Genomic DNA, 57671 nt, shown 5'->3' with positions numbered 1-57671 from the left:
TTTATCTCCCCGCAAATTATGGGGAAAAGCATGCATATTCATCCCATTACGATTATTTTCGTCATTTTGACCGCTGGAAATTTGTTTGGATTGGCGGGCATTATTTTAGCCGTTCCAGGGTATGCGGTGCTGAAAGTTATTGCGACGAATTTCTTCCACTGGCTGCAGGCGCGTTCGCCGCTCTACGCAGCGGAGGAAGTGAATGCGGATAATGATTTTAAGCTATAATATAAGCATTATAAAACGAAGGGCTGCTTGCAAAAGCAGTCTTTTTATTAAAATATAAGGAAGTATAATCTGGCTGCATAACATTTTCCTCTATTTCAACGCGTAACGGCAGTGCCTTCAAGGGGCTGCAATGCCGTTTACGCTTGAACTTTTCAAAAGTAACTAAAAGTTGTAATTGCAGTTTTTGTCGCAAAGGAATAAAATGAACATGAGTGTGGTCAAGTCCCTCTAATGATGCATCCTTATTGTGAAACATTTCACAATTTCAGGTTTTTTTCAGAGGCGGCTTGCAGTTGTAACGGCGTTTAACTAATCATGCAACAATCAACGCAAGGGAGGCATTTTTCGTATGTCGGAAACATTAACAGAGCAAGAAGTACAGACGGGATCTGTACGTAGTGAACTGGACGTTCTGGAGCAATTGCTTAAACCGGAAATCCAAAGCTCGCTGAATCAGCTGGTAGAAAGCTTGCCTAAGCTTGCTGAAATGGTTACTTTGATGACCAAAGCTTATGATGTGGCAACAACTGTAGCGAATGACCAAGTGCTTATGGGCGACATGAAGCATGGTATCGAAGAATTCGTTAAGCCAATTACGGACAAAGCAAAAGGCATTGCATCGGCTGCTGTAGAAGCTAATGATCGTGCACATGCAGAGCCTACGACAATCGGTCTGTTCGGCATTCTCAAAATGCTGAAAGATCCGCAGGTCCAACAAACATTGCGTTTCGCGCAATCGTTCTTGGATGTATTGGCAGAGCGCAACAAACAGCGTTAAGATCGGATCAGAATGAGAACGGAGGATCAGTATGTCTAAGCATATTTTGATTTTGGGTGGCGGTTATGGCGGTTTGCTGAGCGCATTGACAACTCGCAAATATATGTCCCCCGAGGAAGCAAGCATTACCGTTGTTAACCGTATTCCATCGCACCAAATCGTAACGGAATTGCATCGTCTGGCCGTTGGCGGCGTTCATGAGAACAACGTTGCTTTGCCGCTGACGAAGCTGTTCAAAGATAAATCCATCAATTTGGTTATCGACACAGTCGACAAAATTGATCCGGACCAGAAGCAAGTTCACCTTTCCAGCGGTGCAAAAACTTCCTACGATACGCTTGTTATCGCTCTTGGTGGCGAAACAGCATTTTTCGGCATCCCAGGCCTTGAAGAGAACAGCCTGACGCTGAAATCGGTTGAGGAAGCAAACCGCGTGAGCGCGCACATTCAAGAGCGCCTTGCTGCGTATGCAAAATCCAAAGACAAAGCTGACGCAACGATCGTTGTTGGCGGCGGCGGCCTGACTGGTATTGAGCTGATCGGTGAAATTGCCGACATGCTGCCAAAATGGTGTGAGCAGTACGGCGTTAACATCAGCGAAGTATCGGTATACAATGTTGAAGCAGGCCCGTCGATTCTGGCTGGTTTCCCTGTGGAGCTTGTTGACCGTGCGAAAGCAAGCCTTGAAAAACGCGGCGTTCAACTGCTGATGGGTATTGCGGTTACAGAAGTAAAAGGCAACCAAGTTATTTTGAAAGACGGTCAAACGCTTGTGGCTAACACATTCGTATGGACTGGCGGCGTTACAGGCAACCCTGTCGTAGCAAACTGCGGTATTGAAGTAAACCGTGGCCGCGCTACAGTCAATGAGTTCCTGCAATCGACTTCGCACCCTGAAGTTTACCTGGCTGGCGACAACGCAGTTGTATTTAGCCCAGACGGCCGTCCATATCCGCCAAGTGCACAAATCGCATGGCAAATGGGCGAAGCAATCGGCTACAACCTGTTCGCGCAATCCAAAGGCTTGCCACAAAAATCGTTTACATTCGTTAACTCCGGCGTTCTTGCGAGCCTTGGCCGTAAAGATGCAATCGGAACCGTTGGCGCAAGCCAGCTTCGTCTGAGAGGCACTACAGCTTCCCTGATGAAAGAAGCAAGTAACGTTCGTTACCTGTCGCATGTTAACGGCTTGTTCTCGCTCGTTTACTAATTTAATTAATTAATTAATAACCATAATAAGTCCTCGTTTAAACGGCAGCAGCTGTTTGGGCGAGGACTTTATTTTGTTCCCTCGAAGATGGTACGATAAGGAGAAAAGGGGACACGGCTATGGAGCATTATATTAAATATTGCCTGGGCAAGAAGGGCGCTTATGAAGATTATCCTTTCGGGCCGGAAGCGCTGGTTATGAAAGTAGAAGGGAAGATGTTTGCCTTGATTTCTGACGACCGGAAATCGATATCGCTCAAATGCGACCCTATCATTGCTGAAAATTTACGCGAGCAGCATGCGGCGGTCATCCCTGGCTACCATATGAACAAGAAGCACTGGAATACGATGCTGCTGGACGGCAGCCTGGGGCAAGACGAGGTCGAGAGCATGATCACCCACTCCTATGAGCTGGTTGTAAAGTCGCTTCCGAAGGCGGTACGCGAGAGCTTGAGCGGCAGTTAATGGGCGGAAAGTATGGTTTTCGAGGCTCATTTTAGGTATAATAAAAAGTATTGAGCGCTTAATTGAATAAAAAGCTGTTTTTCGGAGGAGTCTGTCAACAACGGGATTTCTCTGTCTGCTTGTAAAGAGCCCGTATATATGCGGGCTCTTTTTTTATTTTTTTGCTGCAAATAAGGAGGGAAATAAAATGGAATTTATTTTAACTTTAATGCTAATTATCGCGGTGTCCAAAATAGCAGGGGCACTCTCCGTCAAGGCCGGCCAGCCTGCTGTACTCGGAAAGCTGCTTGCAGGTATAGTCGTTGGTCCCGCCTTGCTTGGGTGGGTAGACAATAGCGACTGGCTCGCTCATTTCTCAGAAATCGGCGTGCTGCTGCTCATGTTTATCGCAGGTCTTGAGACGGATCTGGAGCAGCTGCGTAAAGACTGGAAAGCTTCATTTTCAGTGGCGCTAGGGGGCATTATTTTGCCATTTGCCGGAGGATATGGGGCTGCTGTCTTGTTCGGCTTGTCCTCCGCGCAGGCGATCTTTCTGGGGCTGCTGCTCTCCGCCACCTCGGTCAGCATATCGGTGCAAACGTTGAAGGAAATGAACAAGCTGAGCTCCAGGGAAGGTACGACAATACTCGGAGCGGCGGTCGTAGATGACGTGGTGGTCGTTGTTTTGCTGGCTGTTGTCATGAGCTTGCTTGGATCAGGAGGAGATGTATCGATTCCGCTGCTGCTCGGGAAAAAAGTGCTGTTCTTTGCTGTTATTATTGCCGCGAGCTGGTGGCTAGTGCCGTTCGTCATGAAGCGGCTGGCCCGTTTCCCGGTTACAGAGGCAGCGATAAGCGCTGCGCTGGTTATCTGCTTCGGCTTCGCTTATTTCGCAGACGCTATGGGCGTTGCTGGCATTATCGGAGCATTCGCTGCGGGGATTGCGATTGGGCAAACGCCGCTTCGCCACACGGTTGAAACGAAGATCGAGCCGATCGCCTATTCGCTATTTGTACCTGTTTTTTTCATCAGCATTGGGCTTAACGTTACTTTTGCGGGAATCGGCGAGCAAATAGGGTTTATCGCTTTGTTATCCGTTGTTGCGATACTGACAAAGCTGTTCGGCGCCGCAGCCGGAGCAAGACTCACAGGCTTCAATATGCGCTCGTCCATAGGAATTGGGGCGGGAATGATATCCAGAGGCGAGGTAGCGCTCATTATCGCTGCTTCCGGCTTGCAGTCGGCGCTGCTGCCGCAGGCTTATTTTACCCCGGTCGTACTCGTTATTATGGTGACAACGTTAGTCACCCCGCCGCTCATGAAGCAGCTGTTCAAGCGGGAGCAGCCAGTTAACTAACTCATGCAAGGGACAAGGAGTCGGTTATGGGGAAATTGCAAAAAGAATTTATCGTCAATGTCAGCGCAGTGTCCTTTATTTTAAGCGCGATTTACAGCTTTGTATGGATCAAAGCGGATTACTATTTTTTATCGCATGAAACGGACATCAATGGGGATTTCGGTTTTGCTGTGTTCTTTATATTTTTTGCTAGTTTATACGTTATACATGTCCTTGTGTGTGCGATCCATTATGCTGCATTTCGTATAGGCGGTACAAGGGCAAGAGCAGCTATTAAGTTTATTCTGTTTAACGGCGCAGGCGGCCTTTTGATCGGGGGTATTTGCTATTTGACGGGCAGCGCTGTTCCGCTTTCGCTTGTCTGCTCGCTCGTTGTAATCTCTATCATTTCAGGGCTTCATCGTACATGGTCTCCAGCATGAGGCAGGGCAACCAAACATTCGAAAAAACGGGGCGCTTCTCATATAAGAGATGCACCCCGTTTTTATTTTATTTGCCTTAGGCCGTTGTTTCGACCTGAGCCTCTATTTCATCCGTTTCAATGATCAGCTCAACCTTCTTAATTCGGTGCTTGCCGATCTCACGAATAATAAATCGCATATTATGATGATGAAGTTCTTTGCCGATGCGCGGATCTTGAATTTCGCTGTACAGCCAGCCGCCGACCGTATCGACTTCCTCATGCTCCAGATTGACCCCTGTAAGCTCGCTCAATTCGTCGAGTGATACTTTACCGTCAAGCAGGTAACAGTTGTCAGCAAGCTTCTCAATGTCCTTGCGCTCGTCAGCATCAAATTCATCACGAATTTCGCCAACAATTTCTTCTAAAATATCTTCAATCGTAATGAGGCCTGACGTTCCGCCGTATTCATCCATCAAAATGGCGATATGCACTTGCTCCTGCTGCATGCGCTTGAGCAGCGTTTTGACAGGCAGCACTTCGGAAACCGTAAGTACAGGATGGATCAGCTTTTTGAAATCAAACTCTTTATTATGATGAAATTGCAAAAACATTTGCTTCGTATTGATCATGCCGATAATGTTGTCTTTGCTGTCTTGTGCGACAGGAAAGCGTGTATATTGTTCTTTATGAATGATTTCCATGTTTTCAACTAACGATTTATTGGAATACAGGCAGATCATATCGGTGCGGGGCACCATAATCTCCTTCGCGAGCATTTCGTCAAAAGCGAAAATGCGGCTCACGTAGCCATACTCCGTGTTGTTGATTTTGCCGCTCTGGTAGCTGTCATTCAGAATAATCTGAATTTCTTCTTCGCTATGAGCGTCTTCATGCTCTTTCACCGGCTTTAGTCCGAACAAGCGCACAAGCGCATTTGCAGAACCGTTCAATACCCAGATGAAAGGATACATAATTTTGTGGAACAAGATGATTGGCTTTGCTACTGTAAAGCTGATGAATTCCGCTTTTTGAATCGCCCACGTCTTCGGAGCAAGCTCACCAATAACGACGTGCAGAAAGGTTACGGAAGCAAAAGCGATAATAAAGGACAATACGTGACTGACTTCACTACTTATACTAAGCTGTTGAAAAAGAGGGAACAGGATTTTCTCCACTGTCGGTTCACCTAGCCAACCTAACCCGAGCGCTGTAATGGTAATACCAAGCTGACAGGCCGACAGATAACCATCCAAATTGCTTGTAACCTGTTGTACGGCAAGAGCGTTTTTCTTGCCTTCAAGCACTAATTGATCGACCCGGCTTGCCCGGAGCCTGATAACAGCAAATTCCGTTGCTACGAAAAAGGCAGTCATCACAATTAATAATGCAATCAATAACAGATTAAGTCCTATACCCATGTCTACTTTTCACTATCCTTTTTAAATGAATTTTAAGTTCTTATGAACTAATATACCGAACTCAAGGGTCAATATGCAATCTCGCCATTCGTTGTTAGCAGGCCATATGAGGCAAATTACAGGCAAAAATGCGAAAAATGTTGATATTATTGGCTATTATCTCATCTTTACATTCCTATATCGCGGGCGTATGATAAGTTCATTCGAACTTGAAATGGTTCAGTACAAGTAGGAGGAAAGCGATATGGAGTCTTTCACGCTTACTCGAAAAGAAATGGCTTGCCTGCTGATGGCGCTGGATGGACAGGATGGACATCGTCCTTTGCAGGTGCTGCAGGATGCCTGGAAGAAGACGCACCGCAATGCATTGGAAGCTGGAGCTTCCCTGCCAGCCTTCTTATCCACGGCCCTTCCCCCCATTCTGGAGAAGATGATAAAAGGCAATGAGGTGAGAGGCTTCTCACTGCAGGAAATCGCTACGCTCGGCCATATGGTGGAGTATTCCAACATGTCTATTACCTCTATGCAGAATTGGGTGAAGCGCGATTTTAAGGCGTATTTCAATTGTCCAAAAATGGGCAAAAAATATTCGCTGAATCAAGCGGCGCTGTTGTTCGTCATTGATGATTTGAAGTCGAATCTCGATTTTGAGTCGATTCGCAAGCTGCTTGAGATTTTATTCATCAAGCCGGAGGATGAATCGGCCGATCTAATTGGCCCGCTTGAGCTATATGCGTCTTACTCGGCCATGTTTGAAGAGCTGGATGCGAATAATGACCAGCTTCTAGATACCTTCGGCCATGTGAAGGGCGGCAGCAAGCAGGATGCATTGACGGAAAATGCGATTAGAGCATCGGCGGACCGTTTTGCCCAGAAGCTGCCGGATTTGACGAACGACCAGTCGGAGGCGCTCCGCAATATTTTGTTCATTGCGGCGATTTCGATCCAGACGGCGTATTTCCACTCGCTGGCTCGCCGGTATTTGAATGCCACCCTGTTTCTGCATCGGTAATGATGCGGCAGGGGACCTGTCCGATTAGGCTGGCTGCGCAAGTGTGCGCAAGGCGGGTAAATAATAAGGCTCCTATCCTAAAGCGGACGGGAGCCTTATTTTTGAAATATAGAAAAGTATATCGAAACGTTATCCTTTCTCTATATTTCTCGGAATGAAACGCGCCGTCCCACCAAAGGATGGAGCCAGCCGTTTCACCTTGACCAAATTACTTGAATTGTGCAGCTTGCTTCTCGGCGATGTCGCCAACGTAAGGCAGCTTGAATTGTTTGCCTTGGTAAGCTTGAAGCATCAGGAAGATCCAGAGAGCGAAGCCGAGAATACCAAGCAGGGCGCTAATCAGTGACCCGATAAACGGAATGATGTTCAGCACCATCATGACCACGGTTAAGCCGCCGAATGTAATAATCGATTGCATTGCATGAAATTTCACGTACCGGCTGTTTTTCTCCAATACAAGGAATATAATTCCAGTGACAAAGCTCAAAACATAACAAAGCAGCGCTGCGACCTTAGGATCGAGCCCAGTTGAGGATTGATCAGGTTGATTAAATTGTTGCATTTGTGTAGGTCATCCTTTCTGATTCTAAAAATGAATGTGCGTTACACTATATTCTTCCTTACCCGCTATTATTCCTGCCAAAACTCGCTAGAATACATCATTTGGTAGCAAAGTCTTGTAAAAGTTTTGTAACTTATGGCTTAGTGTTGTCGTTTATGATGATGAGTGTGCTTCTTGAGCACTATAATCTTACTAGTTAGGAGTTAGAGCAATGTCAAAATGGACAAAAAAGAAGAAGTGGATATATACGCTCTGCGCAGCGGTGCTTGTGCTTGGAACGGCGGGCTATTTCAATCGTGGAGCGCTTGCTATGCTGGGCTTTAACTGGTTTCTCTCCGATCAGGTAGCTACCCAACTGGAGCAAACCTATAAACCAATAGAAGGCCGCGAACCTATTCAGGTCGGCAATATGAATACGAATCCGTTCGCCCTTATGCTGCTCGGCGTTGACCAGCGCGGCAAGGAGACGGGAAGATCGGATACGATGATTTATACGGTCATACGTCCGAAGGACGGCGCTATTCTCATGGTGTCCATCCCGCGTGATACGTATACGGAAATTGTGGGTAAAAACAAAGAGGACAAAATTACGCATGCGTACGCATTTGGTGGAGCCAAGATGGCGATAGAGACGGTCGAAAATCTATTTAACCAGCCTATCAACTATTATGCCGCTATTAATTTTCAAGGGTTCAGAGATGTTATTGATGCAATGGGAGGGATTTCCCTGCCGATTGCAGAAGATATAGTAAATAAAGATCCCGATCACGAAAAGTTTGTCGTGAAAGGCGGTCAGGATGTATATAATGGCAATGATGCGCTGAATTATGTTCGTTACCGTGAAGATGCCGGAGGCGATATGAGCCGTACGGGAAGACATCAAGTTTTTCTGAACCAGCTGCTGGATAAAGTATCTGAGGTCGGCCAATGGAGCAAAATTCCTGATCTGATTGACATTATGGGTGAAAATTTCAGTACGGACATCCAGCCTGACCAGATGATCAAGCTGGCGCAGCAGTTGCTGCAGCAGGATAACCGCACGATATACAGCCATACGCTGAAAGGCGAGGGACACAGGCTGACGAACGGCGGCGCATGGTATTATTTTGCGGATAAAGACGATTTGTCCAAGACGCAGGCGATGATTGGCAGCTGGCTGAACCCCGATACGGCAAAGCAGGATTTAATTATGCCGGATGAGTACGCTTCGAAAGTGCAGAAGCCGGTTGGCTCATTGTCCAGCGCAAGCGACGCTGAGTAGACTGCGGGCAGTCTCATGGCGGTAAGCGAAGGAAGAAATGGAGTTGAGTGACGGATGAACATTGCGTTTTTTCTGCTGCCCAAGCAGGAAGTCGTAACGGTAACGCATGACGCAACACTTAGGCAGACGCTGGAGAAAATGGAGCATCACCGTTATACAGCCGTACCGATTATTAATGCCGAGGGCGAATATGCAGGTGCTGTCACAGAAGGCGATTTATTATGGTTTATGAAAAATAGGCCGGAGCTGACTTTCGAAATGACGAATAAAGTCAAGCTGGCGGACGTCCCGCTGCGGCTGAATCACCGCTCGGTTCGAATTGACGCGAACATGGAAGACCTCATTATGCTGGCGAAGGTGCAGAACTTTGTGCCGGTCGTCGATGACAGCGAGCATTTTATTGGCATTGTGCGGCGCAGTGAAATTATTGATTATTGCCAGACGATTATGCAAAGCGCGATTGCGATTGAAGCATAGTCTATTTCAAGGAAGGCGGAGAGCAGCGGCTCTTCGCCTTTTATCAATGTAAGACCTCTGTTGCTGAGATCACGCAGTTCGGGAGGCTCACTCCATTTTTGACGGACTGAGGTTCCGCTATTCTGGCTTTTGATAGTTTCTGGCTGTAAGCGGACAGGAAAGCCATTATTGTCTTCATTACCCTGTCAAAATGGCTATTTGCAGCGCATTAGCGGCTCCTGAGTCCGCAAGCTGTACCCAAACCTGCGATTCTGTTGAAATAGCTACAGCTGTGTCCGCCAAGTTTATCTTTGTTCAAGATGTAAAGGCATAAAGCCCCTAATCGAAGAGTAGGCCATTGCCTTTCGTTACGTGGATTCACATTCAGGATAGGTGATATTCCCAGTAGGAGTAGGAATACGTATGAAGCTACATTCGATTATCATTTGGCTCGCTTACGTTGGCATACACGTCCTAACATTTCATCGCGAAACGAGCATTGCCTACAAAGTAAGGCAAAGCCGTTTACGCTTGAAATATAAGGTATTATAAATTTGTCTATATAAATAAGCTTCTATTTCATCGCGAAACGAGCATTGCCCACAAAGTATGCCAATGCCGTTTACGCTTGTTGGATGCGGTGAAGCTTATTTATGATATAATGGGGTCTGGCAAGCATGGCGGCAAGAATTACGAATATACATGTGCAAGAGGTGAACGGTTTGAAGACCGGTATGAAATCTGTTTTATGGAGCGCGGCAGCACTGCTCCTGTTATTGTCCATAGCTGTACCTGTTCTTAATATTTTGACCATATTGTTTCTTATGGTTCCTTATGTGGTGTTGTACACAGCGCTTCCCGCGCGTGGGTTCATTCTGCATATGCTGCCGGTATGGGTGTTGTCCTTCCTCATATTAGGAGCTCCAGCGTTAATTATCGGTTTGTTTTTCCTTGTTCCCTCTATAGTGATGGGGCATATGTTCAAGAAGCAGCTGCCTGCACATAAAGTGCTGTCAAGAACGGTTATTACGCTGCTTGTACTGTTTTTGATGGAATTTGCAGCTTTTGAAGTGATTTTAGATTTGTCTCTGACTAGCGAAATGGGCAATTTTGTTCGCTCCGTATTTAATGATCCACAATTGCAGCCTTTGCTTCCTGTGGAATGGAGCGATGAGTATACCGAGATGCTCATTCAAATGATGCTGAATACGATTCCGCTCGCTGTTATTAGCGTATCGTTCTTTTACGCTGTTGTTACCCAGTATATTTCACGGCGTGTGCTTGGTTCTTCAGGCATTGAGGTGCCGAGAATGCCGCTGGCGAAAGATTGGATGCTGCCGCGGGTTTTAGTCATTTATTATGTGATTGTTTACATTCTAAGCCTGTTTGTCAGTCCTGACAGCAAATCCTTCATCGGAGTAGCAGTGCTTAATTTGCTGCCATTGCTGAGGCTGGCTTTTGCAATTCAAGCCGTCGGTTTCTTCTTCTATTTGGCTCATGAACGCAAATGGAACCCGGCTATCCCGGTGCTGATTGCAATACCTGTACTAATTTTCTCACCGCTTAGCTTAATCGGTGTGCTTGATGCTGCTTTCCCCATCCGCAAGTCATTTACGAAGAAATCCTAGCACAGGAGCGATCAGGAAATGCCAAAGTTTTTAGTTGTTCGCTGGCATGGCATGCATCAGTTGGCGGCTTTCGCTATTATGGCGGTTATGACGACAGCACTTGCTTGGTTCGAATGGCGAATCGGGCTTATTGCTCTGCTGTTTATGATCGGTTTCAGCGTATATGGTTTTCTGGCGGAGCGGGCGTTCCGCAAAGATTTAAAAACGTATTTAGGTACGATTTCTTACCGGGTAAAGAAGGCTGGCAATGATGTGATTAGCGAGCTTCCTTTCGGTATTATATTGTATAATGAAGACAAGACGGTTGAATGGCATAACCCTTATATTGCTGAGATTTTGGGCCATGATTCTGTCGTGGGCCAGACCATCGCAGAGCTGTTCCCCTCCTTGCACCAGTCAAAGGACAAGGAACGCGAGGCAGAGCAGCAGGTTATAGTGGGGAACTATGTTTTTCAACTGATTTTCAAGCCGGAAGAACGTATTTTGTATGTGAAAAATATTACGGAGCTCTGGCATCTCTCCAAGAAATATGAAGAAGAGAAGCTGGCACTTGGTATCGTCATGATTGACAGCTTGGATGAAGTGACGCAGGGCATGGACGATAATCAGCGTTCGGCGCTGCTGTCCAAGGTGACGACAGAGATTACCGAGTGGGCGCAGCGCTATCAGCTTCATATTAAGCGGCTTACCTCAGACCGGTTTATGCTCATTACGGACCTCAAGACCCTTAGACAGCTGGAGCAATCGCGGTTTGTCCTGCTCGACGAGGTTCGTGAGCTGACCTGTGATCAGAAAATCCCAACAACGCTCAGCATTGGCTTTGCAGCCGAGGCAGAGAGCATCGTCGAGCTGGGACAGTGGGCGCAATCCAGCCTTGATATTGCCCTTGGGCGCGGCGGGGATCAAGCAGCTGTCAAAATCGGCGGCAGGCAGTCCTTCTATGGCGGCAAGTCCAATGCGGTCGAGAAGCGGACCCGCGTTCGGGCTCGCGTCGTGGCGCATGCGCTTAGAGATTTGATTAAGGAAAGCGGCAATATTATTATTATGGGCCATAAGATGCCGGACATGGATGCAATCGGCGCAGCTATTGGGATTACGAAGGCGGCGCAAATATTCGGCAAGGAAGCTTTTATCGTGCTGGAGGGCATTAATCCTTCGATTCAGAAAATGATGGAGATGCTGCGCGAGGATGAGCGTTTCTCCAAACGGTTCATTACGCCGGAGCAGGCGATGTCCATGACGAACAATAAGACGCTGACGGTTGTCGTCGATACCCATAAGGCATCGATGGTGAAGGAACCGCGGCTCATTGGAGCGCATGGGAAAATCGTGGTCATCGACCATCATCGCCGCGGCGAGGAGTTTATTGCGAATGCGCTGCTGGTTTATATGGAGCCGTATGCGTCCTCCACTTGCGAGCTCGTTGCCGAGCTTCTTCAATACATTGCGGATCGGATTGTGCTTGATGTCCGGGAAGCGACCGCGCTGCTCGCTGGCATTACGGTAGATACGAAGAGCTTCTCCCTTCGTACCGGTGCCAGAACGTTTGAGGCGGCATCGTTCCTGCGTCGCAACGGTGCGGATTCGATGCTGGTGCAGCGGATGCTGAAGGAAGATTTGGAAGAGTATGTCCGCAAGGCGGAAATTATTAAGCATGCGAGCGTGCATTATGAGCATATCGCGATTGCGGTTACCGAGCCGGGCCGCAAGGTTGGCCAGCTGTTGATTGCGCAGGCAGCAGATACGCTGCTCAATATGACCGATATTTTGGCATCGTTCGTCGTTGGCGAGCGCACAGACGGCCTAATTGGTATTAGCGCGCGTTCGCTTGGCGACATGAACGTGCAGGTCGTAATGGAAAGAATGGGCGGAGGCGGGCATTTAACGAACGCTGCCGCCCAGCTTGAAGGCACCGTTAGTGAAGTTGCGGAGAAGCTTAAAGCGGTACTAAAAGAAATTGATAAGGAAGAGGGGTTATTTGAATGAAAGTAATTTTTTTGGCAGATGTTAAGGGACAAGGAAAAAAAGGCGAGGTTAAAGACGTATCCGAAGGTTATGTGCGTAATTTTTTACTTCCTAAAGGACTGGCAAAACCGGCATCAGACGGCAATCTGAAGACGCTCGAAGTGCAAAATGCTTCCGAGCAGAAGCGTAAAGCGCAGGAGAAGGAAGATGCGAAGACGCTTGCGAAGAAGATGGAGGAAATGACGATCGTGCTGAAGACGAAGGCTGGCGAAGGCGGCCGCCTGTTCGGCGCCATCACATCCAAGCAAATCGGCGAGCAGCTTGCTGCACAAGGCGTTAAGGTCGACAAACGTAAAATTGAGCTGGAAGAACCGATCCGCACACTTGGCATGACGGAAGTGCTTGTGAAGCTGCATCCTGAAGTGAAAGCCAAGCTGCGCGTTCAAACAACGGAGGAATAATAGAATAGATTATAGGGGGAAATGATGAGTACAGAGCTGAAGTTTGATCGCGTTCCGCCGCAGAACATGGAGGCGGAACAAGCCGTTATCGGTGCCGTACTGCTGCAGGCGGAAGCGCTGATTACAGCTATGGAGCGTCTTCGCAGTGAAGATTTTTACAGCGGCCCCCATCAGCGCATATATGAAGCGATGATTGAGCTGGCTGAAAATAATCAGCCGATCGATCTTGTCACGCTGACTGCGCATTTGCAGGACCAGCAGCTGCTCGACGAAATTGGCGGCGTGTCTTATTTGGCACGGCTGGCCAGCTCCGTTCCAACGGCAGCGAATGTCGATTATTACGCGCAGATCGTAGAGGAGAAATCCTTGCTGCGGCGTCTGATCCGCACGGCTACGAATATAGTAACCGAAGGTTATGCCGGAACAGAGCAGGTGGGTGCGCTGCTCGGCGATGCGGAGCAGAAAATTCTCGAAATTTCCAATCGGCGTTCCAGCAGCGGGTTTATATCTATCCGCGACGTGCTGATGGAAGTGTTTGAGAAGGTCGAGCATTTGTATATGAACAAAGGCGGTACGTCAGGCATTCCATCGGGCTTTGTCGATTTGGATAAAATGACGTCCGGCTTCCAGCGCAGCGATCTTATTATCGTTGCAGCCCGTCCTTCCGTTGGTAAGACAGCATTTGCGCTGAATATTGCCCAAAATGTCGGCGTGCGCGCACGCGAGACCGTCGCCATATTCAGTCTGGAGATGTCGGCAGCCCAGCTTGTGCAGCGTATGATTTGTGCAGAAGCGAACGTGGATGCAGGACGGATGCGGACAGGTTATCTGGAGGGCGACGACTGGGAAAAGCTGACGATGGCGATTGGTGCCTTATCCGAGGCGCAAATCTTTATTGATGATACGCCCGGCATAACGGTTGCCGATATTCGTGCGAAATGCCGTCGTCTGAAGAAAGAGCGCGGGCTTGGCATGATTTTGATCGATTATCTCCAGCTCATTTCCGGCCGCGGCAAGGCAGGGGAAAATCGGCAGCAGGAAGTATCGGAAATTTCCCGTACCCTGAAGCAGATTGCCCGTGAGCTTGAAGTGCCGGTTATCGCGCTGTCGCAGCTCAGCCGGGGCGTTGAGCAGCGTCAGGACAAGCGTCCGATGATGTCCGACCTTCGGGAATCCGGTTCGATTGAGCAAGATGCTGATATTGTATCCTTCCTTTATCGGGATGATTATTATGATAAGGAATCGGAGAAAAAGAATATTATCGAGATCATTATCGCCAAGCAGCGGAATGGACCCGTTGGTACGGTAGAGCTGGTGTTTCTGAAAAATTTCAATAAATTCGTCAGCTTGGACCGTTCTCATGAGGATCCATCGCAGGCATCTTAATGATATCCGAACAATTGTAGAGCTACTTCTACAATTGTTCGTTTTTAGTTTGACTTCTATTTCGGGTACTGCTACACTAATATTGCTGTCTTCGTGTGACACCCGTTGTTCTCGTACGAAAGGGAAAACCGGTGCAATAGAAGAACAGTAAATTTCGGTGTGTCTATACACCGGACGGGGGTATGTTTATGTCTACGGTTGTTGTGGTTGGTACGCAGTGGGGAGACGAAGGAAAAGGCAAAATTACCGATTATCTGGCTGAAGGCGCCGACGTCGTCGCTCGCTATCAAGGCGGTAACAATGCCGGGCACACTATTCTCATTGACAATAAGAAATATAAATTAACGATGGTACCTTCGGGTATTTTTAATCACAATAAAGTGTGTGTCATCGGTAATGGTATGGTTATTAACCCTAAAGCGCTAATTGAAGAAATTAACTATATTCAAGAAAACGGGTTTTCGACTGAGAACTTGAAAATCAGCGATCGTGCCCATGTCATTATGCCTTATCATATCGTACTTGATGCATTGGAAGAAACGCGTAAAGGCGATAATAAAATTGGTACAACGGGCAAAGGCATCGGTCCTTGCTACATGGATAAAGCCGCTCGCAACGGCATTCGGATTGCCGATCTGATGGATGCAGAAGAGTTTGAGCAAAAGCTGCGCCGTCTTGTTGTTGAGAAAAACCAAGTAATTGAGCAAGTATTCGGCGGCGAGCCGCTGAATGCAGACAGCATCGTTGTGGAATACCTCGCTTATGCTGAAGTGCTTCGCTCGTATGTAACGGACACGTCCGTTGTACTGAATGATGCGATTGATGCTGGCAACAAGGTGCTGTTCGAAGGCGCGCAAGGCGTTATGCTGGATATTGACCAAGGTACATATCCATTCGTAACTTCGTCCAATCCATCCGCTGGCGGCGTATGTATCGGTTCCGGCGTAGGCCCATCGAAAATTCAGCAAGTTATCGGAGTAGCGAAAGCTTATACAACACGTGTAGGCGATGGCCCATTCCCAACGGAGCAAAACAATGCAATCGGCGATTTGATTCGCGATAAAGGCCACGAGTACGGTACAGTTACTGGCCGTCCGCGCCGTGTAGGCTGGTTCGACAGCGTCGTTGTGCGCCACGCTCGCCGTGTTAGCGGAATTACAGGCTTGTCGCTTAACTCGCTTGACGTTATGACGGGCATTGAAACGGTTAAAATTTGCACAGGCTACAAATATAAGGGCGAAATCATTACGCACTATCCAGCAAGCCTGAAAATGCTTGCGGAATGCGAAGCGGTATATGAGGAGCTTCCAGGCTGGTCCGAGGATATTTCTGGCGCAAAAACGCTGGATGATCTGCCAGTGAACACGCGCAATTACTTGAACCGCGTATCGGAGCTGACAGGTATTCCGATTGCGATTTTCTCAGTCGGCCGCAACCGCGAGCAGACAAATCCGGTTGTAGCTATTTACGAATAGACGAATCCGTTAGACGGATATAGAAGGGGAAGACAGCTGCGAATGCTGTCTTCTTTCTTTTTTTTCACAATAATGAATGAAAAGGGATGATGATGGATGAAGAAGGAGATTCAGCTTTTGGCCATTTCGGGGAGCTTGCGTGAGAAGTCTTCCAATACTGCGCTTATGAATGCTATTATCGCGCTTGCTGAGGAGCATGTACGTTTCAGCGTTTACAGCGGGCTGGGCGAGCTGCCGCATTTTAATCCGGATTTGGATGTAGAGGAAGGGCCAGCAACGGTTGGGGAGCTGCGGAGACAGCTAAAGGAGGCAGACGGCGTCCTCATCTGTACACCGGAATACGGGAATGGCGTTCCAGGCTCCTTGAAAAATGCGCTCGACTGGATCGTGTCCTCTGGCGAATTCGTCAATAAAAGGGTGGCGGTCGTCACCGCATCGCCATCTCCGATGGGCGGGGATAAAGCCAATGCTTCGCTGCTGCTCACGCTGAATATGATTAATGCTATTATCGTAGATCACGGCGTAGTGATGATTCCGCATATCACTCTCAAGATGAGCAAAGAAGGCGCAATTACGGATGAAGCAACGAAGCAGCAGCTGCTCGCCATGCTGGCTAGTCTGGGACAGCCCCATTCCAAAGCTTTATAGATTCATCGCGCCAAGCAGCGGTTATGTGCCCTTTCTCTTGTCCATAATGGTAAAAGAAACCATTCAAATGTTATGAGCTAGCAGGTCTCATTATACGGATGGGTCAAGCAGGAAGGGTATGGTGGAGAGCATGTGGAAGATGACGGGCTGGCTGGCGAAAACGGTGGCGGCAGGAATCATTATAAGCTTTTTGTCGATTTGGACGACGGGCTATATTGTGAGCAGTTACTTGGATACGATTTTGAAGCAATATAATTTGCCCCTGGAAGTAAAGCCGATGGCGCTAACTGGATTATGGGGAAAAATGTGGGGCGCTGATCCGCTGATGGCGGATACAGGCGGCTCTAAAGGGCAGTCTGGCGCCTCGCAGACTGGAAAGGATAGCTCAGGGGCGAGCAGCGGCAGCTCGGCTGAGCAAGGAGAGACGGGGGCGCAGAAGCCGGATGGATCGATTTCTTCAGGCGAGGACGCAGCGGCAGGGGAGGATTCCCCGCTCGCCATCGATGCTTTCGGGCAGCAAGCGAAGCCGCCGCTTACCGATATTGGCATTGGCGGCGGGACGAAAGCGGATAGCGGCGCGGCCTCAGGCATAGGAGCGGGCAGCACAGAAAGCGGTACAGAAGGCAGTACGACGAACGGGGATGCGGAAGCAGTGGACGGAGAGCAGCCTTTAGCGGAATCAGAATCCGGCACAGACAGCTCCTCCATTGACGGTACGGAAACAGCGGTTACGACGGATCAGCTGAATCAGGTCAAAAGCCAAATGAGCGACACGGACAAGACGGAGCTGTTCGGATTATTAATGACCAAGCTGCCCCAGGAAGCTTGGCAGACGATATCCGGCTACATGGAAAATGGCCTTACAGATGAAGAGCTGACCCAGCTTCAGCAGGTCATTGCCCAGCATTTGAGCAAGGAAGAATACGAGCAAATTATGAGTATTCTGAAGAAATATTAATATTAAGCGGTATTCGGAGAGGTTGCTCCTCGTATTAAGGCTATGTTAAAGTAATATTCGGGTGTTCTGTCGGGACAAAGGGCCCTGATATGAATCGGAAGACCTAATTAAGATAGCGGCATTAAGGCGAGAAGGAGACGATCATGACCGATTTTAGGGGAACGGGTCGGATCCGAAAGGCGTGGAATACCTCCATTCAGTTCTTTCGGCAATTCCGAACACAAGACTCGAAAGGCATCAATCAACAACCGTCCGCAGCAGTGCAAGCGACATCGACAACTACAGCAGCTACTAACTATAAAAAACCTATCATCCTTGCAGGCGGAATAATCGCGATTTTGGCAGCAGTCGGAATTGGCGGTATACAATACGTTAAGGCTAACACGAATGACTATTATCACTTATATATGAACGGCACCGAAGTAGGAACGGTCGGCAGCCCGCTGGAGGTTGGAGCGCTGCTTGAGCAGAAGGCATCTGAAGCACAGCAGGAAACGCCAGATATTCCAATTATGGTGGAATCAGGTCAGCTTACATATACGAGTACAAGTGCTTACAAAGGCAACCCAGATACGCAGCAGACGCTTGCGAAGCTGGAAGGCTTGCTTACAACCCACGCTATTGGCGTAGAGGTGAAGGTAAATGGCAAAGTAATCGGTATTGTGAAGAGCCAAGCAGCAGCAGACGCCGTACTGGCACGCGTGCAGAGCAAATATGCACCGGAGGAGAAGACGGAGAAGGATTCAACGAAGGTTCGCGCACTCGCTTTTTCACCAGAGGAAGAAAAGGCGGACGAGAATACACCTAAGGCAGGCAAGGAACTGACGGATGTTGCTTTCGTAGAGAAGGTGGAGACGGATGCGGTATCGACTTCGCCTAGCGACATCGTTTCAGACAATGATATGTACAAGCTGCTCGTAGAGGGCACGATTAAGCCAACGAAATATACGGTACAGCAAGGCGATTGCGTCGGTTGTATCGCGCAGAAATTTGATATTTCACCGCAAGTGATTTACGAGAATAACAAAGGCATTGAAGATGATATGATCAAGGTTGGAGATGTGCTTGATCTTACCGTTCGCCAGCCGGAGCTGTCGGTCCGGACAACCGAGAATTTGACGGAGATCGTGACGATCGACCCGCCAACCGAGGTTCAGAAAAACGACGAGATGCGTGTTGGAGAATCCAAGCTGATTAGTGCAGGCGTCAGCGGCTCCAAGAGCCTGACCTACAAAATCGTGAAAGAGAATGGTTACCTAATCAGCGAAGAGCTGGTAGACCAGCAGGTCATTAAGGAAGCTGTTCCAACGGTCATGATGAAGGGCACGAAGGTCATTTTGGGCGAAGGAACGGGATTATTCTCTGCTCCCGTATCGGGCTATTCGGTGTCCAGTACGTTCGGAACGCGTTGGGGCCGATTGCATAAAGGGATTGACATGACGGGCGGCAAAACGATTACAGCAGCCGACAATGGCGTTGTTATTTTTGCAGGCACGAAGAACGGCTACGGCAATGTAGTCATCATTGATCATAAGAATGGATATGAAACGCTGTACGGGCATCTTGACTCGATTAGCGTCAGCGTAGGCGATATATTAGAAAAAGGCGATACACTGGGTATTATGGGCAACACGGGACGTTCTTACGGTGTCCACCTTCATTTTGAAATTCATAAAGACGGAGAGCTTCAAAACCCGTTGAAATATTTATAATCGGACTTATACCATCAGGGGGAGTGCAGCCGAAGCGAAAGCTTGCGGCGGCGCTCCCTTTATTATTTTAAAAATATAAGCATTTATAAGTTTCACATCTATAAATTGGCTTATATTTCTCGGACTGAAACGCGCCGCGCCGCCAAAGGACGGCGATAGCCGTTTCACCTTGAATTCTAAGAAAGTATAAGTTTCATTCTTATATCCGCTTAGAATTCTAGGGCAAAGCTCTTCGCTCGTCCCAGAAAGACGACGAAGTCGTTTTTGCTTGAAATATAAGCATTTATAAGTTTCACATCTATAAATAGGCTTATATTTCTCGGACTGAAACGCGCCACGCCGCCAAAGGACGGCGGCAGCCGTTTCACCTTGGCCCAGTCCCATGAAGGAACTTTAATTGGGAACTAGGTATGGCAGTATGGTAAGATAGTATTGCTATGCGTATAAAGTTTTACCCTAAAGTATAGGAAGATTAAACAGATAAGAATTAGGAAGCGACAGGCGGTGTGACGATGCACGGTAAAATTTTAGTGGTCGACGACGAACAGCCGATTGCAGATATATTGAAGTTCAACTTGGAGAAAGAAGGCTACGAGGTCATTTGTGCTTTTGACGGCGGACAGGCAGTGGAGCTTGCTTTCGCAGAGAAGCCGGATTTAATGCTGCTTGACTTGATGCTTCCGGTGAAGGATGGCATGGATGTGTGCCGCGAGGTTCGCGCAAAGCTGCATATGCCGATCATTATGCTGACGGCGAAGGATACGGAAATCGATAAGGTGCTGGGCCTAGAGCTTGGCGCCGATGATTATGTGACGAAGCCGTTCAGCACCCGCGAGCTGCTGGCAAGGGTGAAGGCCCATCTAAGAAGGCAGCAGAAGTCGGCGGAGGCTACGGTAAGTGCGGCAGGCGTGCACGGTTCGGATGGCGGACAGGACGCTGAACAGGAGAAGCAGGGACTGCGTCTGTTTAATTTGTTCATTGATACCGACATGTATGTCGTCTATAAGGACAATCAGCCGCTTGATTTGACGCACCGGGAATACGAGCTTGTGTATTATATGGCGCGCAACAGCGGGAAGGTCATGACGCGTGAGCATTTGCTGCAGGCGGTATGGGGCTTTGAGTATTTTGGCGATGTGCGAACGGTGGATGTGACGATCCGCAGGCTGCGCGAGAAAATTGAGGACGATCCGAGCAGGCCGGAATTCATTATGACACGGCGCGGGCTTGGCTATATGATGCGAAGCACGAAGCCAGGAGGTTACGGTTACGTATGATGGGGCGGCGATTTTTTCGCACGATCCAAGTGAAGCTGGTCATTATTTATTTGCTGCTGATTTTGGTAGCGATGCAGTTGATTGGCGTTTATTTCATCAGCACGGTTAAGACGTCGCTGACGGACAGCTTCACGAACAACCTCAAGGAGCAGGCCGATATATTGTCCAAGCTGGCGGCGCGCCACTTATCGATCAAGCCCGGCGGGGATTTGGATACGAATGTGGAAAGCGCGGAAGGGCTCAGCCTCGTCGTTCGCAACTTGTTCAGCATTAGCGGCACAGAGGTGCAGGTGCTCGACGCGAACGGCAAAATCGTTGCGACGTCCGTTCAGGTGCCGGAATCGTATGTAGGCAAGAAAAACCCGTCGCTCGCCGTGAGCCGGGCGCTGGTGGGCATTCCAGAGAATGAGGAAGAGATCATTGATGAAAATAATGTCCGGAAAAAGATCATTGCGCTGCCGGTAACGGACAACGACAATGACAATGTGCTCGGCGCGGTCTACATGGTCGCGTCGATGGACAGCCTGTATGACACGGTGAACCGGGTCAATCAGATTTTTTTCTCGGGAACGCTTATCGCCTTGGGGCTGACGGGGGTGCTGGGCATTTTGCTGGCTCACACGATCACGAGCCCAATTCAAGGACTGACCCGGCAGGCGGCAGCGGTCGCTGAAGGCAAGTTCGACCTCAAGGTGCCCGTGCTTGGCGATGATGAAATTGGGCGGCTCAGCATGGCGTTTAACGATATGACGATCCGGCTCAAGGAGGCGCTGTCGGTCAATGAGGAGGAGAATGAGAAGCTGAATTCCATTCTCTCCAATATGAGCGATGGCGTTATTGCAGCGGATGAGCATGGGAAGGTCATCGTCTGGAATCGGCGGTCGCTGGAAATGCTTGATCGCAAAAGCTGCGAAAATTGCAGCCTGACCGAGCTGCTTGCGCTGCCTCAGCAGCGGCTGGACGAGCTGCGGCAGGGCAAGGAGCAGACGCTCATTCTGGACCGGGGCGAGGAAGCGGAAATGGATGAGGCGGAAGGGATTATGCGCGTCACCTTTACGCCCATTCATCGCCGGGATAAAGGGACGACCGGCACTATTGTCGTCCTGCAGGATGTCACCGAGCAGGAGAAGCTGGAGCAGTCGCGCCGGCAGTTCGTTGCGAATGTCTCCCATGAGCTGCGGACGCCGCTGACGACGATCAAGAGCTATGCAGAGGCGCTGAATGACGGAGCGCTAGCAGAGCGGGAGCTGTCGGAGCGATTCGTTGGCGTCATCAGCAATGAGACGGAGCGGATGATTCGTCTCGTAACCGATCTGCTGCATTTATCGCGGCTGGATTCCAATCAGGCGCCTATGCGGCGCAGGCAGACAAATATCCACGATATGCTCGACGAGGTGGCAGACCGGTTCTCGTTCCAGCTGCGCCAGAAGTCGATTCGGGCTTCTATTCAGGTCGATAGCGAGCTGACGGAGGCTTGGCTGGACCGGGATCAAATTGATCAGGTGCTGGACAATCTTTTTTCCAATGCGATTAAATATACGCTGGACGGCGGCAAAATTCAGCTGAGCGCCCGCAAGCAGGAGCAATCGCTAATTGCAATCAGCGTCAAGGATACGGGAATTGGCATTCCGAAGCGGGATTTGCAAAAAATCTTTGACCGTTTCTACCGCGTAGATAAAGCGCGTTCGCGCAATATGGGCGGAACCGGACTCGGCTTGTCCATTGCCCGGGAAATCGTCAAAGCGCATGGCGGCACGATTTCGCTTGATTCGGAGCTGAATGTCGGGACGACGGTTACGTTCACGCTGCCGATGCTGGAAGAGGACGGTGAGCGGAGCTAATGGAACGGGCGAAAACGATGATATTAATTTTTTTGGTCGCCTTTAGCCTCATGCAGAGCTATTTTCTCGCTTATAGTATGCCTGGACTTGGCGCTACGGTACGCACAGAGCAGGACTACATCAATGCGGAGCCGCTTGGCGAGGAGACGACGGTGGAAAACGTTATTTTTCCCGATGAGCTGATTATCCACTTCGGCGGGGACAAGCACACGGTGCTGTATCCAGGTATGACCTTCTATAACATGATTCTTAAGGATCGCATACAGGGCCGCGAGTTTAAAGGGTTTCAGCGGAGCCCGATTGATGTAATGGATTGGGAGCAGGTGCGGAAGAAGGATGCCGGCGTTGAGCTGCGCTTCCAGAATGGCGTGCCTGTTGATCTGCTGCGCAAGCTGCTTAAGGTGCAGGGCGACATTATGTTTCTAAATGAGACGATTGACCGCATCTGGATTTTCAAAACGAGCAATACGGAAGAGGTGCGGACCTTCTTCTTTAGCGCTGATGGCGATATCGTCTATGAATCGGTTCAGGCCGACTTGACGGTTCGTGATGTGCAGGATTACGTCGGGTTCGGGGAATATCAGACGAATTACCAGTATGCGGACGGCGATCTGTATATCCCGGATAAGCCGCTGCAGTCGGTGGAAATGGTTTATCCGTATACGGTTTATTCTGCGGATGTGGTGCAGCGCAATCTGTTCTTCGATCCAGGAACGACGAAGGCGCTCAAGGATCGCAGCGGCGCACAAATCTATACCGATGGCAAACGCGGGCTTCAAGTGGAGCAAAGCGGCAACTGGATGATTTATACCGATCCGGCAGCGTCGAAGAGCGCGGATAATATATTGAGCGATAATATGTACGCCGCAGTGGAGTTTGTGAATCAGCATGGCGGCTGGGATGGCACGCATCGCTTCGTTAATCCTGTACTGGATACGGACAGCAAGCTGGGCAGAACGGTGCTGTTCCAGCAATATTTGGAGCAATATCCGGTGTTGGAGGCGGCAGGCTTTCAGTACGGCTGGATTCGGCTGATTTTGCAGCAGGGCGTGGTGACCGAGTATAACCGTTCGCTGATTACGCTTGGCGATCAGGCAGAATCGAGGGAGCCGCGTTATTTGCCGGGTGGCGATGATCTGCGCAATGCGTTGGAGCGTTATGCAAGGCTATCGGAGGTCGTTAGTATGTTCCCAGCACTGCAGGCGGTGCCGAAGGAAGGCAGCAAGCTGGATTTTGTCCCCGTATGGGGCGTGAAGCTTGCGGATGGGACGCAGGAAGTGCTGATGGAGGCTTATCCGACGGGCTACGTTCCGCTGGAAGCAACGAACGGTGCTGAAGGAACGGCTGGAGCGGCGAAGTAGGAGGTGAGAGGCGTTTGGATTGGAGCAGAGCGAAAAGTGTGCTGATCGGCAGCTTCCTGCTGCTTAATATTTTGCTTGGCTATCAGGTATGGCTAGAGGTGCGGGAGCAGTTGGACATCAACAATCACTCTGCGGAGCTTCCGCCGGACACCGCCCTGGTCATGAAGCAGAAGCGCATCGAGCTGAACGCCAACTTGCCGCTTGAAACGCCAAGCATGCGTGATTTAACGTACCAGCTCCAGTCGCAAAGTCTGGAGGAGCAGGAAGTTGTGAAGCTGGAGACGCCAGTGGATAGACGAATTGTATTCTCGCAAGCGGATTTGCTGACCGCATTAGGCGATCAAATTCCGGACATTGAACAGTATGCTTTCGATCCATTGGGCAGCAAGGCAGGTGTATTCGTCTTGTACCGGATGGTCGATAACCGGCCGTTGTTCGAGGTCAAGCTGGAGCTGTATTACAGCAATCAGAAAATTACAGGTTTTAAGCAGTCGCGCATTGAGGTGCTGGAGAGCAATGATGCGAAGCAGCAGACGGTGCTGCCTGCAGCGAAAGCGGTAGCGCCGTTCATTGAGCGGAATTTGCCGGATGGCTCGGTCATTACCGATATCCAGCTTGGCTATCATGGACAGACGTTTGATACGGAGATGCAGGTATCCGCGCCCTATTGGCGTGTGCTGGTGGAGGATGCGGACCGCCCTTATTATATCCATGCGGTAAGCGGTGAGGTTGCCCAGGATAAGGAGCAGTAGGTGAAGGCGCAGAGTTATTCAGCGACAGGCTCAAGTGGGAGAAAGGATAGGACGAGGCGGAAATGGGACTATGGTTTACAGTACTGGCAAGCGGTTCAACGGGGAATGGCACAATTATTAATAATGGCGACAAGATGGTACTCGTCGATGCGGGGCTTAGCGCCAAAAAAATGGAGGAGCTCATGAAGGAGCGCGGAGTGTTCGGCCATCAGCTGGACGCGCTGTTCGTCACGCATGAGCACTCCGATCATATTAAAGGGCTCGGCGCGTTTGCGCGCAAGCACGAGCTGCCTATTTATGCGAATGAAGCGACTTGGGGCGCAATGGAGCGGCATGTCGGCAAAATCGATGCCGATAAGCGCATTGTAATCGAGACGGGAGATACGCTTAACTTTGGATCGCTGCAAATACAGTCTTTTCCGATTTCGCATGATGCTGCGGAGCCGGTGGGCTATACCTTCGTCGATCAGGGCGTTAAGCTGAGTTTGGCGACCGACCTTGGTTATATGAGCGATAAGGTGAAGCAGGCGATCATTGATTCGGATGTGCTGGTGCTGGAATCCAATCATGATACGGAGATGCTTCGGATGGGGCGTTATCCATGGAATACGAAACGGCGCATCTTAAGCGACGTCGGACATTTATCCAATGTAGCGGCTGGGGAAGCGCTCTGCGAGCTGCTGACTGACCGGACAAAACGGGTGTATTTGGCCCATCTTAGCCTTGATCATAATTTAATGGACTTAGCGATGCTAACCGTTAATAACATATTAGAAGACAACGGGATTTTCTTCAAAAAAGAGGACTTCCCCCTGCGGCACACGTATCACGACAAGCCTACTGAATGGGACGAAGTGAAGAAGAAATAAGCCTGTGCAGCTGTTCATCCATTTGCCCGTCAAGCTGGCTAGTCTTGGCTTGTAATTCCTCTACTGTAACAATGCCTTTCTCTAGCAGAAGCTCTAGCAATGCGCTTAAGGTCAGAACGGTGCGATAGTGCTCCTCTTTCAGATCTGCGAGCATCGCGCCGAGCTGCACATGCTCCCAAGCGGATGGGATGGAAGTAGGTTTTTTCATTAAAAATCAAGCTCCTTTGGCAATGAAGTGGAAAGCAAATCATCTTTTAACAAAAAATTTTTCTAGCTGCGGATTGTAATCTATTATTATTGTAGTCCAATCTTCCGAAATTATTCCTAGCAGCATTTATTTCGATCGAGAGATATACCAAATAGTCTTGATGTCGGCCGGACATCGAGAGGAGAGATAGATATGGGATTATTCGATGACGATTTCTATTCGACGAAAGTATCCAGACGCACACGCGCCTTCAGCAAGGAGCGGCGCATATTGTCAAGCAAGCAGACGAGGCGGAATTGGTCCAGTGTGCGCATTGCCTTTATCTCTTCATCTACAAGCGCAATAGCGGCTGTGCTGCTGTTCGGGCTGTTCTTTAATGGCGGGGTTGGCGGCAGCGCCAAAGTGCAGGCGGTTTCTACGGCGAAGATGTCCGATGACAGCGAATCGCTGGAAATGAAGACGATTCAAGCTTCAGCGAAGGTCAGGCCAGCTGTCGTTAGCGTTATTAATGAGCAGCGGCAGGCTTTCAGCATGGGCGTTCCGAATGATGAAGGCGATGGCAGCAAGAGTGAAAGCAAAGACAGTATAGAGAAGAACAGCTTGCAGCAGGCCGGCGTTGGTTCAGGATTTATTTTCAAAAAAGAAAATGGCAAAGCCTATATAATGACAAACTACCATGTCACCGTCGATGCGGATGCGCTTAAAGTGACGCTCATTAGCGGCGAAGAGCGTGCGGCGAAAATGATTGGCGAAGATCAAATTTCTGATCTGGCTGTATTGGAAATCGACGACAAGGGCATTGATACCGTTGCGGAAATTGGCGATTCCTCTGCCTTGCAGCCGGCTGAATTCGTCATTGCCATCGGCAATCCGCTCGGGTTGGGCGATTCCTTATCCATGGGTATCGTGAGCAAAACACGTCAAATCGTTCCTGTATCGTTGAACCAGGATGGCAACTATGATTGGGAGCAAGAGGTTATTCAAGTGGATGCGTCCATCAACCAAGGCAACAGCGGCGGACCGCTCATTAATTTGAACGGCCAGGTTGTCGGCATCAACAGTATGAAAATCGCAGATATCGGCGTGGAAGGCCTCGGCTTCGCCATTCCGACGAATAATGCGATGCCAATCGTAAACGATTTGCTGGAAAAAGGCTATGTGCCGCGTCCGTATTTGGGCGTGTACACGATGGACCTGGCGCAATATTTTGCGCAGCAGGGCGGCAGCGCTGGCGGGAAAGCCGGCAGTTCGACAGATGGCAGCGACGATGAGGCTGAAGGCGCGGCGCAGCTTATTTTGCCGGAGGATGTCCGTGCGGGCGTCATTGTGCTGGAGGCGGTCGGTCCAGCGAAGGAGGCTGGTCTCCTCTTCAACGATGTGATCGTCAAGCTCGATAAGCAAGCGGTTGGCAGCACGATGGAGCTGCGGAAGTACCTGTACTCCAAGAAGCATATCGGCGACAAGGTAGAAGTGACCTTCTACCGGGACGGCAAGCTGACGACGGCGCAACTTTCGTTAACCGATAAGGTGGAAGAATAAAATATCGTCATCCTATTAGGGAGAGCGGTCGTGGACAGGAGGAAGCCTGTTGCGGCGGCTCTTTTTTTCTTTAAAATATAGGAAAGTATATGATGTTTCCATCCTTTCTCTATATTTCTTGGAATGAAACGCGCCGCGCCGCCAGAGGACGGCGCGTTTCACCTTGACGTATAGGAAAGTATATGAATTTTCTCATGCTTTCTCTATACGTTTCGCCAAAACGATGGCGTCTAATAGTAAGGACGCCGCCAGGCGTTTCTCTTAGGACGGAAAGGTGCGGGCTTCACAATATGCAGGTTGTTTGTTATGCTAACGAAAGGCAAAGGGACAACACCCTGATTAAATCAAGCAGAAGAGGAAGCGAACCAACTATGTATTGTGTATGCAAAAAACACGTGGAGCTAGCGATCGATAAGTTCGTTGATGAGTACGAGGACGCGCCGGATATCGTGGATTTGAAGGAAACGGAATTTGCAGACTGGGACCCGCCGCGCAAATGCGATTTATGCGATGATGGGGCACTGTTTTTGGTCGTATAAGGGAAGAACCGATATAAGAATAGTGTTCATCTATCGCTGGGCGTATCTATATGCCCAGCGATTTTTTGCGGATTTTAAAATGTGTTCCTCTGCGTGTCAGGCTGTCGGTCAATATTAACATTGACATGAACCTGACAGCCCGATATATTGAAGTTAACTTGTTGCAGGGGCGAAAAAAACTTGAAATCCGCTTATGCGGTTTCGTTAGCAGCGCACTCTTTTTCAAAAGGGGTGTGCTTTTATTTGTCCGAATATGACACTTAGGAGAATGAACGTGGACAATGGAAGTAAGCAGCAGTTTAGGCGGAAAATGCAGACGCGGCATATCGTTATGCTCTCGCTGGGCGGTGTTATTGGGACGGGCTTGTTCTTAAGCTCCGGTTATACGATTCAGCAGGCAGGCCCGTTTGGCGCGATTTTGTCCTATCTGGTTGGCGCTATTGCTGTGTATCTCGTGATGCTGTGCTTGGGCGAGCTGTCGGTACATATGCCCGAGACAGGCGCTTTTCACAGCTATGCGGCAAAATATCTCGGTCCCGCTACGGGCTATACCGTCGCATGGCTGTACTGGCTCACCTGGACGGTGGCGTTAGGCTCGGAATTTACGGCGGCTGGGCTGCTCATGCAGCGCTGGTTCCCTTCGGTTAATGTATGGATTTGGAGCGCGTTATTCGCTGCGTTAATCTTTGTCTTAAATGCTCGATCGGTGCGGTTTTTCGCGGAATCGGAATTTTGGTTCTCGTCTGTAAAGGTTTTGACGATTGTGCTGTTTATAGTTATCGGAGCGGGAGCGATGTTCGGCATTGTCCCAATGGCGGATGCGGCTCCAGCGCCCTTGTTGACCAATATTACGAGCGCAGGCTGGTTCCCGAATGGAGCCTTTGCCATTTTATTGACGATGCTGGCGGTGAATTTCGCCTTCTCCGGCACGGAGTTGATCGGGATTGCAGCGGGAGAATCGGTGAATCCCGAGCGGACGATACCGAAAGCGATTCGCACGACGCTGTTCCGTCTCGTTATTTTTTTCATTGGAACGATTGTTGTGCTGTCGGCACTGCTGCCTATGTCGGAGGCGGGGGTAACGGAAAGTCCCTTCGTCACGGTAATGGAGCGGGTCGGCGTGCCGTATGCGGCGGATGTGATGAACTTTGTTATTTTGACAGCGATTTTGTCGGCGGCGAACTCGGGATTGTATGCGTCGTCACGGATGCTGTGGTCGCTAGCCGACAAGAAGACCATTTCGCCTTTGTTCGCCAAGCTGACGAAGCATGGTGTGCCGCTGAATGCTGTCATTCTTAGTATGATGGGCGGCGGACTTGCGCTGCTCTCCAGCATTGTCGCGCCGGATACGGTGTACATTGCTCTAGTTTCGATATCAGGGCTTGCCGTGGTCGTTGTGTGGATGAGCATTAGCGCTTCGCAGTTTATGTTCCGCAGGCAGTATGTTCGCGAGGGGAACTCGGTGGACAAGCTGGCTTATCGGACGCCTTGGTATCCTTTTGTGCCGATTGCTTCGTTCGTGTTGTGTCTTGCGTCCTGTATCGGTATTGCGTTCGATCCGACACAGCGGATTGCGCTGTATTGCGGGGTTCCGTTTATTGCGCTGTGCTACATTAGCTATTATTCGTTTTATCGTGTGAAGAAGTAGCGAGTTAGGCAGGGCGTGACGTGAAGTGACGGAAAATATAGAGCTGAAAGAGACCGAAAAAGAAAAAGAAAAAGAGAACGGAAAAGGGAGGAGAAGTGTTATGGAAAAGTTTAATGGTGCTACGCACAATGTAATAGAGGATATTTTGCAGAAGCATGAGATTATGGTGCTGGATGGCGCAATGGCGACGGAACTGGAACGGCACGGCTGCGATTTAAATGATGCACTGTGGTCAGCGCAGGTGCTGCTGTCACAGCCTGAACTGATCTATCAGGTGCACCTGGATTATTACCGAGCAGGAGCGGATTGCGCAACGACGTCGAGCTATCAGGCGACAGTGGATGGTTTTCGCAAGCGAGGGCTTAGTGAAGAGGAAGCTTTGAAGCTGATTAAAAGCACGGTCGAGCTGGCAAGGAAAGCGCGTGATGATTATTGGGAGCAAGAAGGAGCAGGTGCAGGTGCTGCTAAGGAGGGTAATGGTGATCAGGCTTCTGCGTGGGGCGCTCAGTACGCTAACAGGCCTAAACCGCTTGTTGCTGCATCCATCGGGCCATATGGCGCTTATTTGGCGGATGGTTCGGAGTACGTGGGCAACTATGGCGTGTCGGATGAGGTACTGACGGAGTTCCACCGTCCAAGAATGGCGGCTGTCATTGAGGCTGGTGCCGACCTATTGGCGTTCGAGACGGTTCCATCTCTACAGGAAGCCAGAGTGCTGGATGCCCTGCTGAAGGAGTTCCCGGGCGTGTATGCGTGGCTGTCGTTCTCATTGAAAAATGAAACGGCGATCAGCGAAGGCACTCCGCTGGCGGAATGCGCGGCTGCCTTCGCGCAAAGCGAGCAGATTGCCGCGATCGGCATGAACTGCGCCCCCGGCGCTGTCGTGACGGAGGCGATTAAGGTGCTTCGCGCTCACTCGCAGAAGCCGATTATTGTTTATCCGAATTCCGGGGAAAGCTATAATCCGGAGACAAAGACGTGGCATGGCGAGGGCAGCTGCCCGAGCTTCCTGGAGGAGGCGGAAGGCTGGTATGAAGCCGGCGCCCGTATTATTGGAGGCTGCTGCCGGACTTCGCCGCAGCAGATTGAAGCGATCGCTAGGAAATGGCGAGCTTGAGAAGATTATAAGTGACTTGTGAGTATGATGGGCACGCGAAGATAGTGTGTCTGGGTTTTTGATTTTAAGGTCAGCCGGAGCGTGTTCTGGTTGGCCTTTTTTTCTGGGCTTATTAATGTGTTTTTGCTGCGGACGGATGGTATGATGGGTACTAATAGGACAGGCCGATAAACAGGCTGCGAATAAAGGAGAAGTTGTCAGTGCAAATACAGATTATTTCAGTGGGCAAGCTGAAAGAGAAATATTTAACGCAAGGGATTGCGGAATACGCTAAGCGCTTGGCTCCGTATGCGAAGCTAACGCTGGTCGAGGTGGCGGATGAGAAAGCGCCAGAGCAGCTTAGCGCGAGTGAAGAGCAGCAGGTAAAGGCGAAGGAAGGCGAACGGATACTGAGTCATATTAAGCAGGATACGTACGTTGTCGCAATGGCAATTGAAGGCGAGATGTGGACGTCGGAGCAATTGGCGAAGCATGTCGAGGAGCTCGGTACGTATGGGAAAAGCCAGATCGCTTTTGTCATTGGCGGGAGCTTGGGACTCGCTGATGAAGTCATGCGCCGCGCTAATATGAAGCTTTCTTTTGGAAGGATAACGTATCCGCATCAGCTGCTTCGCCTTGTGCTGACGGAGCAGGTTTATCGGGTGTTTAAGATTATGCGGGGGGAACCGTACCATAAGTAGGGGCAAGTTTTTTTGAAAAATCGCGCTGAGGGCTTGGAACGGAGCCTTGAAGGACATGGGTTGAAGAGCGGTCACGCGCAGCAGCGAAGATGGAGCAAACGGACTTTTGCGAGCTTTTTGGAGTTGCAAATTACAAAATGATGGAGGGTTATAAATGAAGTACTTTTACGGAGTATTATCTTTTTTGGGACTCGTCTTGCCCTATTCGCAATTCATCCCTTGGGTCGTGCGCAACGGCCTCGATTTGTCTCTCCTATTTGAAGCCATAACCAGTACGCGTATCGGAGCTTTTGCATGGATGGATGTTTTAGTTACCGCGATCGTGCTTATGGGATTTATTCTGTTAGAAGGCACCAGAAAGAAAATGAAATATTTATGGTTGCCGATTGCAGGTACGCTACTGGTAGGTCCTTCACTGGGTCTTCCCTTGTTTTTGTTTCTTCGACAATTACACTTGGAGAAAAACATTCTAAAATAGCATCAAAGATGGGAACGGAAACATGGTTAAACGAATCAGTTTAAAATGTTCGGCATTTCTTGAACGTCATACTTCCATCGACGCAGCAAAGAATGTAATCTCGGATGCAGAGGCATGGATCGTAGACTTCAAAACGTTCTCCAACACATGATCACCTTTCAATTCATTATTGAAACAGATAGCGTGGGGCGTTTGCTTGCTCAGATTGAGGCATCTCCCCTTACTCTATTTTCAGAGTCATCAACAGAATTAAAGCTGCGTTTAGAAGAGTGGGAAACGAAACGTCCGACAATAGAACTTAATGGTTCTTTAGTAGTGTACATCGTAAACGATGGGCCTGATGTTGAAGTTGACGTACCAGCGGTACCAGGCTAAAGGCTTCCTGCAAATGAATTGAAGGGTTGTCCACTATAATCTGTTTTAGTATGAAAGCTTGCCGGTACAGACTGAGCGGAGAACCGTGCCATAAGTGACGGCGAAAAGTTGAGTTGAGGATTGAAGCTACGATGCTAAATCTATGAAGAAGCGCGTAAAGACCCAACTCATGTGGAATCGGTCATATAGGCCGAGACGAGACCTTGATCAGGAATAGTTCTCCATCATTTGATATAAATAATTTCGAAAGTCTTCAACATAGGTTTTGGGCTCTACAACTTTTAGATGAGTGCCGAAGCTTGCTAATAATTGAAATCCCGTACGATTTTGAGGGACATAAAGGGTTGCTAATAAAAATCCAGAACTATGGTCTTCAATACTTCTTCGACCATACCTTTCGATGATTTGATCTTTTATGCTGGGCGATATCCGTGCCTTAATCGTGACGAATTGCGGTACATAACTTGCTTCGTGTCTTTGCTCGGACCAATCGTCTCTAGGATGAAACGCGCGTTCATCCATAGTAATAGGATCGATTCGAGATAACTTGAATGTTCGATATCCCTGTCGATGTAAACAGAATCCTTTCAAGTACCAACTCGATTCGCTAAAATGCAGTTCATAGGGCTCGACCATTCTGTTCGTTGCAGCCCCATCTTTATCTGTATAATCAAATGAAACCAGCCTTCTCTTTAAAATGGATTCTTGACATGTCTTTAAGGTTTCAAGAATCTCGGACCGACCCTCCCAATCATAAAACGACAGTTGAATGGTACGATTCAGAGACAATGGACTAACCATTGCCTCTATTTTTTTAATCGTTCTTTCAACTTCTTCAGTAAGGAGAATTTGTTCCAATCCGCCGAGTGCAGTTAATATATTCTGTAAATCGGAGCTGCTTAAAAGGCGTTTATCAACCTTGTATTCATCCATTATGCCGTAGCCGCCTTTGACCCCAATGACGGAGTAGATCGGGATGTTCGATAAGCTCAATGTTTCCATATCGCGAAGGATCGTTCTTTTGGATACATTGAATAGTTGTGAGAATTCCTTTGTAGAAACAACCTCTTTTTTCAGCAATATCATAATAATCGAAATGAGTCTCTCCACTTTATCCATAATTGCCCTCTTTTTTTCTACATAATTTCAGAACGGTGCCACCTAGATGTCACCTTTTGTCCATTATACTACATGTATCACAAGAAGGAGGTTTTGATTAATGTTTAATCCAACCGATTTTCCCAATCCCACCCTTATTTCAGTCAACGGTGTGGAACTCGAAGTTTTTGAAGCAGGCCGACAAAATGCCGGAAAACCCATAGTCCTATGTCACGGCTGGCCAGAGCATGCCTTTTCTTGGCGTCATCAGATGGTCGCTCTTGCCGCAGCGGGCTACCATGTCATCGTCCCAAACCAGCGGGGTTACGGCAACTCATCCCGTCCGACCGAAGTAACAGACTATGACATTGAACACTTGTCAGGTGATCTCATCGCACTACTCGATCACTACGGTTACGAAGACGCCACCTTTGTCGGTCATGATTGGGGTGCAATGGTCGTTTGGGGACTGACCTTATTGCATCCAAACCGTGTAAGCAAAGTGATAAATCTGAGCTTGCCTTACCAAGAGCGCGGAGAAAAACCCTGGATCGAGTTCATGGAAGAAATACTTGGCGGCGACTTCTATTTCGTCCACTTCAATCGACAGCCAGGCGTCGCGGACGCCGTATTCGAAGACAATACGTTCCGGTTCCTTCGCAACCTGTACAGGAAGAACGAGCCCCCCACAGAGCCTCAGCCAGGTATGGCGTTGATCAAACTCGCCAGAGCAGAAACACCACTGGGTGAGCCCTTGATGAGCGACAGCGAACTGGCCGTTCTCGTCTCTGCTTTTGAAACATCAGGGTTCACGGGCAGCATAAATTGGTACAGGAACCTTGACCGCAACTGGCGCTTATTGGCGGAGGTGAACCCAATCATTCAACAGCCGACTCTCATGATCTACGGCGACCGGGATGCGGTTCAAAAGTCAGAAAACTTGACAAAGTTCGTGCTCAATGCGGAAGTGGTCAATCTGGATTGCGGTCATTGGATCCAGCAAGAAAAGCCGGAAGAAACAAACCAAGCGATTTTGAGATGGCTGAAACAGCAGGATGCCAAGGTAAATAAGTGCATTTCGTCATAATTCACTTCAATTTAATTAATATCCCTTGGTAAGGAATTCGGTGAGTTATTGAGTTCAAGTGTTTGATGTTCATTAGATGTACTAGAAGGGCTATCCCCACAAGGGATGGCCTAAAAAACTTGCCGTTACAGACAGCGCGGAGAACCATACCATAAGTGACGGCGATTTGAACTATTTTACGATACAAACAGGGCGTTTGCCGCTACTAGGTCAAGTATCCCTACATAAGCTGATGAGAAAGGCTAATGCCATGAACAGGGATGGTGTAAAGTGGATGACACAAAACCGGAAAAAGAGAGGTACACGATTAACAGGGCGGCTCGTATTTCCGGGCAATCCGTCATATAATGCCGCCAGAATGGAGTTCAATAGGCGATTTTCCAAATTTCCAAAGGTCATTGTTTTTTGCAGACGAACTCAGGATGTGATCAACGCAGTCAAATGGGCTCGTGAGCATGGTGTACGGCTGCGAGTACGCAGCGGGCGGCACAGCTATGAAGGTTTCTCGGCTGTAAATGGCGGTATTATTATCGATGTAAGCGAGATGAATAAGGTTAAGGTTGATCGAAAAAATAGGGTGGCCATAGTACAGACGGGAAATCCACTTGCCCGAGTGTACAAAAAGCTGTGGAATAAGCGTGTGGCACTTCCGGCTGGGACAGCGCCCGACGTAGGCGTAGCCGGGCTTACCCTGGGAGGCGGTATTGGACTTCTGTCCCGCAAATATGGACTTACGTGCGATAACTTGAAACAAGTGAAGATGGTCGTAGCTTCGGGGCGGTATGGAGCAAAGACGATTGTGGCAAACAAGAGGAAACATTCCGATCTATTGTGGGCATCACGAGGCGGCGGGGGAGGAAACTTTGGCGTTGCTACAGCCTATACTTTTCGGGTTAGACCCATTTCAACGGTTTCTATATACAGCGTCACTTGGAAATGGGGCGATTTGGAGAAGGTGTTGCCGGTTTGGCAGCACTGGGCCCCATCTGTCACGAATCGCTTAACCTCAACCATTGAGGTGGCTGCCAAGAAGGTGGGAACGATTGAATCTACCGGGCAATTACTTGGCGGTGCAGAGGAACTGCGTCGATTGATTAGACCGCTCTTGCGAGCAGGCACTCCGGTGAAGGTGCTGGTGAAGACAGTGCCTTTTATTGAAGCAACCAAATTTTTTGCCGAATCGGACCTGAATTTGGAGCCGAAATTTAAAATAAGCGGGGCTTATGGGCTTCAACCTTTGCCTTGTGAAGGAGTGCGAATTATACGTGATTTTTTATCCAAAGCACCCAACAAGCATTCTACCGTGTGGAGTCAAAGCTTAGGTGGTTCAGGAAGCGCGGTGAGTCGAGTATCGCCTACTGCAACCGCCTATCCTCATCGAAAAGCTGAGACCATCTACGAACTGTCAGCACGCTGGAGGAACAACGGGGAGCAGAAGCGGAATATTCAGTGGGTGAAAAGGTTCCGCAGAGCGTTACGTCCCTTTGTTAAGGGGGATTATGTGAACTTCCCCGATTTACAGATTAAGAACTGGCCCAAGGCGTATTATGGCGTGAACTTTGGCAGATTGAAGCAGGTGAAACGAAAGTACGATCCACATAATGTATTTCGTTTTGCTCAGAGTATTCCAGTGGGTAAACGGGTCAGAAAATGATACTCGCACCAGAACTAATTGAAGCAAAGGAGCTGACGGCGGCAGCTCCTTTCGCATTTTTCGCCAATAGCCCCATTAAGCTGAACCGTATCATAAATAAGGGCAAGCTCTTTTTGTAGCGGAGCGCCGCAGGGAAGCACTTCCGCGCGATGCAAAATGACAATGTCCGGCCCTGTTTTAATGATTCTCAATCTATATACCTCCTGAAAAGGGGGCTTGGCTCTAGTTCACGATTATGATATATGTACCAAAAACTGCTTGAATCGGTTTCAAGCTAAAGGGTAGATCATTGCAACATTCCACCTGTTTAAGAAGTCAATAAGAATGTATAAAAAACATCATGAGAGCAGGTGAGAAAATTGAAACTTCGTTTACTCACGTTAATATTTTTTTTCACTACCGTATTTTTTGTTTCAAATGGACAACAGGCTAAAGCTTTGTCCTGTGCTGAAGTGGGAAGTCCCAAAGAAGCATTAGAGATATATAGTGGAGCCGTTTACGGTGAAGTTAAGCAAATAAAGGTTGACTTGAAGCAAGAGGGGTTTACGGGGACAAAAGAAAAAATTAGATATCTTATAGTAGAAGTTGAACGAAGTTGGAATATTGAAGTTGACTCTCAAATCATTGTCGCAACTGACTACAATTGGGGTTTTGAATTCAGGGAAGGCAAAAAATACTTAATATACGTTAGCGAAGTGGATGGCGAATTAAGCAGTAGTCCGTGCAGTTCGACAATCGAAATGAATAACCTGAGCCAAGCAACTGAACTATTCGGTGAAGGAGTTCAACCAAAACAACAAGTAAACTTAGAACACAAGATGTGGTTTATGTTTGAACAAGATATCGATTTGTATATCGTAGTTGCAATAGCAATAATACTTGCGGTGATTATAGTCTTTTTCGTAAGGGCAAGAAAGAAAAAGTTCTAAGTGTAATCTTGTTGCGTATGAGTACGATATTTGAATAAAGCGAGAAAAAGAAAGGGCTATTTCAGAGGATGGTCCTAAATCTTGCTGTTACAGATAGCGCGGAGAGCCATATTACAAGTAACGGCGAAAAATTAAGAATTAGCCCTGCAATTAAAGTGAAACGAGGGAGATATGGAATAAAATCATACCCTTCCAATGATGGCAGCTGTTCAGGGCCGCAAAATCAACCGTCCGACGGGGCGTACTTCTCTACGTCCGGCTCGAATGCCGCTCCACTCGCCAGGTCCAGCTCCACGTGGGTGGTTCCGCGACCGTCGGTCAGCACGATCATTCGCGACCCGACGAGGGGAACGCGGTCGGCGCTGGTGCGCATGTGTGCTGAGACGACACGGGGAGCACCATCAACGATATAATTTACCTCAACCGTGAACAACGGGAAATTAAAGAGCCAACTGTTAGTAAAATTCACGGCGGTCAACGTCCCGGTGCATGACGAACCCTCCACGCGGAGTCGCTCGATGTCCGCCTGACGCCGCCGGGCATGGGAGATAGAGCCGGGCAACCGCAGAAGCGTAATGGCGGCCCAGAGGGCGAAGCTAGCTCCGACGACTGCTCCGAGCTCTAGCGGGATCGTCGGCGATGTCGCTAGAGCCTCGAGGTCAAAGGGGCGCGACAGGTCGCTTGTCAGCGTCCAGAGCAGGAGGACTCCCGCTACAACTACGAGCCCTCCTGTTACCGATAGCGTCGCGAATAGGCCGGCCACCCTGGTCTGTCCGAACTGCTCAATCGATCGCGAGTACACTCCGCCGGTCGTACCTATCGCGACGAACAACAGCAAAACGGCGACGCCGACTGTGACCGGATGACCGAGGAGCATGCTGATTGCCGGTGTCGGCGCCATGCCGAGCAATGCACCGAACGGCACGGAGCCTGTCAGCGACCACAGTGCAGCAGCTGTAAGCAGCCACGGCATTAACGGAGCCGCGCGTCCGACGCGACGTCCCGGCCGGAGCATAGTCATCCGTCCGTTCTTATCCGAGGTGGAAAACAGCGGCAGCGTCTCGAAATGTTCTTGCTGCCCGTGCTTCTGCTGACCCTCCGCAGCATCCCTCATTGGCATCGCCCTCCCGAGAAAGCTACTCGCACCCAGAGCGGCGGAGGGGGATTCCCCGCGACGCGGCCGGGATGATCAACTATAAAATGGGGGAGCTTCTTCTCCTTTTCTTCCTCATTATTGAACGTTTTATTGTAGGTATAGTGATATTCTAGGTGCCGTAATAGAAAGTTTAACTTCCTACTATCTTTGTACTCAGCCATACATACCTTCACCTCCAATATTTCTTATCTATATTTTACCACTATAAGGTTGCCCACTGTAAGTACCCCAAGTCGACATGCATTTCAAAAATGCCTAACCATACGATCGGTTAGGGTTATTCGATGTGAATAAAGAAAACAACACGTAGTGCGCTATGCACTCGTGTTGTTTCATTGTTAGATGGAGCTTGCGTTCAGCAAAATTTTTCCCCGTCCAGGTCTTGCTTCGCTTTTCTCCAGCGCTTTATCCGCTTGGCTTAACGGGAATATGGAAACAAGGTATTATTATGGTTTTCAACGGTTTCCTAAAACATCCACCCTCTCCTGCAAAATCTCCAAAACCTCTTTCGGCACCTTCCTAACCTTGATGTCACCCCCTAGAAAAAGCAGCCAATTTGTTATTTCAGCCAATTCCTCCGCATGATGAACATTGATAAATGTTTTTAGAACAGCTGTAGTTTGATAAGGATTTGTGTATGAAATGGAAATATGTAAGGGATAGTATTTTTTGTACTGGGCAATCGCCTTTGGACCGAGTTCGAGGACCAGGTTGATGGCTTCTTCCTGCTTGCTTAGTTGTTCGACAATCATCTTCTTGCTTATTCTTTTTTTCTCAGGGTATGGTTTGACATCGGTGAGATTGTCGACAGGAATGATCCGCCTCTTTTCCTCATCTAAGTCAAAGCCTTCAATTTGCCATGAGCTTTTTTCACGATATAGATGCATGAGGTAAATGGGATAAGACTTTAGTTCTCTTCCTTCTTCGACGGAAACCACTAAATAGCTGTCAATAAGAAGAATTTGGATGAGTTGTTCTAAAGTAGGATGGGGCAGATCTGTCAGATCAAGCAGGTCGGGATTGTGGGGGTTGGTTCCTTCGAACAGCAAAATTTGATTTAACAGAACAAGATCATCCTGCTGGTTTTTCGGGATGAGGCCGAGTATTTTTTCCGCTAAAGATTGGCGACTCTTAAGATAGGGGAGTTGTTGGTTTCTTGTGGCCATAAAGGCAATAAAAAGAGCTTTAATTTCATTATCGGTAAAGCGGACAGTGGGTAGGACAGAGTTACTCATGACAAAATAACCCCCGTCCCTCCCGACTTCGGCGACAAGCGGCATTCCCATCGCCTCAATTTCTCTGACATCTCTAATCGCCGTCGAACGAGAGATGTTGAATTCTCGCATGATTTCAGAAATAGTAAAGTGGGCGCGGTTGTTGATGTACCGCATGATGATGTTAATCCGTTCAACTTTTTTCATGTGTCCCTCTAAACAGTATCATATTTTGACATGATTTATAGCTATTATAAACGTATCAAGTGAAAAAACAAATTATTTAGTTCATTCAAAAAAAGGAGTGTTGATCATGGCAGTGTATACCCTTGAGGAAAAAGAAAGCTTTATCGTTCTAGGTATTGGCACGGAGTTGAAGAGCGATTACACAGATTATGCCGGCATGAATAAGGAAAAGGAAAACTTTTGGCGGGCAGTGGAGCAGGATGGAAGGCTTAACGCTTTAAAGGCCATTGCCATGAATGACTACATTTTTGCCGTGAACGAAGCTGTAAATCACAAAATGATGTATTATGCTGGTGTCATGACAGAAGCATCGGTACCGGAAGAGCACAGAGTTATTCAATTTCCGAAGGGGCAATACCTCGTCGTTAAAGGCGAAGGAAATACGGCCGAAGAGATGAGCAATAAGCTTACAGGTATTGCCTTTGGTCAAGTCTTGCCAGAAGCCCAAATTTTTGCCTATGTTGGTGGACCCAATGCAACGGTTGAGATGGGGCAGCGAGACGGCCTCGTCTATGGTGAAATATGGATTCCTGTTGTTAGAAAATAAACGAATTCATTGGAGAGATGAGAATGTCCTATATCGTTAATTTCAAAAATGTATCTACGGCGGGATTAGAGTCTTCACCTGTAGCAGAAGCGCTAGCTGGTTTACGTGCTAATGAAGCCCGCTACTTTATGAACAAATACAAACATGAATTTACGATCGTACCCGCAAGCGAAAGTCAGGAAAACCTTGAGTATGTGAACCGCATTTTGAAAGAGCGTGATATTGCGTTTACGGCCAAACCTTTTAGAAACGTCGCGTTTTCAAGTGGAAAATATCCAATTTACCTACGTCTTTTATGAGGATGGTCTTGGCATTAATGTCATGTATACGGTTGATGACCCTAAGAAGCGGGCCGTTGGTTTTAAGCTTGCTGAGGGGATGGAGGTACCAAAGGAGTTGGAAGGGAAGTTTAAGTTTGCTAGGCAGAAGTCTAAACTAGCTGGAACCATTCGGGGCTCGTTTTTTGTAATTAAAGGACAATATTAAAGTAAGTAAAAGCGTAAGCGGGCAGATTTGAGACTACTAAGCTTACTTGTTTTTGATATTGCAAGGGGCTCATTGCAGTAACTTCTTTAAAATGAGTGTGCAAGGAAGATGCGCTCATGCTAGCAGTTGTTGCTAGCTAGCTCATCAATACGCAGAGGCTTAGCGTAATCTCGGTTAATGAGAGTAATCACTTTAGCAATCCGTTGGGCATTACTGCCAATTACAGCGAACTGTAGGACGGAAGCCCTCTGTTCATCTTTTAAAATCGTCCGGTAATCGGCAAATGTACGGAGGCAACCATTTTATCCCGGTGCTTTCCGTACCAGCTTCCTAACCAAAGAATCATTGGTAATCTCTTCAAATCGAGCTCGGGATATTCGGCATCACGATTCCCTACCTGCACAAGAGCAGCCTGCTCGTCAAGATTCGGACCAGTGACAATTGACCGACGTATCTCCTCGCAGCATAGCCACAGACGAGTCCTGCGCCATTACCGGCAGGCTCGTTTTGCTTTTTACAGTACCGTTTCCGAACACCCTCTAATGGAATAAAATTTCTAGAAAAACACAATAAATCACACATTCTCCACACCCCGAACTATGCATATAAAGGAAAAAACTCACACGAGGAATAGGCCAAATTTTTTTTGGTTTCTCAAAATTAATGCGATGTTAGGAAGCCATAATTGCGATCTATATTTAACGCTTTGAAGTCTGTCAGTGGTTGATTTTTATTGAAATTTAAAAGGAGAAGGAAATTATATACATTGTAGAGATTTTGTAGAGTCCAGGTTTTTAAACTAGGAAAGAAAGTGTCGAAATTTGGGTGGAAGTATATCAGTAGTTTCGGGAATGGAGGAGAAATGTGTCTTGAAACGTAAACGCAGCATAGGTAAAGCAATACTCTCTTTCTGCCTGGCAATTATGCTTGTCTTGCAGACGGTGGCATTCTCTGTCCCTGCATATGCGGAGAGCGCGCCGAGTGCGGACGAACCGCAATCAGTAACTGAGGCAGTGTACGATGTGCCGAACAATTCCATAATGATGGCGGCAGCCGTGACGGACAAAACGGTGGTGTTCATGGATGCTAATTCAACCTTTCCGCTGAAGGTGACGCAGGGAGCTGAAATTGCTCCAGGCGGTACAATTCAGGGCCGACAGGCATTTACCCTCAAATCAGAGGGCCTCAAGGTGCCGGTAAAGGGGGATTATGCAAATACGCCGGATGAAAATGACACGACCAAGTACATTCAGAAGGGAGACTCGATCGAGCTAAACAGGGATCCCTACTTCAAGGAAGTGGTGCTGCCAACAGCAACCAAATCCTTGATGGCCACAACTGATTTTGGAGTGAAACAGCTTGGCACCGCTTATTTCACCCCAAATAGCATCAAGATTGTATTTAATGGCGACGATTGGTTTTTCAATGGTGTTGGAAAAGCGGTTACCTTCGGCTTTGAAACCACTGCCAATTCGGATGTAACGGGCATAAATTACGGCGATACAAAGCCTATCTCGATTTTCGGGGGAGCGTATGAGCTAAAGAACCCTGATGTTACGCCGGCGTACAGCATTAGCTTGACAGGAAACAACTGGCCAAAGAATGGGAGCTGGACTTGGTGGTATGTGACCGTGCCAGCCTATCAGGATGGTTATCTGACCATCCAGTCTACTCCATCCTCCTTTGATGTGCTTGATGCAGCAATCAAGCTGCCACTAGATGGGATGACTTTCTATACGAAGCCTGCCGATTACCGAATGGTCTATGTACCGGGCTCCTTCAAGGTAAACGGCACTACGGTAGAGCCAACCATAGATGCTGATGGCGGGCTGAGCTACATCTTCCCAGCGGGAACTGGTGTGGACCCGAAGGTTGAGTATCAAGCATGGTTCAATAAGGATTTGTTTTATAAAGAGTATCGGGGCGTGGGGCTTGATCCCGGTCGATCTAATGGACAGCGTTTTGATCCAAAAGTTGAACTGAGGGATGAGAGTGCTGCTGTAAAAGCCAGCGCAGTACGGGAAACGTGGGTAGCACCCGACTGGATTCAAGCCTCGGCTTCATATGACCATCCAAATGAAACGATTACATGGAAAGTAACAGTTAACCAATATAACAAAAAAGGGTTAAAGGACTTTTCTATAACCAATGTATTACCTGCTGGGCTGGAATTTGAATCGGCTGCATGGAAGACAACGGTAGATGGCACTGTATCTGAAGAAACACAAATTACACCAGATTCAAACGGAGTTTATTCCTTTGGGGATATTAACGGTAAAGTAGAATTAGTAATTAAGAGCAAGGTGAAAAGCGGTTCCAGCTTCAGAATCGATCCTCGTGCCAACTGGAATTTGGATACACCAAATGGCATACAGAACAACGATGTAATGACTGGCACAAGACCTAACGCAGTGACTGACGAGGCAATTGTCACCATTGGGGCGCACACTTTTACAAAAACAGGCGCTATTACGATGGAGGATTATAACCTGGGCAGTATCACATGGACCGTTAATCTAACGCCACAGTATGCTTTGCCAAATGCTGCGGTATACGATGTGCTGGTGCATGGCGGAGATTTGAACGTCTTGGACAACGCTGTGGATGAAACGGGCGAAGTGAGTGCGGAAACGATTGCGAAAATCAAAGGAAACGTCAATTCTGCGCAGCTTTGGAAGCAATACCAGTCGGGAACTTTGAAGACCAATGCAAATAGCCTGACCATGAAAAATATTCCTTTGACCGTGGACGGTAAAGTGGTGGCTGATTTGATCAAGGTGACCGGTTATACCGAAGTAGCTTCATCCTTCAGCTTCCGTACCCTTGAGACCAACACAGACATCCTCTTCAGACAGGATATTAACGCAGGGAAAACAATCTGGAATCGGGCTTTGCTCATTGACGGCGAAACCGTAAAACAAGCGCAAAACAGCGCCAACCTTCACCTGCGTATGCTGAACAAGGATATGCTTACGGCATCCTATCCTATTAAGGGGGATGGGACGGCTGACACATGGTATACTCCGAACAACGTTCAACGCTATATCGGTTATGACAGCTCATCAAGCGGCGATGCATACACCTTAGCTGGTTATGACCGAATAACTAAGACGGTCACCTTCCGCCTAAGCATCAATATGCCGGGCTACAACACAGTCGAAATGGCGAAAGACGGCGGAAGTCGGGTTATCACCGATGTTAAGCTGGTGGACACCTTGCCCGAGGGTTGGGAGTTCGTTCCTTTTGGAGAGGGAAAGGACTATGAGCTTTATAAGGGCTACTCGGATAATGTCAGCGGCACTGGCTATGGGGTCCGAAACAACGCCGTGTCAATCATTGAGCCAAACAGTCCTGCTCATGTGGCGAGTTTCTCCCATAGCGGCAATGAAGGCACCTTTACCTTCTCCAAGTTGGAAAGCCCTTATGTCATTCTGGTTAAGGCAAGACCTTCCAATACGGCTCTAGAGAAATATTTAGAGGAGTACACCACCAACGGCACAGACAAGCAGGTGCTGTATAACAAAGCCGACCTACATATGACATGGGGCGGAGAAGAGAAGGTTCTCACCGAACAGCGCAAAGTTATTGTACCTATTCAGACTCTGGGCAAATCGGTAACTAAGCCAGTTCCAGGGGTGCTGGAATGGACGGTAAACTATACCCCGCCATTCAACATGGAGCAGGGTGTTTATTTACAGGATACCCTAGGTGCAGGTATGAATCTGCGCTATGAAGTAAACGGAAAGCTTGTGCTGACAGCGCCTAGTATGGCAGTCTATCCTGCTAAACTGACTGCCGGCGGTGCTCTTGAACGAGACGGTGCTGCACTGAATCTCAGCGACCCGAATTCAGAAGTTCAGGTGGAGGCCGGGCCAGGTGAGGGCGGCACCACGGTTCTATTATTTAAAATGGACGACCCTAATAAGTTTTACCAGTTTGTGTACCAAACCGAGGTTGATCCTTCTAAAGCGAATGCTGGCGATAAAATGGGCAACGAGGTAAAGCTGATGGGCGATGATAAGCTGAAATCTGTCAGTGCCAAAAGTGAAAGCACGCTGGACAGTTCAGACGTGGCCGGCAGTTCAAGCTCCAATGCCCTGCTGCCCCTGAAAAAGGTAGATCCCGACAACAATCCGCTAAAAGACGTAGAGTTTACGCTCTATAAGAAAGGCGACGGAACTCAAGTCGCTAAAGGAACAACCGATAGCGGAGGAAAACTTAATCTGCTATTCCCAGATCCAGGGTATTATGAGCTGAAGGAAACTTATATTGACACAACGACATGGTTGCCAACTACGAGAATTTATCAGGTTTACGTCGGGAATACGCCTGGAAAGCCCATCTGGGTAGACGGTGTGAAAGTAACCTCTGATAATCCGTTGGTCGTGCCTACGCCAGCGCAAGGAAAGCTGACCATCAGCAATAAGGTGGAAGGAAACGGCAGCGACTCTTCCAAGAATTTTGAATACACCGTGAACTTCACCGGCGAAGGCAAGGACGGAGAGTACGCCTATCAGAAGTCGGATAATACGTCTGGCACGATTAAGAGTGGAGACAAGATTACCCTCAAGGACGGAGAATCTCTGACGCTCCCTACATTGCCTGCGGATCTGGTCTATACCATAACGGAGGCCGATTATACGACCGTTGACGGTTATACCATCACGCCGGATACGAGAGAGCTGTCCGGAACAATCGTGAATAAAGGCGACCACAAGGTGGACTTCATCAATGAGCGAACCGTTAACAAGCTGACCGTCAGCAATACGGTCATGGGCAACGGCGGCGACAAGACGAAGGAGTTCGAGTACACCGTCATCTTTGAGGATACAGGCAAGGATGGAAGCTACTCTTACTTGAAGTCGGGCGGTGGCACAGGGACGATCAAGTCCCGTGATACCTTCAGGCTCAAGGATGGAGAGACACTGGATATTTTGGATCTGCCTAAGGGTCTGAAATATACCATTACCCAGAAGGAATACACAGCCGACGAATACGTGACCATTCCTGAGGAACGGTATTATACCGGAATCGTGGAGGGCAAAGATGAAGCTGCCCCGTTTACGAACTTGCGAGTCTTGAAGGGCGGCCTACTAATCAGCAACACGGTTAAAGGCAAAGACGAAGACAAACAGAAGCCGTTCAAGTACACGGTCACCTTCACAGGCGAAGGAGAGAGCGAATCCTACTCCTATGAGAAGTCAGACGGCAGCAAGGGCACAATTAAGAGCGGAGAGACCTTCGAGCTTGCAGATGGCCAGACGCTCGTTGTGCAAGGACTTCCGACAGATCTCCAGTATAAGGTGACCCAAGATGATTATACGAATGACGGCTATGTGACGGATCCCGAAAGTCTCGTTCGCACAGGCACCATTCCGGAGAAAAAAGTGGCCGAAGCACACTTTGTCAATACCCGCCCGTATCTGGAAGGCGTACTGCGTGACAACAACACAGGAGAAGCCATTCCGAATGCGCCCATTACAGTGACCGATCTGAAGACAGGCAAGGAGCTTCAGGTGGAGACGAATGAGAAGGGTGAATATTCGGTCCCAGTCACAGCGGATACCGACTATACGATCACATATACGAAGAGGTATCAGGTAGGCGGGAAGGATGTCCCTGTCGAGTTCACGCAAAAAGCAAATGTGGACGGCAGCGTGACCGGCGAGACCGTTCCGGCGGACATTACGGCGGTAGGGATCGTTCTGTTCAAGCAGCCGGATGGAGCGAAAGAGCTATTTAACGATTCGTTTACCAGCCATATGCATATCTATTTGAAGGATCAGCACGGCAATTATATTATGGAGAACGGTCGTCCCAAGGCATTCCCAATGGCTTTGAACGGAACTTTCTCCGTGGAAGGGCTAAGCGAGCAGAAGTACACAATGGAAGTTCGTTATAAAGCTGAGACCGGCGAGGAACTGCTCCTCAAAGTGACGCAACTGGACGTGAAGGCTAACGGAGAGTTGAATATTTCCGAGGAATTGGTCGACCCTTACGGTACGGTTTATGATGAAACGACAGGAAATGCCACCACTGGCAAGAAAATTGATGGAGCCAAAGTTACATTGTATTATGCGGATACGCAGCGGAATAGAGATAACGGCCGCATTCCGGATACGAAAGTAACGCTTCCTCAGGTTCCGAATTTTCCGCCGCACGACAATGAGAGCCCGGAGCAGGATAGCGACGCAAATGGCTTCTATGCTTACATGGTGTTTCCTGAAGCGGATTACTATCTGATCGTAACGAAGGACGGATACGAAACGCACAGGAGTGATACGATTTCTGTCGATTTTGACATTGTAAAATACGATGTGCCAATGAAGCCGATCAGTTCCGGCGGCAACGGTAACGGCGGAACCGGCGGCAACGGTAACGGCGGAACCGACAATGGTAACGGCGGAACCGACAACGGTAACAACGGAACCGACAACGGTAACGGCGGAACCGGCAACGGCAACGGCGGAACCGACAACGGCAACGGCGGAACCGACAACGGTAACAACGGAACCGACAACGGTAACGGCGGAACCGGCAACGGCAACGGCGGAACCGACAACGGCAACGGCGGAACCGACAACGGCAACGGCGGAACCGACAACGGCAACGGCGGAACCGACAACGGCAACGGCGGAACCGACAACGGTAACGGCGGAACCGACAACGGTAACGGCGGAACCGACAACGGTAACAGCGGAACCGACAACGGCAACAGCGGAACCGACAACGGTAACAACGGAACCGACAACGGTAACAACGGAACCGACAACGGTAACAGCGGAACCGGCAACGGTAACGGCGGAACCGGCAACGGTAACAATGAAATCGGCAACGGTAACAACGAGCTGGACGATGCTCCGATGACTGGAGACAACAGCGTACCGCCAATCTTCTATATGGCTTTGGCGCTGATGTCCTTGATGACGATCGGGTTCTGTCTACTCGGTAACAAGAAGAAAAAGCACATCCAGTGACCGGAAAGGCGGTAAGAAAATGAGCAAAACTAAAAAAATTCTTATCGCCGTTTCCTTCCTTGTGTTGGTATTTTCTCTCGTTAGTGCTGCGAGAACTCTCCTGCGGGATTATGCTGAGCAGCAGAAAATCGAAGAGCTGACAAAAGTTTGGGAGGAAGGTTCGGATAAATTCGGAGGGGATGCATTCCCCTCCTTTTTGTTCAATAAGGCGAATGAGCCGGTCATGCTTCCCGAATTTCGAGAGCTTTACGAGAGGAACTCGGACATCGTCGGCTGGCTGAAGATTGACGGCACCCGAATTGAGTACCCAGTCATGCAGAATCTACAGGATGCCGAGTACTATCTCAATCATGACTTCGATAAAAAGGAAAACAAAGGCGGCCTCCCATTTTTGGACGCGCATAGCCGGACTAACGGTTCGGACATTTTGCTGATTCATGGACATCACATGAAAAGCGGCTGGATGTTTAAAGATTTAATGAAGTACAAGAACGAAAGCTTTTATAAAGAGCATGCTACGTTCCAGTTCAGCACGCTTTACGAACAGGAAGAGTATGAGATAGTTGCCGTTATTCTTTCAAAAGTTTATCGCAAATCGGACGACGTTTTTAAATACTACCAGATTGAGAATGTAAGTACGCCCGCCGAGTTCGATTCGTATGTTCAGAACATCAATGAACTCGCTCTTTATGACACTGGAGTAACAGCCCGGTATGGCGACAAGCTTATTGTGCTGTCCACGTGCGAGTACTCGACCGAAAACGGCCGGTTAGCGGTGGTTGCCCGAAAGCGTTAATGACGATATTGAAACACGAAATCAAACTGCTTCATATCGCGTTCTCCACTTGGAGGACGCGATTTTTTTGCCTCCGAAACTCTGTGGTATTATATCCTTGTCCTTAAAATGCCCCTGTATCTTTCGCCGAATAGAACGACGGGTAAATCGGTCGATATTGTAATTCCTTTCTTATACGTGTTGTATCAACGATCATGTCCTATGGATAATAATCCTGATGCAGTGCTTCCGACAAAATTTCGCTATTATGAAGCTGAAGCAACTCTGCAACGGAAATCGGCGCATCGTCGAGGGCATTGTAGATACGACCATCAATACCCGGTATGGAAGCTGTGATTATCAGCATATGTTCCATTTTTCAAGATTTAATAGTTATCATCAAAGGGATTTCCTGGTTTTTGTCGAAATAGGTTGGATTATGATGACAAAACGAAAAGCGGTCCTTATTACAGGGTCATTCTTTATCACCTTAATCCTGATTCGAATCATTTGGGCATTTCTTCTGACGTCGCCGGATCACCCTCATGCGGTTCGGGGCGAGTTGGATTTGCGCGGTTTCGACTTCACCAATGATCGCACGATTACATTAGACGGAGAGTGGGAGTTTTATCCCGGCAAATTTGTGAAACAAGGCGAGTCGAACACACTCTCATCCCGAGAAGGGAGGATGTTCATCCCGGTTCCCGGAAAGTGGGACTCGTTATTATCCGCGAACAACTCGCCATATGGCTATGGCTCTTATCGTCTGCGCGTCAAGGTGGACCTGGATAACGAACTAACCTATGGCATCCGCGTTCCGAATGTGGCTACATCGTCCGAGCTATACGTAAACGGTCGTCTATTGGCGAAAGATGGGCAACCAGCAAAGAACAAACAGCAGTATACAGCCCGAAGCACGCCCTATACCGCTATTTTCAAGGCCGATACTGACGAAATTGATATTGTCGTACATGCCGCGAATTATGACAACAGCATAAGAGGCGGTGTGACTGGATCGATCAAGTTCGGCAGTGAACGAGCGGTGAAAAAAGAAGTAGGGTTTTCCGTTAACATGCAGATAGTCGTAGTTGTCGTTCTGATGATTCATGCCTTGTATGCCTTGATTCTTTACGTGATCGGAACACGGAATAAATCTTTGATCAACTTTTTTATGCTCGTTGTTAGTACTATTGTCATGACACTGCTCGACGACGATAAACTTTTGCTGGCATGGCTGCCGGCCCTCAGCTACGAGTGGTCCATTAAACTCATCCTTCTGTCCTTTATTGGAGTAGGCGCCTTCCTGCTGCAGTTTGCCAAAAGTCTCTTGCCGGAGCATGAGGAGAACAGGGTGTTCCGATGGTTCCCCTTGCTCTGCGTGATTGCTACACTGGCGATTGTACTATTGCCAGCGGGATATGGGCTGAGCGCATTGGCTGTATACTACACCATAGATTTAATAGCTTGTTTGTACTTTCTGATGTTCTCGCTGCGTACAGCCCTGATAAGCGATAAGAATGCCATTTATTTGGTCTTTGGTCTAACCTGCATTTTGACTAATATCATTGGGGGTTATCTTAAGGGTCTGCTCGCTATGGGTTATTACCCGATTGACTTGATCGTTGCGTTCCTCGCTTTTGCGTCTTTCTGGTTCAAACGCTATTTCCACGTTACCACCCAAACGGCGAAGCTCGCCGAGAAGCTGCAGAAAGTGGACAAGCTGAAAGACGATTTCCTGGCAAACACATCCCATGAATTGCGGAATCCGCTGCATGGCATACTTAACATCGCCCAGACCGTTCTGGATACCGGAATTAACGATAAAGACGACAAAAACAGAGAGAACATGAAGCTGCTTATTTCCGTAGGCAAGCGAATGTCATACATGCTTAACGATCTGCTGGACATGAGACGACTTCAGGAGAATGGGATCCGCCTGCACATAGGGAGTGTCCGCGTTCAGGGAGTCGCATCCGGTGTAACCGATATGCTTCGTTTCTTGACGGAAGGCAAGCCGGTTCGTATCGTCAACGACATTCCGGTCAACTTCCCTAGTGTCATGGCCGATGAAAACCGGCTTACGCAAATTTTGTTCAACCTGCTTCACAATGCGGTGAAATATACAGATCAAGGACAAATCACAATAAAGGCTGAGGTGAAGGACGGTAAGGCGAATATTGTCGTCGCCGACACCGGCATGGGGATAGATCTGAAGACACAGCAAAGGATGTTTGCTCCTTACGAGCAGGGGGACTCTGGCATAACGGCGATTGGAAATGGGCTCGGGCTCGGGTTAAGTATATGCAAGCAGCTGGTGGAGCTGCATGGAAGCATGTTGGAGGTTAGCTCCATTCCGGGCCAAGGTTCAGTATTCAGCTTAGCCTTGCCGTTCTCCGATGTATCGAGCAGGCAAAGCGAGACTGCAATGATTGCACCGGTAACGGCCGTTTATGCAGAAGCGGCCGTTACTGTTTCCTCGGGACCTCGCGTTGACATTACCAAACTGGAGTCGGCGGCCGATGCTGATTGGCCAAACATTCTGGTCATAGACGATGATGCCGTCAATTTAAATATACTGAGCAATCTCCTTGCTTCGGAAAAGTATACCGTCGTCACAGCTGTAAGTGGATCTGAAGCGCTTGCCATTTTGGATACCAGAGAATGGGACTTGATCATTACCGACATTATGATGCCCCATATGTCGGGGTATGAATTGTCCCGCTTTATTCGTGAGCGATTTTCCATTTCGGAGCTACCCATCTTGCTCCTGACCGCTCGTAGCAGACCGGAAGATATAGATATCGGATTCTTGTCTGGCGCCAACGATTACGTAACGAAGCCGGTTGATGCGATGGAATTGAAGTCCAGGGTGCGGGCATTGACTGAATTGAGGCAATCGGTGCGTGAAAGGCTGCGCATGGAAGCAGCCTGGCTTCAGGCGCAAATCCAACCACATTTTCTTTACAATACGCTCAATTCAATAGCCGCTCTCAGCGAAATCGATAATGATAAAATGAGCGCTTTGCTTGAAGCATTCGGCCACTACTTGCGGGCAAGCTTCGATTTTCGGAATTTGGAACGGCTCGTTTCACTTGACCAGGAGCTTGGTCTTGTCCGCTCATATCTGTATATCGAAAAGGAACGTTTTGAGGATAGATTAAACATTCGCTGGGAGGTCGACTCAAGGCTTCATTTGCAAGTCCCCCCGCTCAGCATCCAGCCTCTTGTCGAAAACGCAATACGACACGGCCTACTAAGTCGTGATGAAGGTGGAGAGATTCATATCCGAATTACTGAAAAAGAACATGATGCGGAAATTTCGGTTGCAGATAACGGTTTAGGTATGGATGAGGAAACGGTGAGGCGTATCCTGGACAGTCGGCTGGAAGGAAGGGCGGGAATCGGCTTGTTCAATACGGATCGGCGATTGAAACAAATATACGGCAAAGGACTGCAAATCCGAAGTGTTCCGAATCAAGGCACAATTGTCAGTTTTGTAGTTCCAAAAATTGGTAGAAAAAAGGCTTAGCCTAAATCCGTAAATGAACCAAACATAAATATAAGAACACTCGCGCTTACACTTGCGTTATCAATAGGATTTAATAAGTCCCACCACCGTTCGTTCAATCCCTTGGTACAACGATCGGACGAACGGTTTTTTTGTCAACCGACTCCATGCAGCCCAGGTAACGCGCTTGATTTCAGGTACAGATTGCGTCCAATCGTCTAATGGTGCACCACGCTTTTATCTGACTTTTTCCATCGTGTATACCATTCCAATATGCCAATACTGGGATCGGTCGCTACTTCTTGTTTCAATATTCGAACTATAAATTCATATTGTTTATGAACAGAATCGGCGTCACTCAGCCGAGCATATATATTCATAAGCGTGAGGTAACTATCTTCATTCAGAGGATCCTGCTTTTGTATTTGATGATAAACCCCAAGCGCTTCCATATTCATGTCGTTAGAACAATAGAATTGCCCCAACTGCTGGGCATGTTGCAACCATAGTCCCTTGAGCCTTTGGCGTTCGCTCTCCGCCCACACATAATGATCCTCTTCGTAAAAATTAGCGCGATACATATCGAGCAATCGCTGATGTTCAGGGGCCTGCTCAATGGACACAGGGTTTAATCGGCGAAGCTCTTGTTCCCATTCCTCCGCATCGATTAGCAGCTGTTTCGACTCAAGGACATATCCGTACTGAGAATATCGGATGGATATATAGCCTTCTCCGAACGTATTCTTCCATAAGCTCCGAATCCGATTAATACTTGTCTGCAGGTTGGCGAGCCCTTTGCGTTCGTCCAATTCCGGCCACAGCAGCTCCAGCAAGGCGTTCTTGCTAATGAGTTTCCCGCGATGATGCAGTAAGTAGGCAAACAACTCTTTCGCTTTCGTCGTTCTCCACTTCAGGAACTCCATTTCCCCGTTTGGCTTCCGGATTTGCATGGCACCCAAGCAATGGTACAACAAACCTTCTTCCGGAGACTCCAATTTATGCTCAACAACGCGCTCCCGTAGACGCTGTATGGTTCGGCTCACGCGTTCGCGTCTTAACGGCTTCATTAAGTAATCGGTCGCATCCAGTTCGAATGCCTCAATCGCGTATTCGTCATAGGCTGTCACATAGATGATTTTCGTGTCCGGCGAGACAGAACGTATTCTCTCGGTTGCTCTCAAACCATTCAATCCCGGCATATGAATATCCAGAAAGACGGCGTCGGGTTTGAATTCGCCAATATGATTGATCGCCAACTCTGCCTTCGAAAAGGAGCCGATTACTTGGCAATCGTGAAATTCCCCCAGCATTTTTTCCAACCTGACTAACGCCAGCCGCTCATCGTCTATCAACATGACCTTCATTCGTACGCAGCCCCCAATCGTCGAACATTGAATCCATATTTCTGATGCTATATCTATATCGGTAAGAAACGATATCTATTTAATAAGGAAATGGTTGGATTTTTGGTCCGAAGTTGAGAGCAGGCTCACTTCCGTCAAATCTATTATTTGTGGTTAGAGTTTGGTTAGAAGTTTTGTCTATAATGTGGTTTATAGAAAACCGCTCATTACGGTCTCTCTCCGCTATTTGTTTAGTTGAACTCAGAACGGGGTGTTGCGACATGACAAGATAGCGTTATAATCATCTGACCATGGCGGGGAGAATTTCAATACTTTCATTAGGAGGAAAGAACCAAAGATGAAATTAAAAAATCGAAGCATGTTATCTTTTCTAATGGCAATCGTTATGGTGTTGACGACGATGCCTTTTTATCCGTTAGAGGCAAGAGCGGCGGATACACCAACATTTGATCTTGGTACTCCTGTTCGATTATCCGAATCAACCTATCAGCTATCCAATGCTACATTTGGAGGACTTGATGAAGAGAGCGGATACTTTATTGTGACTGTAAATAATGGCACAATTACTGTTGGAACTCTTTCAAGCGGTATTACCGAGTTGACGAATGGCATAAACATTAGTGGCGTTATTACTGACGAATCTACACCTACAAATAGAGTATTCAATTTTTCAAGCGGTACAACTAATGAAGAAATTCAAGCCATTATTCGAAATCTGACATTTACACAAAATTCAGGTCAAACCCAAAGTGTAACAGTAAATGTAGCGCCAGGAGAACCATTGAACGATGGAAAAACATCTGTACGTACCTACAATGGACGTCATTTTGTATATGTGGCAAGACAGAATACCATGGGTTTTAAAGATGCTGTGGATATTGCAACAAACAATCACGGACATCTTGTAGAGCCGACAGCAGACAATCCTGGTGAAATGTTTGTGATTGCCAGTATGTTTAAAGAATTTAAAAGTCAAAGTCCCTGGGCGGGGGATGGAGGGATTTGGCATTTTTTAAGCTTTATAGGCGCTACTAAAACTCAAGGACCTAATTGGGACACTTCTGTTTATAGCGAAACAAGGTATGTAACAAACCCGAATCAGCAAACAGGTCTGGAAGCAACTCTTCTGCCAAATGGAATCCCTACCCATCTTACACTTATGCTAGACAAAGATGATACTAAAATAGGATACTTACCCGTAAATAATACACACGGTGTTACTAGCCAATATAAAGATCCAGGAGTTATCGTTGAGTATGATTCTGGTGTCATTAACGTCATCACTGCCACAAAAGATGTTGCAAGCTTTTCAAGCGGTATCAAGAGTGTAACGTCAGCAGTTTATTCCGTTTATAACGGTTCCGGCACAATCATTGGAACCCCTCTTGACGTAAGTACGGTGATGAGCGTTACCGATCTGGACGGGAACCCGGTTACAGGATATAAAGCATATGATCAAAACGGCAATGAAATTATGGCCGATTCACACGGGTGGTATCCAAGCAACGGAAACCCAATTGTCTTTCAACCTTTAATGCCTGGTGGTACTTACAAAGTTGCCGCTTCGACGACATTTAATGCAAGTACAACAACTCCAGGTACGGTTACTGAGACGCAAAGTATTACATTGCCGACAGTAAATGATAACGTTGCAGTAGGAAAAGATTCGGTAAATCCCGGTAAAACAACAATTACTGTAAACCCTTCATCGACTCTGGTTAAATATGCTATAGCTGATGCACAAGGCAATGTGGTCAGTGATTGGAAAACAGGTACGGGTTCAGATTTAACCTTTTATAACCTTGACCCTGGGACCACCTATCAAATTGTGACAGTTCCTGAAGATATGATCGGTGAGCCTCCTACAACAGACTTAAGTGGCACGAGAGTTACAACACCGGAATATTCGGTAATGGGAGGCACCGTGTCGATCAGGGGTACAGCCCAGATTGGTCAAACGTTGACGGCCGATCTATCGGGTATCAACTATACGCCGGACACGACGGAAGACGCGACGATGTACCAGTGGTATCGCGACGGAGTCGCCATTCCGGGAGCGGAGAGTGCCAGCTACGCGTTAACTGAAGACGATATCGGCAAGGCTATTACCGTGAAGGTTATAGCTGATGGCACGCATGCGACTGGCAGTGTAGCAAGCGAGGCTACGGCACCGGTCGCGAAAGTGGATGGTCCACCGGCACCTAGCGTTCCGGTAGAGGATAGTAAGACCGCAACGAGCATCACGTTGCAGGCCGTTGACGGCCAGGAGTACAGCAAGGATGGCGGCTTAACGTGGCAAAGCAGCCCGACGTTCATTGGACTGACGCCGGATACGGAGTATTCGTTTGTAACGCGAGTGAAAGCAACAGTGACACAAAGCGCGTCCACCATCAGCGCGTCCGCCAAGATTCGCACGTCGGCTTCAACATCAAATGGAAACAATAGCGGAACTGGTGGCGGAAGCACGACGACTCCAATAACACCTACAAAGCCGGATGAGTCGGGAATCCAAACCTCTGTGAACGACAAGGAGGGCACGTTTGCAACCGGCAAAACGTCAACTTTAGAAGACCGTACGACAACGTCGGTTCAAGTTGATCTGAACAAGCTGAACGAGTCCCTGGCACAAGGCAACGGACAGAAACTTGTAATCCACTCACCTAAAAATGGCGATCTTAAAGTAGACGGATTAACGGCAGGAACTGTGAAAACATTGGCTGATAAAAAGGCAAACCTCGAAATCAGCAATGAGCTGGCAATCTATCCTGTTCCTGGCGGAAAGATGGACCTTGACTCGGTGTCCAAGCAATTGGGGAACCCCGCATTAAACGATATAGCTGTTCAAATCAACATCTCCCGTTCAGCGGATGCATTGATTCAGAGCGCTAAGAATAAAGCGACAGCGCAAGGTTACCAACTGCTGGTTAACCCGGTTGATCTCGACTTGACCTTCACGAATAGCGGTAAGACGAAAAGATCTGAGCAACTGAGTGGATATGCGCCTAAGTACATCGCTCTTCCGGAAGGTATCGATCCGAACCGTATCACGACAGGTGTCGTTGTTAATTCGGACGGAAGTGTATTCCATGTGCCGACGGTTTTAGCGAAAATCAATGGCCGTTATTACGCACAAATTAACGACTTGCGCAGCCATGGTTCCTATTCGGTCATCTGGAATCCGCGAGATTTCGACGATGTGAAGAACCATTGGGGCAAAATGGACACGAACAATGTTGCAGCAAGACTTGATCTTGAAGGAACGGGCAACAATTCGTTTTCGCCGAACCGCAATGTTACGCGCTCGGAATTTGCTGACATTGTTGTATTGGGTCTGGGCTTAATGCGTCAGGATGCACCGCAAAATATTTTCCCGGATGTTACGGATTCAGCATGGTACGGTGCTTCCGTAGCCATTGCGAATGAGTTCGGGATCGTTCGCGGCTACAACGATGGAAGCTTCTACGGCAATCAGGAAATTACTAGAGAACAGGGATTTTCGATGATTGCCCGTGCATACCGTATGATAGACTCAGGAGCCGCGTTGAGTGAAGAACAAGCAGCTTCGGCACTGGCTGGATACAAGGATGCGCCTGACGTATCTGCTTGGGCAAAAGCAGATGTTGCCCAACTGATCGCAGCGGAAATTATTCAAGGTAATGGACCAGAGGTTCTCAGTCCGAAAGCACCAATGACGCGTGCGGAGGTCACGGCATTAATTGCAAGAATGTTGAAAATAACGGACATTATTGATAAGTAATCTTGTAGATCGAACAACCTTTGCTTACATTTAAAGTGAGCAAAGGTTGTTTTTATGCTTAATACATCTATTTTTGCCGATAGATCCGTTTAGCTGAACTGTTTCATAAATAACAGCAAGTTTTTTGGAAATAATAAAATAAAAGGAGAGATGGAAATGTCCTATATCGTTGATTTTAAAAATGTATCTACAGTTGGTTTAGAGTCTTCACCTGTAGTAGAAGCACTGGCTGGATTACGTGCTAATGAAGCCCGTTATTTCATGAACAAATACAAGCATGAATTTACGGTTGTACAAGCTGGTGAAAGCCAAGAGACTCTTGAATATGTGAACCGGATTTTGAAAGAAGAACGTGATATTGAATTTGCGGCCAAACCTTTAGAAACGTCGCAGTTTCAAGTGGAAAATATCAAATTTGCCTATGTCTTTTATGAGGATGGTCTTGCAATCAACGTCATGTATACGGTTGATGACCCTAAGAAGCGGGCCGTTGGTTTTAAGCTTTCTGAGGGGATGGAGATACCAAAGGAGCTAGAAGAGAAGTTTAAGTTTGCCAGACAGAAGTCTAAACTAGCTGGTACCATTCGGGGCTCATTTTTTGTAATTAAAAAAGAATATTAAAATAAGCAAAACCGCAATTTGAAGGGGTCTATCCACTTATTCTGCTTGCAAAAAATACGAGATCAAAGAAAGGGCCATCCCGCAAAGGATGGCCCTCAGATTGTCGAGAAACCCTACGTCTTGTTCCAAGACGCTTGGGTTTCTCTTTATTTTGGGGATCCAAACGAAGCTAAAGGAGGAGGATTCCCCTATTGCGTCCTCCTTTCA

At 48.2% G+C, this 57671-nt stretch carries 49 protein-coding genes and 1 pseudogene (1 of these 50 running past the window's edge); 39 read left to right on the top strand and 11 right to left on the bottom strand.

Features of this window, described 5'->3' with window-relative positions; all coding sequences use genetic code 11:
• A protein-coding gene (locus AC50X8_RS30080; protein ID WP_494883242.1) for an AI-2E family transporter crosses the window boundary here: on the top strand, positions 1 to 228 show its end. The gene continues 939 nt to the left of window position 1, outside the view; only the last 228 of its 1167 coding nucleotides appear in the window; the start codon falls outside the window, past its left edge; its stop codon occupies positions 226 to 228.
• Here AC50X8_RS30080 and AC50X8_RS30075 read toward each other — a convergent pair.
• Positions 218 to 484: a hypothetical protein gene (locus tag AC50X8_RS30075; protein WP_494883239.1), complete on the bottom strand. Its 267-nt coding sequence runs from the start codon at positions 482 to 484 to the stop codon at positions 218 to 220. The genes AC50X8_RS30080 and AC50X8_RS30075 overlap by 11 nt on opposite strands.
• A gap of 93 nt (positions 485 to 577) precedes the next feature.
• On the opposite strand from AC50X8_RS30075, the gene AC50X8_RS30070 reads away from it, so the two are divergent.
• The 5 genes from AC50X8_RS30070 (at position 578) to AC50X8_RS30050 (ending at position 4438) form a co-directional block, all read left to right on the top strand.
• A complete protein-coding gene (locus tag AC50X8_RS30070) occupies positions 578 to 1006 on the top strand; it encodes a DUF1641 domain-containing protein (protein ID WP_056036104.1) in 429 nt (142 codons plus the stop codon).
• A 31-nt stretch (positions 1007 to 1037) separates the two neighbouring features.
• Positions 1038 to 2216, top strand: coding sequence for an NAD(P)/FAD-dependent oxidoreductase (locus tag AC50X8_RS30065; protein WP_056036107.1), 1179 nt, complete (start codon positions 1038 to 1040; stop codon positions 2214 to 2216).
• Positions 2217 to 2335: 119 nt separating this feature from the next.
• Positions 2336 to 2680, top strand: a complete 345-nt coding sequence (locus AC50X8_RS30060) for an MmcQ/YjbR family DNA-binding protein (protein ID WP_494883233.1) — start codon at positions 2336 to 2338, stop codon at positions 2678 to 2680.
• Between the two features lie 187 nt (positions 2681 to 2867).
• Complete coding sequence (locus tag AC50X8_RS30055; RefSeq protein WP_494883231.1) at positions 2868 to 4016, top strand: cation:proton antiporter; 1149 nt, start codon at positions 2868 to 2870, stop codon at positions 4014 to 4016.
• A 26-nt stretch (positions 4017 to 4042) separates the two neighbouring features.
• The gene (locus AC50X8_RS30050) at positions 4043 to 4438 is read left to right on the top strand and encodes a hypothetical protein (RefSeq protein ID WP_494883229.1); all 396 of its coding nucleotides are present in this window, start codon (positions 4043 to 4045) and stop codon (positions 4436 to 4438) included.
• 76 nt (positions 4439 to 4514) lie between these two features.
• On the opposite strand, the gene AC50X8_RS30045 is transcribed toward AC50X8_RS30050, so the two are convergent.
• Complete coding sequence (locus AC50X8_RS30045) at positions 4515 to 5837, bottom strand: hemolysin family protein (RefSeq protein WP_494883227.1); 1323 nt, start codon at positions 5835 to 5837, stop codon at positions 4515 to 4517.
• A gap of 244 nt (positions 5838 to 6081) precedes the next feature.
• Here AC50X8_RS30045 and AC50X8_RS30040 point away from each other — a divergent pair, with 244 nt between their 5' ends.
• Positions 6082 to 6849, top strand: coding sequence for a DUF1836 domain-containing protein (locus tag AC50X8_RS30040; RefSeq protein ID WP_056036123.1), 768 nt, complete (start codon positions 6082 to 6084; stop codon positions 6847 to 6849).
• Between the two features lie 208 nt (positions 6850 to 7057).
• On the opposite strand, the gene AC50X8_RS30035 is transcribed toward AC50X8_RS30040, so the two are convergent.
• Entirely contained in the window at positions 7058 to 7411 is a 354-nt protein-coding gene (locus tag AC50X8_RS30035; RefSeq protein ID WP_056036127.1) for a DUF4870 domain-containing protein, read from the bottom strand.
• 211 nt (positions 7412 to 7622) lie between these two features.
• Here AC50X8_RS30035 and AC50X8_RS30030 point away from each other — a divergent pair, with 211 nt between their 5' ends.
• The 10 genes from AC50X8_RS30030 (at position 7623) to AC50X8_RS29985 (ending at position 19361) form a co-directional block, all read left to right on the top strand.
• Positions 7623 to 8672 (top strand): LCP family protein, encoded by a 1050-nt coding sequence (locus AC50X8_RS30030; protein WP_056036130.1) that lies wholly within the window; start codon positions 7623 to 7625, stop codon positions 8670 to 8672.
• A gap of 54 nt (positions 8673 to 8726) precedes the next feature.
• On the top strand, positions 8727 to 9149 hold the full coding sequence (locus AC50X8_RS30025; protein ID WP_046232653.1) for a CBS domain-containing protein: 423 nt from the start codon (positions 8727 to 8729) through the stop codon (positions 9147 to 9149).
• A 656-nt stretch (positions 9150 to 9805) separates the two neighbouring features.
• Positions 9806 to 10756, top strand: coding sequence for a DUF2232 domain-containing protein (locus AC50X8_RS30020; protein WP_235533169.1), 951 nt, complete (start codon positions 9806 to 9808; stop codon positions 10754 to 10756).
• A gap of 18 nt (positions 10757 to 10774) precedes the next feature.
• On the top strand, positions 10775 to 12742 hold the full coding sequence (locus AC50X8_RS30015) for a DHH family phosphoesterase (protein WP_056036133.1): 1968 nt from the start codon (positions 10775 to 10777) through the stop codon (positions 12740 to 12742).
• Positions 12739 to 13182, top strand: coding sequence for a 50S ribosomal protein L9 (gene rplI, locus AC50X8_RS30010; protein ID WP_056036137.1), 444 nt, complete (start codon positions 12739 to 12741; stop codon positions 13180 to 13182). The genes AC50X8_RS30015 and rplI overlap by 4 nt, the downstream gene beginning before the upstream one ends.
• Before the next feature lie 24 nt (positions 13183 to 13206).
• Entirely contained in the window at positions 13207 to 14568 is a 1362-nt protein-coding gene (gene dnaB / locus AC50X8_RS30005) for a replicative DNA helicase (protein WP_056036140.1), read from the top strand.
• A gap of 188 nt (positions 14569 to 14756) precedes the next feature.
• Entirely contained in the window at positions 14757 to 16043 is a 1287-nt protein-coding gene (locus AC50X8_RS30000; RefSeq protein WP_494883225.1) for an adenylosuccinate synthase, read from the top strand.
• A gap of 96 nt (positions 16044 to 16139) precedes the next feature.
• A complete protein-coding gene (locus AC50X8_RS29995; protein WP_494883223.1) occupies positions 16140 to 16691 on the top strand; it encodes an NADPH-dependent FMN reductase in 552 nt (183 codons plus the stop codon).
• Between the two features lie 118 nt (positions 16692 to 16809).
• The gene (locus tag AC50X8_RS29990) at positions 16810 to 17649 is read left to right on the top strand and encodes a hypothetical protein (protein ID WP_494883221.1); all 840 of its coding nucleotides are present in this window, start codon (positions 16810 to 16812) and stop codon (positions 17647 to 17649) included.
• Positions 17650 to 17792: 143 nt separating this feature from the next.
• Positions 17793 to 19361, top strand: a complete 1569-nt coding sequence (locus tag AC50X8_RS29985) for a peptidoglycan DD-metalloendopeptidase family protein (protein ID WP_494883219.1) — start codon at positions 17793 to 17795, stop codon at positions 19359 to 19361.
• A 6-nt stretch (positions 19362 to 19367) separates the two neighbouring features.
• Here AC50X8_RS29985 and AC50X8_RS29980 read toward each other — a convergent pair whose 3' ends face one another.
• A complete protein-coding gene (locus tag AC50X8_RS29980; RefSeq protein WP_494883217.1) occupies positions 19368 to 19745 on the bottom strand; it encodes a hypothetical protein in 378 nt (125 codons plus the stop codon).
• Positions 19746 to 19873: 128 nt separating this feature from the next.
• Here AC50X8_RS29980 and yycF point away from each other — a divergent pair, with 128 nt between their 5' ends.
• The 5 genes from yycF to AC50X8_RS29955 all read left to right on the top strand — a co-directional run bounded on the left by yycF (position 19874) and on the right by AC50X8_RS29955 (position 25461).
• Positions 19874 to 20638 carry a response regulator YycF gene (gene yycF, locus AC50X8_RS29975; RefSeq protein ID WP_494861444.1) on the top strand — a complete coding sequence of 255 codons (765 nt, stop codon included), beginning with the start codon at positions 19874 to 19876 and terminating at the stop codon, positions 20636 to 20638.
• Positions 20635 to 22479: a cell wall metabolism sensor histidine kinase WalK gene (gene walK / locus AC50X8_RS29970; protein WP_494861442.1), complete on the top strand. Its 1845-nt coding sequence runs from the start codon at positions 20635 to 20637 to the stop codon at positions 22477 to 22479. The genes yycF and walK overlap by 4 nt, the downstream gene beginning before the upstream one ends.
• Positions 22479 to 23840: a YycH family regulatory protein gene (locus tag AC50X8_RS29965; protein ID WP_494883215.1), complete on the top strand. Its 1362-nt coding sequence runs from the start codon at positions 22479 to 22481 to the stop codon at positions 23838 to 23840. Before walK ends, AC50X8_RS29965 begins: the two co-directional genes overlap by 1 nt.
• 14 nt (positions 23841 to 23854) lie before the next feature.
• Positions 23855 to 24592 (top strand): two-component system regulatory protein YycI, encoded by a 738-nt coding sequence (gene yycI, locus AC50X8_RS29960; protein WP_494861438.1) that lies wholly within the window; start codon positions 23855 to 23857, stop codon positions 24590 to 24592.
• A 62-nt stretch (positions 24593 to 24654) separates the two neighbouring features.
• Entirely contained in the window at positions 24655 to 25461 is an 807-nt protein-coding gene (locus tag AC50X8_RS29955) for an MBL fold metallo-hydrolase (protein WP_056036170.1), read from the top strand.
• Here AC50X8_RS29955 and AC50X8_RS29950 read toward each other — a convergent pair.
• Positions 25430 to 25669: a hypothetical protein gene (locus tag AC50X8_RS29950; protein WP_494861435.1), complete on the bottom strand. Its 240-nt coding sequence runs from the start codon at positions 25667 to 25669 to the stop codon at positions 25430 to 25432. The genes AC50X8_RS29955 and AC50X8_RS29950 overlap by 32 nt on opposite strands.
• Positions 25670 to 25861: 192 nt before the next feature.
• Here AC50X8_RS29950 and AC50X8_RS29945 point away from each other — a divergent pair, with 192 nt between their 5' ends.
• The 7 genes from AC50X8_RS29945 to AC50X8_RS29915 all read left to right on the top strand — a co-directional run bounded on the left by AC50X8_RS29945 (position 25862) and on the right by AC50X8_RS29915 (position 32045).
• The gene (locus tag AC50X8_RS29945; RefSeq protein WP_056036177.1) at positions 25862 to 27208 is read left to right on the top strand and encodes a S1C family serine protease; all 1347 of its coding nucleotides are present in this window, start codon (positions 25862 to 25864) and stop codon (positions 27206 to 27208) included.
• A gap of 371 nt (positions 27209 to 27579) precedes the next feature.
• The gene (locus AC50X8_RS29940) at positions 27580 to 27747 is read left to right on the top strand and encodes a CxxH/CxxC protein (RefSeq protein ID WP_063838033.1); all 168 of its coding nucleotides are present in this window, start codon (positions 27580 to 27582) and stop codon (positions 27745 to 27747) included.
• Between the two features lie 274 nt (positions 27748 to 28021).
• Complete coding sequence (gene mmuP / locus AC50X8_RS29935) at positions 28022 to 29395, top strand: S-methylmethionine permease (RefSeq protein ID WP_494883212.1); 1374 nt, start codon at positions 28022 to 28024, stop codon at positions 29393 to 29395.
• 100 nt (positions 29396 to 29495) lie between these two features.
• On the top strand, positions 29496 to 30512 hold the full coding sequence (gene mmuM, locus AC50X8_RS29930; protein WP_494883210.1) for a homocysteine S-methyltransferase: 1017 nt from the start codon (positions 29496 to 29498) through the stop codon (positions 30510 to 30512).
• Positions 30513 to 30712: 200 nt separating this feature from the next.
• Positions 30713 to 31192, top strand: coding sequence for a 23S rRNA (pseudouridine(1915)-N(3))-methyltransferase RlmH (gene rlmH, locus AC50X8_RS29925; RefSeq protein WP_494883208.1), 480 nt, complete (start codon positions 30713 to 30715; stop codon positions 31190 to 31192).
• 154 nt (positions 31193 to 31346) lie between these two features.
• Positions 31347 to 31670: a DUF2834 domain-containing protein gene (locus tag AC50X8_RS29920; protein WP_056036185.1), complete on the top strand. Its 324-nt coding sequence runs from the start codon at positions 31347 to 31349 to the stop codon at positions 31668 to 31670.
• A 114-nt stretch (positions 31671 to 31784) separates the two neighbouring features.
• Positions 31785 to 32045, top strand: a complete 261-nt coding sequence (locus tag AC50X8_RS29915) for a hypothetical protein (RefSeq protein ID WP_494883199.1) — start codon at positions 31785 to 31787, stop codon at positions 32043 to 32045.
• Positions 32046 to 32252: 207 nt separating this feature from the next.
• Here the strand turns inward: AC50X8_RS29915 and AC50X8_RS29910 are convergent, their stop codons facing one another.
• Positions 32253 to 33164, bottom strand: a complete 912-nt coding sequence (locus tag AC50X8_RS29910) for a helix-turn-helix transcriptional regulator (protein WP_056036188.1) — start codon at positions 33162 to 33164, stop codon at positions 32253 to 32255.
• 100 nt (positions 33165 to 33264) lie between these two features.
• Here AC50X8_RS29910 and AC50X8_RS29905 point away from each other — a divergent pair, with 100 nt between their 5' ends.
• The gene (locus tag AC50X8_RS29905) at positions 33265 to 34230 is read left to right on the top strand and encodes an alpha/beta fold hydrolase (protein WP_494883197.1); all 966 of its coding nucleotides are present in this window, start codon (positions 33265 to 33267) and stop codon (positions 34228 to 34230) included.
• A gap of 274 nt (positions 34231 to 34504) precedes the next feature.
• Positions 34505 to 35884, top strand: a complete 1380-nt coding sequence (locus AC50X8_RS29900; protein WP_494883270.1) for an FAD-binding oxidoreductase — start codon at positions 34505 to 34507, stop codon at positions 35882 to 35884.
• A gap of 14 nt (positions 35885 to 35898) precedes the next feature.
• Here AC50X8_RS29900 and AC50X8_RS29895 read toward each other — a convergent pair whose 3' ends face one another.
• The gene (locus tag AC50X8_RS29895) at positions 35899 to 36075 is read right to left on the bottom strand and encodes a hypothetical protein (protein WP_494883195.1); all 177 of its coding nucleotides are present in this window, start codon (positions 36073 to 36075) and stop codon (positions 35899 to 35901) included.
• A gap of 168 nt (positions 36076 to 36243) precedes the next feature.
• Here AC50X8_RS29895 and AC50X8_RS29890 point away from each other — a divergent pair, with 168 nt between their 5' ends.
• Positions 36244 to 36813 (top strand): hypothetical protein, encoded by a 570-nt coding sequence (locus AC50X8_RS29890; RefSeq protein ID WP_494883193.1) that lies wholly within the window; start codon positions 36244 to 36246, stop codon positions 36811 to 36813.
• A 223-nt stretch (positions 36814 to 37036) separates the two neighbouring features.
• Here AC50X8_RS29890 and AC50X8_RS29885 read toward each other — a convergent pair whose 3' ends face one another.
• Positions 37037 to 37927 carry a hypothetical protein gene (locus AC50X8_RS29885; protein ID WP_494883191.1) on the bottom strand — a complete coding sequence of 297 codons (891 nt, stop codon included), beginning with the start codon at positions 37925 to 37927 and terminating at the stop codon, positions 37037 to 37039.
• Positions 37928 to 38424: 497 nt separating this feature from the next.
• Positions 38425 to 39390, bottom strand: a complete 966-nt coding sequence (locus AC50X8_RS29880; protein WP_494861413.1) for a helix-turn-helix transcriptional regulator — start codon at positions 39388 to 39390, stop codon at positions 38425 to 38427.
• Between the two features lie 106 nt (positions 39391 to 39496).
• Between AC50X8_RS29880 and AC50X8_RS29875 the strand changes: the two genes are divergently transcribed.
• The 4 genes and pseudogenes from AC50X8_RS29875 to AC50X8_RS29860 all read left to right on the top strand — a co-directional run bounded on the left by AC50X8_RS29875 (position 39497) and on the right by AC50X8_RS29860 (position 48235).
• Positions 39497 to 39976 (top strand): GyrI-like domain-containing protein, encoded by a 480-nt coding sequence (locus AC50X8_RS29875; RefSeq protein ID WP_056036206.1) that lies wholly within the window; start codon positions 39497 to 39499, stop codon positions 39974 to 39976.
• Positions 39977 to 39999: 23 nt separating this feature from the next.
• Positions 40000 to 40462 (top strand): annotated as a pseudogene (locus AC50X8_RS29870) (DUF8821 family protein).
• Between the two features lie 869 nt (positions 40463 to 41331).
• Positions 41332 to 47439, top strand: coding sequence for a DUF7601 domain-containing protein (locus AC50X8_RS29865; protein ID WP_494883189.1), 6108 nt, complete (start codon positions 41332 to 41334; stop codon positions 47437 to 47439).
• Between the two features lie 19 nt (positions 47440 to 47458).
• Positions 47459 to 48235, top strand: a complete 777-nt coding sequence (locus AC50X8_RS29860; RefSeq protein WP_494883187.1) for a class B sortase — start codon at positions 47459 to 47461, stop codon at positions 48233 to 48235.
• Between the two features lie 199 nt (positions 48236 to 48434).
• Here AC50X8_RS29860 and AC50X8_RS29855 read toward each other — a convergent pair whose 3' ends face one another.
• Positions 48435 to 48581, bottom strand: coding sequence for a hypothetical protein (locus tag AC50X8_RS29855; RefSeq protein WP_235533170.1), 147 nt, complete (start codon positions 48579 to 48581; stop codon positions 48435 to 48437).
• 75 nt (positions 48582 to 48656) lie between these two features.
• Between AC50X8_RS29855 and AC50X8_RS29850 the strand changes: the two genes are divergently transcribed.
• Complete coding sequence (locus tag AC50X8_RS29850) at positions 48657 to 51743, top strand: hybrid sensor histidine kinase/response regulator (protein WP_494883185.1); 3087 nt, start codon at positions 48657 to 48659, stop codon at positions 51741 to 51743.
• 197 nt (positions 51744 to 51940) lie between these two features.
• Here AC50X8_RS29850 and AC50X8_RS29845 read toward each other — a convergent pair whose 3' ends face one another.
• Entirely contained in the window at positions 51941 to 53074 is a 1134-nt protein-coding gene (locus AC50X8_RS29845) for a response regulator (protein WP_494883183.1), read from the bottom strand.
• Positions 53075 to 53423: 349 nt separating this feature from the next.
• Here AC50X8_RS29845 and AC50X8_RS29840 point away from each other — a divergent pair, with 349 nt between their 5' ends.
• Both AC50X8_RS29840 and AC50X8_RS29835 read left to right on the top strand, forming a co-directional pair.
• The gene (locus AC50X8_RS29840) at positions 53424 to 56843 is read left to right on the top strand and encodes an S-layer homology domain-containing protein (protein ID WP_494883181.1); all 3420 of its coding nucleotides are present in this window, start codon (positions 53424 to 53426) and stop codon (positions 56841 to 56843) included.
• 156 nt (positions 56844 to 56999) lie between these two features.
• Positions 57000 to 57464, top strand: coding sequence for a DUF8821 family protein (locus tag AC50X8_RS29835; protein WP_494861400.1), 465 nt, complete (start codon positions 57000 to 57002; stop codon positions 57462 to 57464).
• Positions 57465 to 57671: the final 207 nt, after the last annotated feature.

The organism is Paenibacillus sp. JT22N15 (assembly GCF_059383755.1).
This window is presented reverse-complemented; position numbering and strand designations above follow the sequence as displayed.

What these genes read in the sequence shown, in the direction of transcription:
- AC50X8_RS30075 (WP_494883239.1), bottom strand. Translation starts at nt 484, where the DNA reads ATGTTTCACAATAAGGATGCATCATTAGAGGGACTTGACCACACTCAT.
- AC50X8_RS30070 (WP_056036104.1), top strand. Translation starts at nt 578, where the DNA reads ATGTCGGAAACATTAACAGAGCAAGAAGTACAGACGGGATCTGTACGT.
- AC50X8_RS30065 (WP_056036107.1), top strand. Translation starts at nt 1,038, where the DNA reads ATGTCTAAGCATATTTTGATTTTGGGTGGCGGTTATGGCGGTTTGCTG.
- AC50X8_RS30060 (WP_494883233.1), top strand. Translation starts at nt 2,336, where the DNA reads ATGGAGCATTATATTAAATATTGCCTGGGCAAGAAGGGCGCTTATGAA.
- AC50X8_RS30055 (WP_494883231.1), top strand. Translation starts at nt 2,868, where the DNA reads ATGGAATTTATTTTAACTTTAATGCTAATTATCGCGGTGTCCAAAATA.
- AC50X8_RS30050 (WP_494883229.1), top strand. Translation starts at nt 4,043, where the DNA reads ATGGGGAAATTGCAAAAAGAATTTATCGTCAATGTCAGCGCAGTGTCC.
- AC50X8_RS30045 (WP_494883227.1), bottom strand. Translation starts at nt 5,837, where the DNA reads ATGGGTATAGGACTTAATCTGTTATTGATTGCATTATTAATTGTGATG.
- AC50X8_RS30040 (WP_056036123.1), top strand. Translation starts at nt 6,082, where the DNA reads ATGGAGTCTTTCACGCTTACTCGAAAAGAAATGGCTTGCCTGCTGATG.
- AC50X8_RS30035 (WP_056036127.1), bottom strand. Translation starts at nt 7,411, where the DNA reads ATGCAACAATTTAATCAACCTGATCAATCCTCAACTGGGCTCGATCCT.
- AC50X8_RS30030 (WP_056036130.1), top strand. Translation starts at nt 7,623, where the DNA reads ATGTCAAAATGGACAAAAAAGAAGAAGTGGATATATACGCTCTGCGCA.
- AC50X8_RS30025 (WP_046232653.1), top strand. Translation starts at nt 8,727, where the DNA reads ATGAACATTGCGTTTTTTCTGCTGCCCAAGCAGGAAGTCGTAACGGTA.
- AC50X8_RS30020 (WP_235533169.1), top strand. Translation starts at nt 9,806, where the DNA reads ATGGCGGCAAGAATTACGAATATACATGTGCAAGAGGTGAACGGTTTG.
- AC50X8_RS30015 (WP_056036133.1), top strand. Translation starts at nt 10,775, where the DNA reads ATGCCAAAGTTTTTAGTTGTTCGCTGGCATGGCATGCATCAGTTGGCG.
- rplI (WP_056036137.1), top strand. Translation starts at nt 12,739, where the DNA reads ATGAAAGTAATTTTTTTGGCAGATGTTAAGGGACAAGGAAAAAAAGGC.
- dnaB (WP_056036140.1), top strand. Translation starts at nt 13,207, where the DNA reads ATGAGTACAGAGCTGAAGTTTGATCGCGTTCCGCCGCAGAACATGGAG.
- AC50X8_RS30000 (WP_494883225.1), top strand. Translation starts at nt 14,757, where the DNA reads ATGTCTACGGTTGTTGTGGTTGGTACGCAGTGGGGAGACGAAGGAAAA.
- AC50X8_RS29995 (WP_494883223.1), top strand. Translation starts at nt 16,140, where the DNA reads ATGAAGAAGGAGATTCAGCTTTTGGCCATTTCGGGGAGCTTGCGTGAG.
- AC50X8_RS29990 (WP_494883221.1), top strand. Translation starts at nt 16,810, where the DNA reads ATGGTGGAGAGCATGTGGAAGATGACGGGCTGGCTGGCGAAAACGGTG.
- AC50X8_RS29985 (WP_494883219.1), top strand. Translation starts at nt 17,793, where the DNA reads ATGACCGATTTTAGGGGAACGGGTCGGATCCGAAAGGCGTGGAATACC.
- AC50X8_RS29980 (WP_494883217.1), bottom strand. Translation starts at nt 19,745, where the DNA reads ATGGGACTGGGCCAAGGTGAAACGGCTGCCGCCGTCCTTTGGCGGCGT.
- yycF (WP_494861444.1), top strand. Translation starts at nt 19,874, where the DNA reads ATGCACGGTAAAATTTTAGTGGTCGACGACGAACAGCCGATTGCAGAT.
- walK (WP_494861442.1), top strand. Translation starts at nt 20,635, where the DNA reads ATGATGGGGCGGCGATTTTTTCGCACGATCCAAGTGAAGCTGGTCATT.
- AC50X8_RS29965 (WP_494883215.1), top strand. Translation starts at nt 22,479, where the DNA reads ATGGAACGGGCGAAAACGATGATATTAATTTTTTTGGTCGCCTTTAGC.
- AC50X8_RS29955 (WP_056036170.1), top strand. Translation starts at nt 24,655, where the DNA reads ATGGGACTATGGTTTACAGTACTGGCAAGCGGTTCAACGGGGAATGGC.
- AC50X8_RS29950 (WP_494861435.1), bottom strand. Translation starts at nt 25,669, where the DNA reads ATGAAAAAACCTACTTCCATCCCATCCGCTTGGGAGCATGTGCAGCTC.
- AC50X8_RS29945 (WP_056036177.1), top strand. Translation starts at nt 25,862, where the DNA reads ATGGGATTATTCGATGACGATTTCTATTCGACGAAAGTATCCAGACGC.
- AC50X8_RS29940 (WP_063838033.1), top strand. Translation starts at nt 27,580, where the DNA reads ATGTATTGTGTATGCAAAAAACACGTGGAGCTAGCGATCGATAAGTTC.
- mmuM (WP_494883210.1), top strand. Translation starts at nt 29,496, where the DNA reads ATGGAAAAGTTTAATGGTGCTACGCACAATGTAATAGAGGATATTTTG.
- AC50X8_RS29920 (WP_056036185.1), top strand. Translation starts at nt 31,347, where the DNA reads ATGAAGTACTTTTACGGAGTATTATCTTTTTTGGGACTCGTCTTGCCC.
- AC50X8_RS29915 (WP_494883199.1), top strand. Translation starts at nt 31,785, where the DNA reads ATGGATCGTAGACTTCAAAACGTTCTCCAACACATGATCACCTTTCAA.
- AC50X8_RS29910 (WP_056036188.1), bottom strand. Translation starts at nt 33,164, where the DNA reads ATGGATAAAGTGGAGAGACTCATTTCGATTATTATGATATTGCTGAAA.
- AC50X8_RS29905 (WP_494883197.1), top strand. Translation starts at nt 33,265, where the DNA reads ATGTTTAATCCAACCGATTTTCCCAATCCCACCCTTATTTCAGTCAAC.
- AC50X8_RS29900 (WP_494883270.1), top strand. Translation starts at nt 34,505, where the DNA reads ATGACACAAAACCGGAAAAAGAGAGGTACACGATTAACAGGGCGGCTC.
- AC50X8_RS29885 (WP_494883191.1), bottom strand. Translation starts at nt 37,927, where the DNA reads ATGAGGGATGCTGCGGAGGGTCAGCAGAAGCACGGGCAGCAAGAACAT.
- AC50X8_RS29880 (WP_494861413.1), bottom strand. Translation starts at nt 39,390, where the DNA reads ATGAAAAAAGTTGAACGGATTAACATCATCATGCGGTACATCAACAAC.
- AC50X8_RS29875 (WP_056036206.1), top strand. Translation starts at nt 39,497, where the DNA reads ATGGCAGTGTATACCCTTGAGGAAAAAGAAAGCTTTATCGTTCTAGGT.
- AC50X8_RS29860 (WP_494883187.1), top strand. Translation starts at nt 47,459, where the DNA reads ATGAGCAAAACTAAAAAAATTCTTATCGCCGTTTCCTTCCTTGTGTTG.
- AC50X8_RS29855 (WP_235533170.1), bottom strand. Translation starts at nt 48,581, where the DNA reads ATGCTGATAATCACAGCTTCCATACCGGGTATTGATGGTCGTATCTAC.
- AC50X8_RS29850 (WP_494883185.1), top strand. Translation starts at nt 48,657, where the DNA reads ATGACAAAACGAAAAGCGGTCCTTATTACAGGGTCATTCTTTATCACC.
- AC50X8_RS29840 (WP_494883181.1), top strand. Translation starts at nt 53,424, where the DNA reads ATGAAATTAAAAAATCGAAGCATGTTATCTTTTCTAATGGCAATCGTT.
- AC50X8_RS29835 (WP_494861400.1), top strand. Translation starts at nt 57,000, where the DNA reads ATGTCCTATATCGTTGATTTTAAAAATGTATCTACAGTTGGTTTAGAG.